The 57,671-nt window shown below is 42.9% G+C and carries 48 protein-coding genes (2 of these 48 cut by a window edge); 22 read left to right on the top strand and 26 right to left on the bottom strand.

Features of this window, described 5'->3' with window-relative positions:
• The 3 genes in view from V7K76_RS01295 to tyrS are tightly spaced (at most 14 nt apart) and all read right to left on the bottom strand, a layout consistent with a single transcriptional unit that may run on beyond the window.
• A protein-coding gene (locus V7K76_RS01295) for a hypothetical protein (protein ID WP_334779424.1) crosses the window boundary here: on the bottom strand, window positions 1-165 show its start. Its footprint begins 594 nt before the window's first position; 165 of the gene's 759 nt are visible here — the first part of the coding sequence; the start codon lies at window positions 163-165; the stop codon falls past the left edge of the window.
• Window positions 162-893, bottom strand: a complete 732-nt coding sequence (pyrF, locus tag V7K76_RS01290) for an orotidine-5'-phosphate decarboxylase (protein ID WP_334779425.1) — start codon at window positions 891-893, stop codon at window positions 162-164. The genes V7K76_RS01295 and pyrF overlap by 4 nt, the downstream gene beginning before the upstream one ends.
• Window positions 894-907: 14 nt before the next feature.
• Window positions 908-2,161, bottom strand: a complete 1,254-nt coding sequence (gene tyrS, locus V7K76_RS01285) for a tyrosine--tRNA ligase (RefSeq protein ID WP_334779426.1) — start codon at window positions 2,159-2,161, stop codon at window positions 908-910.
• A gap of 113 nt (window positions 2,162-2,274) precedes the next feature.
• Between tyrS and V7K76_RS01280 the strand changes: the two genes are divergently transcribed.
• A complete protein-coding gene (locus V7K76_RS01280) occupies window positions 2,275-4,197 on the top strand; it encodes a transglycosylase domain-containing protein (RefSeq protein WP_334779427.1) in 1,923 nt (640 codons plus the stop codon).
• A 211-nt stretch (window positions 4,198-4,408) separates the two neighbouring features.
• Here the strand turns inward: V7K76_RS01280 and V7K76_RS01275 are convergent, their stop codons facing one another.
• A complete protein-coding gene (locus V7K76_RS01275; protein ID WP_179067573.1) occupies window positions 4,409-4,732 on the bottom strand; it encodes a DUF1825 family protein in 324 nt (107 codons plus the stop codon).
• A gap of 139 nt (window positions 4,733-4,871) precedes the next feature.
• Window positions 4,872-5,792 carry a J domain-containing protein gene (locus V7K76_RS01270; RefSeq protein ID WP_334779428.1) on the bottom strand — a complete coding sequence of 307 codons (921 nt, stop codon included), beginning with the start codon at window positions 5,790-5,792 and terminating at the stop codon, window positions 4,872-4,874.
• A gap of 287 nt (window positions 5,793-6,079) precedes the next feature.
• Between V7K76_RS01270 and V7K76_RS01265 the strand changes: the two genes are divergently transcribed.
• Both V7K76_RS01265 and V7K76_RS01260 read left to right on the top strand, forming a co-directional pair.
• Window positions 6,080-6,454, top strand: coding sequence for an NINE protein (locus tag V7K76_RS01265; protein WP_334779429.1), 375 nt, complete (start codon window positions 6,080-6,082; stop codon window positions 6,452-6,454).
• Between the two features lie 14 nt (window positions 6,455-6,468).
• Window positions 6,469-7,002, top strand: coding sequence for a ComEA family DNA-binding protein (locus V7K76_RS01260; RefSeq protein ID WP_334779430.1), 534 nt, complete (start codon window positions 6,469-6,471; stop codon window positions 7,000-7,002).
• 60 nt (window positions 7,003-7,062) lie between these two features.
• Here the strand turns inward: V7K76_RS01260 and V7K76_RS01255 are convergent, their stop codons facing one another.
• From V7K76_RS01255 to lepB, 3 genes are all read right to left on the bottom strand, one after another.
• The gene (locus V7K76_RS01255; RefSeq protein ID WP_334779431.1) at window positions 7,063-7,386 is read right to left on the bottom strand and encodes a S1 RNA-binding domain-containing protein; all 324 of its coding nucleotides are present in this window, start codon (window positions 7,384-7,386) and stop codon (window positions 7,063-7,065) included.
• Window positions 7,387-7,390: 4 nt separating this feature from the next.
• Entirely contained in the window at window positions 7,391-7,723 is a 333-nt protein-coding gene (locus V7K76_RS01250; protein ID WP_334779522.1) for a hypothetical protein, read from the bottom strand.
• A 75-nt stretch (window positions 7,724-7,798) separates the two neighbouring features.
• Window positions 7,799-8,371 (bottom strand): signal peptidase I, encoded by a 573-nt coding sequence (gene lepB, locus V7K76_RS01245; protein WP_334779432.1) that lies wholly within the window; start codon window positions 8,369-8,371, stop codon window positions 7,799-7,801.
• 1,211 nt (window positions 8,372-9,582) lie between these two features.
• Between lepB and V7K76_RS01240 the strand changes: the two genes are divergently transcribed.
• Window positions 9,583-10,494: a polysaccharide deacetylase family protein gene (locus V7K76_RS01240; protein WP_334779433.1), complete on the top strand. Its 912-nt coding sequence runs from the start codon at window positions 9,583-9,585 to the stop codon at window positions 10,492-10,494.
• A gap of 331 nt (window positions 10,495-10,825) precedes the next feature.
• On the opposite strand, the gene gltB is transcribed toward V7K76_RS01240, so the two are convergent.
• A complete protein-coding gene (gene gltB / locus V7K76_RS01235) occupies window positions 10,826-15,541 on the bottom strand; it encodes a glutamate synthase large subunit (protein WP_334779435.1) in 4,716 nt (1,571 codons plus the stop codon).
• Between the two features lie 955 nt (window positions 15,542-16,496).
• Here gltB and V7K76_RS01230 point away from each other — a divergent pair.
• The 9 genes from V7K76_RS01230 (at window position 16,497) to V7K76_RS01190 (ending at window position 26,179) form a co-directional block, all read left to right on the top strand.
• Complete coding sequence (locus V7K76_RS01230) at window positions 16,497-18,545, top strand: phosphodiester glycosidase family protein (RefSeq protein WP_334779524.1); 2,049 nt, start codon at window positions 16,497-16,499, stop codon at window positions 18,543-18,545.
• A 281-nt stretch (window positions 18,546-18,826) separates the two neighbouring features.
• On the top strand, window positions 18,827-19,246 hold the full coding sequence (locus V7K76_RS01225) for a cupin domain-containing protein (RefSeq protein WP_069070111.1): 420 nt from the start codon (window positions 18,827-18,829) through the stop codon (window positions 19,244-19,246).
• Between the two features lie 243 nt (window positions 19,247-19,489).
• A complete protein-coding gene (locus tag V7K76_RS01220; protein ID WP_334779436.1) occupies window positions 19,490-19,816 on the top strand; it encodes a HesB/IscA family protein in 327 nt (108 codons plus the stop codon).
• Window positions 19,817-19,948: 132 nt separating this feature from the next.
• Window positions 19,949-20,332, top strand: coding sequence for a 30S ribosomal protein S12 (gene rpsL / locus V7K76_RS01215; RefSeq protein ID WP_015214573.1), 384 nt, complete (start codon window positions 19,949-19,951; stop codon window positions 20,330-20,332).
• A 554-nt stretch (window positions 20,333-20,886) separates the two neighbouring features.
• Entirely contained in the window at window positions 20,887-21,357 is a 471-nt protein-coding gene (gene rpsG / locus V7K76_RS01210) for a 30S ribosomal protein S7 (protein WP_334779437.1), read from the top strand.
• A 137-nt stretch (window positions 21,358-21,494) separates the two neighbouring features.
• Window positions 21,495-23,573, top strand: a complete 2,079-nt coding sequence (gene fusA / locus V7K76_RS01205; protein WP_334779438.1) for an elongation factor G — start codon at window positions 21,495-21,497, stop codon at window positions 23,571-23,573.
• Between the two features lie 23 nt (window positions 23,574-23,596).
• Window positions 23,597-24,826 carry an elongation factor Tu gene (tuf, locus tag V7K76_RS01200; RefSeq protein ID WP_334779439.1) on the top strand — a complete coding sequence of 410 codons (1,230 nt, stop codon included), beginning with the start codon at window positions 23,597-23,599 and terminating at the stop codon, window positions 24,824-24,826.
• 161 nt (window positions 24,827-24,987) lie between these two features.
• Window positions 24,988-25,305 (top strand): 30S ribosomal protein S10, encoded by a 318-nt coding sequence (gene rpsJ / locus V7K76_RS01195; RefSeq protein ID WP_008232935.1) that lies wholly within the window; start codon window positions 24,988-24,990, stop codon window positions 25,303-25,305.
• A gap of 226 nt (window positions 25,306-25,531) precedes the next feature.
• Complete coding sequence (locus tag V7K76_RS01190) at window positions 25,532-26,179, top strand: LON peptidase substrate-binding domain-containing protein (RefSeq protein ID WP_099099764.1); 648 nt, start codon at window positions 25,532-25,534, stop codon at window positions 26,177-26,179.
• Window positions 26,180-26,289: 110 nt separating this feature from the next.
• Here V7K76_RS01190 and pheA read toward each other — a convergent pair whose 3' ends face one another.
• Window positions 26,290-27,171 (bottom strand): prephenate dehydratase, encoded by an 882-nt coding sequence (gene pheA / locus V7K76_RS01185; RefSeq protein ID WP_334779440.1) that lies wholly within the window; start codon window positions 27,169-27,171, stop codon window positions 26,290-26,292.
• A gap of 324 nt (window positions 27,172-27,495) precedes the next feature.
• Here pheA and V7K76_RS01180 point away from each other — a divergent pair, with 324 nt between their 5' ends.
• Window positions 27,496-28,083, top strand: coding sequence for a DUF1997 domain-containing protein (locus V7K76_RS01180; protein ID WP_334779441.1), 588 nt, complete (start codon window positions 27,496-27,498; stop codon window positions 28,081-28,083).
• Window positions 28,084-28,091: 8 nt separating this feature from the next.
• Here the strand turns inward: V7K76_RS01180 and V7K76_RS01175 are convergent, their stop codons facing one another.
• From V7K76_RS01175 to V7K76_RS01160, 4 genes are all read right to left on the bottom strand, one after another.
• Window positions 28,092-28,748: a ribonuclease HII gene (locus tag V7K76_RS01175; protein ID WP_334779442.1), complete on the bottom strand. Its 657-nt coding sequence runs from the start codon at window positions 28,746-28,748 to the stop codon at window positions 28,092-28,094.
• Between the two features lie 8 nt (window positions 28,749-28,756).
• Window positions 28,757-30,928: an Rne/Rng family ribonuclease gene (locus V7K76_RS01170; protein WP_334779443.1), complete on the bottom strand. Its 2,172-nt coding sequence runs from the start codon at window positions 30,926-30,928 to the stop codon at window positions 28,757-28,759.
• A 1,047-nt stretch (window positions 30,929-31,975) separates the two neighbouring features.
• Entirely contained in the window at window positions 31,976-34,708 is a 2,733-nt protein-coding gene (locus V7K76_RS01165; protein WP_334952257.1) for a TIGR03960 family B12-binding radical SAM protein, read from the bottom strand.
• 144 nt (window positions 34,709-34,852) lie between these two features.
• Complete coding sequence (locus tag V7K76_RS01160; RefSeq protein ID WP_334779446.1) at window positions 34,853-35,188, bottom strand: STAS domain-containing protein; 336 nt, start codon at window positions 35,186-35,188, stop codon at window positions 34,853-34,855.
• Between the two features lie 471 nt (window positions 35,189-35,659).
• On the opposite strand from V7K76_RS01160, the gene V7K76_RS01155 reads away from it, so the two are divergent.
• Window positions 35,660-35,860, top strand: a complete 201-nt coding sequence (locus V7K76_RS01155; protein ID WP_179067590.1) for a hypothetical protein — start codon at window positions 35,660-35,662, stop codon at window positions 35,858-35,860.
• A gap of 120 nt (window positions 35,861-35,980) precedes the next feature.
• Here V7K76_RS01155 and V7K76_RS01150 read toward each other — a convergent pair whose 3' ends face one another.
• A complete protein-coding gene (locus tag V7K76_RS01150; RefSeq protein ID WP_334779525.1) occupies window positions 35,981-36,346 on the bottom strand; it encodes a hypothetical protein in 366 nt (121 codons plus the stop codon).
• Between the two features lie 300 nt (window positions 36,347-36,646).
• Here V7K76_RS01150 and clpS point away from each other — a divergent pair, with 300 nt between their 5' ends.
• Window positions 36,647-36,928, top strand: coding sequence for an ATP-dependent Clp protease adapter ClpS (gene clpS / locus V7K76_RS01145; protein WP_334779447.1), 282 nt, complete (start codon window positions 36,647-36,649; stop codon window positions 36,926-36,928).
• A 65-nt stretch (window positions 36,929-36,993) separates the two neighbouring features.
• Entirely contained in the window at window positions 36,994-37,824 is an 831-nt protein-coding gene (locus V7K76_RS01140; protein ID WP_334779448.1) for a CPBP family intramembrane glutamic endopeptidase, read from the top strand.
• Between the two features lie 157 nt (window positions 37,825-37,981).
• Here the strand turns inward: V7K76_RS01140 and V7K76_RS01135 are convergent, their stop codons facing one another.
• The 6 genes from V7K76_RS01135 to V7K76_RS01110 all read right to left on the bottom strand — a co-directional run bounded on the left by V7K76_RS01135 (window position 37,982) and on the right by V7K76_RS01110 (window position 42,614).
• Window positions 37,982-38,113, bottom strand: a complete 132-nt coding sequence (locus tag V7K76_RS01135) for a hypothetical protein (protein ID WP_335029640.1) — start codon at window positions 38,111-38,113, stop codon at window positions 37,982-37,984.
• A gap of 98 nt (window positions 38,114-38,211) precedes the next feature.
• Complete coding sequence (locus V7K76_RS01130; protein WP_334779450.1) at window positions 38,212-38,613, bottom strand: type II toxin-antitoxin system VapC family toxin; 402 nt, start codon at window positions 38,611-38,613, stop codon at window positions 38,212-38,214.
• A complete protein-coding gene (locus V7K76_RS01125; RefSeq protein ID WP_334779451.1) occupies window positions 38,613-38,846 on the bottom strand; it encodes a hypothetical protein in 234 nt (77 codons plus the stop codon). The genes V7K76_RS01130 and V7K76_RS01125 overlap by 1 nt, the downstream gene beginning before the upstream one ends.
• A 70-nt stretch (window positions 38,847-38,916) precedes the next feature.
• Window positions 38,917-39,555 (bottom strand): pentapeptide repeat-containing protein, encoded by a 639-nt coding sequence (locus V7K76_RS01120; RefSeq protein WP_265273570.1) that lies wholly within the window; start codon window positions 39,553-39,555, stop codon window positions 38,917-38,919.
• Window positions 39,552-40,940 carry a DICT sensory domain-containing protein gene (locus V7K76_RS01115; protein ID WP_334779452.1) on the bottom strand — a complete coding sequence of 463 codons (1,389 nt, stop codon included), beginning with the start codon at window positions 40,938-40,940 and terminating at the stop codon, window positions 39,552-39,554. The genes V7K76_RS01120 and V7K76_RS01115 overlap by 4 nt, the downstream gene beginning before the upstream one ends.
• An 81-nt stretch (window positions 40,941-41,021) precedes the next feature.
• Window positions 41,022-42,614, bottom strand: coding sequence for a photosystem II high light acclimation radical SAM protein (locus tag V7K76_RS01110; protein WP_334779527.1), 1,593 nt, complete (start codon window positions 42,612-42,614; stop codon window positions 41,022-41,024).
• A 774-nt stretch (window positions 42,615-43,388) separates the two neighbouring features.
• Between V7K76_RS01110 and V7K76_RS01105 the strand changes: the two genes are divergently transcribed.
• A complete protein-coding gene (locus V7K76_RS01105) occupies window positions 43,389-43,775 on the top strand; it encodes a DUF1830 domain-containing protein (RefSeq protein WP_334779453.1) in 387 nt (128 codons plus the stop codon).
• Between the two features lie 175 nt (window positions 43,776-43,950).
• Here the strand turns inward: V7K76_RS01105 and V7K76_RS01100 are convergent, their stop codons facing one another.
• The 3 genes from V7K76_RS01100 to V7K76_RS01090 form a co-directional block, all read right to left on the bottom strand.
• Complete coding sequence (locus V7K76_RS01100) at window positions 43,951-46,650, bottom strand: CHAT domain-containing protein (RefSeq protein ID WP_334779454.1); 2,700 nt, start codon at window positions 46,648-46,650, stop codon at window positions 43,951-43,953.
• A gap of 530 nt (window positions 46,651-47,180) precedes the next feature.
• On the bottom strand, window positions 47,181-48,854 hold the full coding sequence (locus V7K76_RS01095) for a ShlB/FhaC/HecB family hemolysin secretion/activation protein (protein WP_334779455.1): 1,674 nt from the start codon (window positions 48,852-48,854) through the stop codon (window positions 47,181-47,183).
• Window positions 48,855-49,023: 169 nt separating this feature from the next.
• Window positions 49,024-51,657 (bottom strand): S-layer family protein, encoded by a 2,634-nt coding sequence (locus V7K76_RS01090; protein ID WP_334779456.1) that lies wholly within the window; start codon window positions 51,655-51,657, stop codon window positions 49,024-49,026.
• A gap of 141 nt (window positions 51,658-51,798) precedes the next feature.
• Here V7K76_RS01090 and V7K76_RS01085 point away from each other — a divergent pair, with 141 nt between their 5' ends.
• Entirely contained in the window at window positions 51,799-52,317 is a 519-nt protein-coding gene (locus V7K76_RS01085; RefSeq protein ID WP_334779457.1) for a COP23 domain-containing protein, read from the top strand.
• A 99-nt stretch (window positions 52,318-52,416) separates the two neighbouring features.
• On the opposite strand, the gene V7K76_RS01080 is transcribed toward V7K76_RS01085, so the two are convergent.
• The gene (locus V7K76_RS01080) at window positions 52,417-54,429 is read right to left on the bottom strand and encodes a tetratricopeptide repeat protein (protein WP_334779458.1); all 2,013 of its coding nucleotides are present in this window, start codon (window positions 54,427-54,429) and stop codon (window positions 52,417-52,419) included.
• A 482-nt stretch (window positions 54,430-54,911) separates the two neighbouring features.
• Here V7K76_RS01080 and V7K76_RS01075 point away from each other — a divergent pair, with 482 nt between their 5' ends.
• The 3 genes from V7K76_RS01075 (at window position 54,912) to V7K76_RS01065 (ending at window position 57,102) form a co-directional block, all read left to right on the top strand.
• On the top strand, window positions 54,912-55,373 hold the full coding sequence (locus V7K76_RS01075; protein ID WP_334779459.1) for a DUF4079 domain-containing protein: 462 nt from the start codon (window positions 54,912-54,914) through the stop codon (window positions 55,371-55,373).
• Between the two features lie 68 nt (window positions 55,374-55,441).
• Window positions 55,442-56,008: a hypothetical protein gene (locus V7K76_RS01070; RefSeq protein WP_334779460.1), complete on the top strand. Its 567-nt coding sequence runs from the start codon at window positions 55,442-55,444 to the stop codon at window positions 56,006-56,008.
• Window positions 56,009-56,328: 320 nt separating this feature from the next.
• Entirely contained in the window at window positions 56,329-57,102 is a 774-nt protein-coding gene (locus tag V7K76_RS01065) for an ABC transporter ATP-binding protein (RefSeq protein WP_442936221.1), read from the top strand.
• Window positions 57,103-57,212: 110 nt separating this feature from the next.
• Here the strand turns inward: V7K76_RS01065 and V7K76_RS01060 are convergent, their stop codons facing one another.
• Window positions 57,213-57,671 carry the 3' portion of a response regulator transcription factor gene (locus tag V7K76_RS01060; protein ID WP_334779461.1) on the bottom strand. 315 nt of this gene lie beyond the right edge of the window, so only the last 459 of its 774 coding nucleotides appear in the window; its start codon lies off the right edge, out of view; it ends in the stop codon at window positions 57,213-57,215.

Below are 57,671 nucleotides of genomic sequence, written 5' to 3'. Positions count from 1 at the left end.
GAGGTTTATTGAAAACGCTGGGTAAGCAAGGCTGTTTGATACTAAAACCCAGAAACTACAAGCTAAAAGCCAATTATAATTTTTCTGATTGAGCGAACAGGCAAGATTGCTCTTGCCTACACCTTGCACTTTTTCTGGCAGTTTCTCACTGACTCTTAGCTTCATGCCACCGTAGTTAACTCCTCAGAAATCCTCTTCCAGGCTAACTTCGGCTCAGTTGCAGTGGTGATGGGGCGACCAATCACGAGATAATCTGCACCGGCAATAATTGCTTGGGATGGGGTAAGCGATCGCTTTTGATCGCCTTGATCTGCCCAAGTTGGTCTAACTCCCGGACAAACTAGCAAAAAGTCATCTCCACAAGTTTGTCGTAGTTGTGCCACCTCTTGGGGCGAACAAACTGCCCCATCCAAACCAGATTCTTGAGCCAGCAGGGCCATTTCTAGTGCATATTCTGGTAACTCTAGGGGTATCTTTAAATCAAACGCCAACTGCCTAGCAGAAATGCTCGTTAGTAGAGTAATCGCAATTAACTTTGGTGGTTGTACACCTGCTTTTGCAGCCCCTTCCTGTGCCGCCTCAGTTGCGGCTTTCAGGGCATCTCTACCAGCAGTAGCATGAATTGTCAGCAAATCCACTCCGTATCTAGCTGCACTCCGGCAAGCACCAGCAACGGTATTGGGGATATCATCAAACTTTAAATCTAAGAAAATGCGCTTTTGCCGAGACTTCAGCACTTCCAGAATTTTCGGCCCAGTGCTGGTAAACAACTCTAAGCCGACTTTCCAAAAACCAACTTGCGGAAGTTGATCGATAAGAGCGATCGCACTTTCTACGTCTGGCACGTCCAAAGCTACAATCACTCGTTGTTCTGCCTGTTCCCCATTCCCCATTCCCCATTCCCCATTCAAACTAAACGCACAAACTTATTTTTCCCAACTTGTAAAACTTTACCTTGTAACTGGGCGGGAGAATCAAAAGTGATATCAGCATCGGTGATGCGATCGCCATCTAAACGCACTCCACCTTCTTGAATTTTCCGCTTTCCTTCCCCCGTACTTTTGCACAAGCCAGTGACATTGAGAATATACGCTAACTTAGTAGGGAACTGCTGCACGCCAGAAGAAAGAGAGAATTCTGGAACTGCACCTTCCTTACCACCGCTTTGGGCTGCTTCTTTTGCCTCTTGGGCTGCGGTTTCGCCGTGGTACTGCTTGACAACTTCATAAGCTAAGAGTGTTTGGCGATCGCGCGGATTTTCTGGCAGTTGATCCAAAGGTAAATCCGTCAACAGTTCAAAATACTGTTCAAGTAGATGATCGGGAACTCCTTGTAACTTTTGGTACTTTTGCCCTGGGTGTTCTGCCAATCCGATATAATTACCTAAAGACTTGGACATTTTTTGCACCCCATCTGTGCCAATCAAAATTGGCAGCAACATCCCAAATTGAGGCTTTTGACCAAAATGACGCTGCAAGTCTCTGCCTACAGCAATGTTAAATTTCTGATCAGTGCCACCTAATTCCACATCTGCCTCAACTGCAACCGAATCAAAACCTTGCATTAACGGGTACAGGAACTCATGGATAAAAATCGGATTCTCTTTTTTATAGCGATCAGCAAATCCTTCTTTCGCTAACATCTGCCCCACTGTCATCGTGGAGAGTAACTCCAAAATTTTCTCTAAGTTTAGTTCAGAGAGCCATTCGGAGTTATAGCGCACCTCTAACCTTCCTGGTGTGTCAAAATCCAAGATAGGACGTACTTGATCCAGATAAGTCTGAGCATTTTGTGCGACATCTGCTTCTGTAAGCTGACGACGCACTTCCGATTTACCAGTTGGATCGCCAATACGCGCTGTAAAATCGCCAATAATTAAAACTGCTGTATGGCCTGCATCTTGAAATCCTCGCAGTTTTCGTACTGGTATGCTATGACCAAGATGAATATCAGTACCAGTAGGGTCAATCCCTAATTTGACCCTCAAAGGTTGGTTTGTAGTTAGTAATAGCCTTTCTAGACTTTCGCTGTTAACATCAACTGATTGTGGGAAAACTTCTACTACACCACGACGCAACCAAGCCAAATCTTGCTCTTTACTAAGAGATTCACTACTAGTTATGCTTTCTACTCTAGAAGTTAAGTTGGTTATTATATTCACTGGCAATTTATCCACTTTCTCATCCGCCAAACTACTATAATTGCAAAAAACTAACCGCCTTGCTTCACCCAATCAATTACAGTTCAATTTACAAGTGAGGAAGTGAAATAGCCGTGTCATCGTCTAGTGCTTTGGGAGATAAAAAGCCACAGGATCGGGCTTCATCAGGTTTTGAGTTTTTGAAAGGAGTTGGTCAGGTAACTGGCGGTACTCTCCTTTCAATCACCATGCTGGCAAGTTCCATTGTAGCCGGAGGACTAGTTGGTTTAGCCATCAGTTTCCGTAATTTGCCAGATGTGAGACAGTTACGTAACTTCTTTCCCTCGGAAACGACTTATATTTATGACGTTAAGGGCAAACTCTTAACGAGTATCCACGGGGAAGCCAACCGGGAAGTCGTACCTCTAGATAGAATTTCGCCGAATTTAAAACGGGCCGTGCTGGCAAGTGAAGATAGCCACTTTTACGATCACCACGGTATTAACCCCGTCGGCGTGGGACGTGCTGTGGTAGTTAATGCTGTAGCAGGTGGAGTCAAAGAGGGTGGCTCTACTGTTACTATGCAATTGGTCAAAAATCTGTTTTTGTCTCGTAAGCGTGCTTTTACCCGCAAGTTAGCAGAAGCTGTGCTAGCAATCCGGTTAGAGCAAATTCTCAATAAAGACCAAATATTAGAAATGTACCTCAATCAAGTTTATTGGGGTCATAACAATTATGGTGTACAAACGGCAGCCCGCAGTTATTTTAATAAGTCATCAGAATATTTAAGCTTGGGTGAATCGGCAATGATGGCGGGTTTAATCCAAGCACCAGAAGAATTCAGCCCGTTTGTGAGCATGAAGCTGGCAAAACAGAAACAAAAAGAAGTGCTAGGACGGATGCTGGAATTGAACTGGATCAGCCAGTCAGATTACGACGATGCCCTCAAGCAAGAAATCAAACTTGGTAAAATCAAATCCTTTCAAGGTAGTGCCTTACCTTATGTAACCAATACTGTAGCGCAAGAGTTAGCTAAGAAGTTTGGGCGTGAGACACTGCTTAAAGGCGGGATGCGGGTGCAAACTACAGTTGATGCCGACTTCCAAATGATGGCAGAAGAAACTGTCACGAAGTGGCATAAAACACTTTTAGAGCAGGGATTATCTAAGAATCAAATGGCTCTGGTAGCAGTTGATCCACGCACGCATTTTATTAAAGCATTGGTGGGCGGTATAGATCCTAAGACCAGTGAATTTAACCGTGCAACTCAAGCTCAACGGCAGCCCGGATCTTCTTTTAAACCCTTTGTATATTATACTGCTTTCGCTAGTGGTAAATATGCGCCAGATTCAACGGTAGACGATTCTCCAGTCAGCTATCGAGATGGTAACGGTTGGTACTCTCCCAGAAATTATGATAATACTTTTAGGGGATCAATGCCAATCCGCACAGCGATCGCCCAATCACGAAACATTCCTGTAATCAAGGTTGGTAAGGCTGTGGGGATGAATAGAGTGATCGAAACCTGCCGTACCTTGGGTATTACGAGTCCGATGGAACCTGTGTCTTCTTTGCCACTTGGGGCAATTGGTGTCACCCCTCTGGAAATGGCTAGTGCCTATGCTACCTTTGCTAATTATGGCTGGCAATCTCCACCAACTGTAATTGCCCGTGTCACTGATAGTAGTGGTAATGTGTTGCTGGATAACACCCCTAAACCGCAGTTAGTTCTCGATCCTTGGGCATCAGCAGCAATTTTAGATGTGATGCAATCGGTAATCAATGAAGGTACTGGTAAAGGTGCTGCGATCGGTCGCCCAGCCGCCGGTAAGACAGGAACAACATCATCAGAAAAGGATATTTGGTTTGTGGGCACTGTGCCACAGTTAACAACTGCTGTCTGGGTAGGAAGAGATGACAACAGACAATTAGCTGACCATGCGACAGGCGGTGTTATGGTCGCTCCCATTTGGAAAGATTTTATGGAGAAAGCACTTAAGAACGTACCAGTAGAAAACTTCAAGCCACCTTCGCAGTTTTCTCGCCCCAAGTCGTAATAATTTTGGATTTTAGATTTTAGATTTTGGATTAATTGCCAATCCAAAATCCAAAATTCAAAATCTAAAATTGACTAGTACAGCACGGCGTAAATAGATATACCATTCTAAATCCCTGAAAACCTTACGCTGTATTCATTTTGAATTTTGAATTTTGTTAGCGCAGCGTTAGCGAGTCTGCGAGCGTCATTTTGAATTCCGCCTTGCGGTACTAGGTTTGTTTTTCTAGCTCGGCTTTCATCCGTTCTAAAGTAAGGTGCATTTGGTCAAACATTTGTTGCGGGGTTACACCAAACTGACCTAATTGTGTTTTTAGCTGTTCTACTGTCATTTGCGCCATGAAATCTTCTGATAACTCGAAGCGCTTCATAAAGATGCGGTATCGATCCATCATGGTTTCCATTTGCTCAATAAACAGCTTTTTGCCTTCACGGTCAAATTTGCCGTAGCCGTTGCCAAGCTTGATCAGCGCTTGATAATCCTCAAACAGCTGTTTTGCTTCTTGTTGAACTATCTCAGAATCGAAGAATCCCATATTGCTTATATTAAACTGAGTGCCCAGACTCAGCAGCTTAATAGTTTTACTTCTATTTAATTATTTTAGTCTAGGAGAGTAATCTAGTCACGAAGCTTCGGTTTTAGTACGGTTTGTTACCGAAATTTCAACACTTGACTTAAGAACCTTTCCCTCGTTTAAAGTGACTAAATAAAACCGCAATACTTAGAGCTTTAGCCATTGATTTAGGATTGCTGTTTTCATCCAGTTGAATTTGCAGTCCAGGAGCGTATTTCAAAGCTAGTAAATTTTCCGGGTTAAGTTTTAATGCTTGACGAATGTAAACCCTAGCCATGCCAGTATACTTCTGTTTTAGATGTACCAAACCTAATAAGGCATAATAGTCGCTGTTATTTGGCTCTAACTTGATGGCATCGCGCAGTTCTTGCACGGCTTCAGGCCATTTGGCTCGGCTGACGTATTCATTAGCTCGCTCGTAGTGACGTTGAGCGTAGTTTGTCAAATCTGGTTTGAAATGAGTTTTTTCATGTGATGGCAATTCAACTGGCTTGACTTCTACCTTGGGAATGTTGGGAATAGCTTCTTGCGCCATGAACAGGTCTGGTTTTTGCAACCGTAAGTATACTAAATTCAGTATACTAATTTGTTTAGTCACCTGAAAAAACTGATCTAGTGATTTATATTGAGCTTCTGCATAGCAGGCGATCGCTTCTTCGTAAAACAATTGTGCTTGAGGTGCAGACATTTCCATAATTTCCTCAGCTATGGTATTTTGGGCACACAAAGCTTGCTGCTGTAACACTCTTGCATCGGATCGCAGCATCGCTATGGCAATCCAACGCTTGTGTCGATGTTTGAGTTGTTGATAAGCTGGATTGATTAAATAGTTAAGTATTGCCGTTGCTAATTGTTGGTCTGGATTGCAGCTTTTGGCATAGCGATCGGGATGTAGCAGCTTTGCTAAAGTGTGATAGCGTTTAAAAATCTGGCGATCGTCAGCGCTCACAGAAATTCCTAGCACAGCGTAAGGATCACAAAGCTGTTCAAGCCATTTTGATGGTAGGAAGGTCTGTGACATAGTAGTAATAAAGCTGTTGAAAACTTAAAATTAGCATCAAAGCTCAATGCACAGTCATGTGAAACTTACTCAAATTTCTTCAAATTGGGGATTAGACATCTCCGAAAAAGAATTGTTTTGACGTAGCACTGCTACGTCTCTACAAGGGTTCTGGGTAACGCATCTTTAATTTCTGGAGATGTCTATTCGAAACTGGGGATGGGGAAGATTTAGTTAGGGATGAATTGTTTCTGCGCCTTTTGACTGTCTTATTGTAGAAACTATGTGTTGGTAGATTTATTATAAATATGTTGACTAAGCGCAAAAGTCGAAGTGTTGCTGCTGTTTTAGCTTTTTCTGGGACGCTGACAATTTCAGGATTACATAAATTTTATTTGGGACAGCCATTTTGGGGTGTTTTGTATGTGTTGCTTTCCTGGACACCTATCCCCAAGGTAGCTAGTGCGATTGAGGGAGTTTGGTATTTAGCCCAAGATGAAGAAGCTTTCGATCGCAATTTTAATCTAGGGAAGTCAGCACCAAGGAACTCACAACGGGTAAATAATCAGGTAGGAGCGATCGCTGATGCAATGCGTGAATTAGATGCTCTGCGCCAGGATGGACTGATTTCAGAGTATGAATTTGAGCAAAAGCGCCGCCAATTGCTAGACCAGATTTCTTGAGGTGAGCGACAATCATGAATAACTGGCTACCTTTAAACTCCAGGCTGCAAAAACTCCGCGCCAAGCTGCTCAACGATCCCTACTATCGCCTCCAATCTGGGGAAGAAATTCAGATAGCGGCGAAATTGGGTATCCGCATTGATGCTAATCAAGCGACTGTAGATGATTGGTTACGCTTACCAGGGTTGTCAATTCACCAAGCGCGATCGCTTGTGGAACTTTCACGTTCGGGTGTTAAATTTTACTGTATTGAAGATATTGCTGCGGCTTTGGGTATGCCCGCGCTGCGCCTAGAGCCATTAAAGCCTCTGCTAAACTTTATTTACTATGACCACGAATCTTTAGAAAATCCTACCCATTTAGTTAACCCGAACACCGCAACCGTTGAAAAATTAGCACAAATTCCATTTATAGATTTATCTCTGGCGCAAGCTGTGGTGCAAAATCGGCAATCAGGGGGATTTTACCGTAACCTGGCTGATTTCCAACGGCGCTTAGAGTTAACTGGTGATGCGATCGCTCAGTTGATGTATTATTTAACGTTTTAACTTAGGGTTCCGATGGAAGGTAGATGTCTTCCAAGAAAATTCTACAGTTCAACTACACTGTCACAATTTCTCAGTTGTAGCTGGAACCTTGAGACATGCAAAGGCTTTTTGCAATATACTGGGTTTCACACTTAGCCAAACTTGCTTACGGTCATCTTCTGTGTAGCCAACAACAACTGCCTCTATCGTTGAACCGATATCAGGATACATCTCTGGGGTCATATATCCTGTATCTACAAAATCTGTAATCTGGATAATGCCTCTTACATTTTCATCACTAATATCAATGAAAATCCCAAATGGAGCGTGATACTCAACTTTTCCCTCAATGAGTTCTCCAAGGCGATACTTAGATTTTACTTGGTTCCAAAAATCATCAATCATAGGATTAGTCTGGCTTTAAAAATCTGGGAAATTGGTTCAAAATCAAAAATAATCTGTGAGGAATTGCTAGCTCAATATCCGGTCCACCTTGATAGGGTTTTTCAAGGGGCTTAAAATAGCGATCGTAAGTTTCTTGGTCAATTGTAACTTCTAGAATCCCGTCCTTGTAGTACTTACAATACTCCTGGGCAACACTCCTACTGCTCGGAGCAGCAAAGTAACATTTTCCATCAGCATTGGGAGGATTGTATGGGAAATCAGGAGGATGAAAGCCATCCTTGAGAAATTTTTGCCCTTTCCCCTTCTGAGGAGCTTTATAAATTGTTACTGTCTGCACCGAGTTCAAAAAATTCCGCAGGAATCAAAAAATAATCCCGTACCTTCACTGTCTGTTTCAATCCAAAATCCAAAATCATATAAACCCAATGCGATTGAGAGGCCAAAAGCGAAATGTTGCCCGACCGATGACATTTGTTCTGGGTAAAAAGCCCCAATAGCGAGAGTCATTACTATCGTTGCGATTATCTCCCATAACAAAAAATTCATCTTCTGGGACTTTCACTGGTCGATATGGCTGATTTGGGGGTTCAGCGATGTAGTCTTCTGCCAAGGGTTGACCGTTGAGGTAGACTTTGCCAGAATCAACACTAATTACCTCACCAGGTTCGCCAATAACCCTCTTGATAAAGGCTTGGTCTTTAGGATATCCTCGACGTTGTAGTTCTGCGGGTGGCCGAAAAACAATAATATCCCCAGTTATGGGAGGGTGAAAATGGTAGGAGATTTTTTCAACTACCAAGCGATCGCCTGTATGTAAGGTAGGCAACATCGAGTCAGAAGGTATATAGCGGGGTTCAGCGATAAAAGTCCTAATTAGGAATGCCAAACACAGTGCGATCGCAATTAAAATCAGATTTTCTTGCGAACTACGCCATACTTTTAACGATGCACGTTCTTCTTTTGCATCACTTTCGTGAGGAACCATAAAAATTTCTAGCTACTTTCAGAAGTTAGACAAATACCTTGATTATTGTGACTCAAAAAGTATATGTAAGAGGAAAACTGGATTTAGAGTCAAATTATACAAGTATTAAATACTATACTTGTCACATCTACTGGAGTTCAGTAAAAATATTGTCAAAAACTATGACCTGTCTAAGAAAATATAAGCTAATAATTAGGATTGTTAAATATAGGACTCATATTTGATTTTTGAACAAAACTCAGTACACCTTTATTCCTTCTTCCCAGTCCCCAGTCCCCAGCCCCTTACCTCTATGAATCAAATCGGATTGCTATAGATGATTAAAAATCATAATTCCAATTGATGTAATTATAAGGCAAGTTATGAAGCGAGACTGAGTTGCAAGAAAATATATTTTATTCTTATATTGTTAAGTTATATTACATAAAATAAATCAAGACTTAAATGTACTTTTAAATACAATAATCTAGTTAAACAAAACATCATCAGTAAAAAATGTTACATAAAAATCTAGATTTAAATGCTTTTATAGTTATAAATGCCATACCAATTACGATTTTAAAAATTGCTTATATATACTGCAATTAAATTCCGTAATTATACGGTGACAGTGCATATTAAACTGTACTATTAATTAAGATATAAATATCCTTAAATTATCGAGAAAAACATTAACAGACAGAAAGCTACTAGCAATTTCGGCTAAAGTATCTGCATCTAAAAGATAACTAAGTTGCTGATATAATTATTTTTGCTGAATGAGTTAAAAGTATCTACGTTAACGAATAAGTGCCCCTTGGCAATGAGAAACTATATTGAATTAATTTTCGTCTGCCTATTTCATAGAAAGTACAAGGGAACATTCTGTCAGTTGAAAATTTAACTTTTTCTTAAAAAGGAAGCAATGGCAGCAGGCAGTAGAATATATCCTATCAAGAATAAAAGTAATAGTTGACTAAACTCTTTTTTGAAAGATACTCCACCCCTTGTAAGTAGTTTTGTATGTTAATTGAATAACTCACTAAGTTGTAAATTATACAGCTTATGCGTGAGAAAGTTTGGCTATTTTCTCAATTCTAAATTTTCGTTAGTCCCAATTCCAATTTTCGGGATTACCAGAAAGCAATTGTATCTAAAAAATATCTAAAAAATCTGCTATGACGTACCGTCATAACCGTGGTTGATGGTTCGATCTTTGAAGGAGCTATGAGGTGGAAAATAATAAGTCGTTTCTGTGGCCAGAAGGAATATTAATTGCGTTGCTTGCCTTAGGTGGTGTTTTTAGTCTTGCTTTCATGATGCTTCTAAGACCAAATGCTTCAGAGGCTCAGAATAGACAAAGTATAAATATCAAAGATGTAACTGCAAACGTAGGAACTCAGCAGCGCATTGAGAAATTAAAAGCGGCGATGCTTACAAGTTGGCAGCAAGAAGCACAAACAAAGGGTCTAGCTTACCCTATACCATTAAGCTTTCAAGGGGCAACAATTGAGGCTGCAAAACTCACTCAAGGCGAGAAAGTAATTGCTCTCACCTTTGATGATGGCCCTTGGCCTGAAACTACAGAGCAAGTATTAGATATCCTGAAATCAAATAATATCAAAGGAACGTTTTTTGTCGTCGGGCAGAATTTAAAAAATTATCCAGAGATAGGAAAGCAGATTGTTGCTCAAGGTCACGTCATAGCCAACCATACTTGGCATCACTGGTATCACTTCTTTAATCAACAAGCAGCAGCTTTTGAAATAGACCGCACAACAGACCTAATTTATCAAGTTACAGGTGCTAAAACAAATCTCTTCCGACCACCAGGCGGCAACCTGCACAATGGATTAGCTGCTTATGCTAAAGGCCAAAAGTATACTGTGGTAATGTGGTCGGCTGACTCTACAGACTACAAATTACCAGCTGTACCAAAGTTGATAAATAACGTAATTAAAGATTCAAAACCTGGTGGAATTGTGCTGATGCATGATGGTGGCGGGAACCGTTCTAGAACTGTGCAAGCTTTACCAGAAATTATTAGCAACTTTAGAAAGCAAGGCTATCGTTTTGTCACTATTCCAGAACTTTTAGAAATTCAAGATAAAGAGCAAAAGTTGCTTGCTAATAAAAAGCAATAAATATTATTAATTATAGTTAATTAGTCAATAGTAATTGGCTAAAAACTAAAATTATACTTTTTGGTTAAAATACTTTATTTCGGAATCAGTTAGTAAAGATATAGCGGTTCCCGATCTAGTGATGTACACCCGTAGGGGCACGGCAGTGCCCATTAGTGTCAACTTAAGCTGAAACTCTTTTAAAACCTCCTTTCCAGCCTCCGGCTGGAAATGCAACTCAAAAGCGGCTCTGCCGCGAGTCTTGAGGCGGAGCCTCAACGACGAGCATTCCCAGTCGGAGACTGGGAACGAGGCAATCTAAAAGCTGTTTCTACGAATCACATTAAACTCACTAATGACTACTAGTGACTAAACTGAACTCAGTTGTTGTTTTTTCAGGATTAGCTTCTGGACTATCAGCTTCAGAAGGTGGAACCAATTGCCAGAATTTCGGCAAAAATTCTTGCCAGTTTTGCAGAATTTTCTTCGCCTTTGGTGAACCAGTTCGTTCCCCATGAGTTTGGATTAACTCTTGCAGTTGTTTTGCACCTACTTCTGTAATCACCCGCTGAATTTTGACAATTTCCGGGTTGACTAACTCACGAAATGAGTCGTCTTCATCCAAGAAGTATGCCAGTCCACCAGTCATGCCAGCTGCTACGTTACGTCCTACTTTACCAAGGACGACAATCACACCACCTGTCATGTATTCACAGCAGTGATCCCCAGCGCCTTCAATTACTGCTATGCCTTTGGAGTTTCTCACAGCAAAGCGCTCTCCTGCTAGTCCATTGGCAAATAACACGCCGCCAGTAGCACCATAGAGGCAGGTATTGCCAACTATCACGTTTTGTGATGGGTTATAGGTGGCAGCAGTTGGAGGTTTGATGATGATTTCACCACCATGCATCCCTTTACCTACGTAGTCGTTTGCTTCTCCTTCAAGGGATAGAATTATGCCGGGGAGATTAAAAGCACCAAAGCTTTGCCCAACACTACCTGTGAAGTTGAGATTAATTTGTCCTTCAAAGCCACTGTCACCGTATTGAGAAGCGATCGCACCTGCTAATCTTGTGCCTACTGTTCGATCAGTATTGACAATCGGGTAAGTCTTAGTAACAGTAGACTGATCCCTAATAGCAGCCTGAATTTCGGCATCGGCAAGGAACTTGTCATCTAAAACCACGCCGTTGCTGTGGACTTCTTCATGCACCAACCAGCTACGATTGTTTTTGCTATTTGGTAACTGAAGTAAACAGTCGAGATTCAGCGATCGCGTTTTGGTGAGTTTTGCTTCTGGGCGCAGTTTCAACAAATCTGCACGTCCAATGATTTCTGATAAAGAACGGTAGCCAAGTCGGGCTAATAAACTACGCACTTCTTCGGCAATGAAATAGAAGAAGTTGACAACTTGTTCGGGTATTCCTGTAAACCGCTTACGGAGTTCTTCTTTCTGAGTAGCAACACCCTTCGGGCAGGTATTCAGGTGGCAAACTCGCGCCATGATACAGCCTTCAGCAATCATAGCGACGGAGCCGAAACCAAATTCTTCACCGCCCATCAATGCACCTATTACCACATCCCAGCCACTCTTAAGTCCGCCATCTACGCGTAAGATCACGCGATCGCGCAGGCTATTTTCCATCAAAACCCGATGCACTTCACTTAAACCGAGTTCCCACGGAGAACCAGCGTGTTTAATCGAGCTAAGTGGCGATGCACCTGTACCACCATCATGACCGGAAATCTGAATGATATCAGCGTTGGCCTTGGCTACACCAGCTGCGATCGTGCCAATGCCAACTTCTGAAACTAGCTTCACTGACACCTTTGCTTTGGGATTAATTTGGTGCAGATCAAAAATCAGTTGCGCTAGGTCTTCAATTGAATAGATATCGTGGTGTGGTGGTGGCGAAATCAGTGTTACGCCTGGCTTGGAGCGCCTTAACATCGCAATGTATTGGCTCACCTTGGGTCCTGGTAGTTGTCCACCTTCCCCAGGTTTAGCACCTTGGGCAATTTTGATTTCAATTTGTTTGGCGTTGACGAGGTACTCTGGCGTAACACCAAAGCGTCCTGATGCAACTTGTTTAATGGCACTATGAGCTACATCGCCATTCCGCAATCCTTTTAAATGAGGTAGGGTTGGCGAGTGACCAGACTCGTCTACATCATCTAAAACTGTATAGCGTACTGGATCTTCGCCGCCTTCTCCAGAATTGGATTTACCGCCGATGCGGTTCATGGCGATCGCTAAAGTTTCATGGGCTTCTCTTGACAAAGCGCCTAAAGACATGCCTCCGGTGCAGAAGCGTTTGACTATTTCATATACTGATTCCACTTCTTCTAGAGGAACCGGCGAGGCATCGTCTTGGAAGTCCAGTAAATCCCGCAAGGCTGTTACTGGTCTACCTTGGAGGTGCTTTTTGTAAACTTCGTAGTGGTTGTAGCCGTTGCCATCTAGAGCTTTATGCAGCGCCTTCACCATTTCTGGGTTATTGCTATGGTATTCGCCACCAGGACGGTATTGCACAAAGCCCAGGTTTTCTAACTTATTGCTCGTCAGTTCTGGGAAAGCCTGGCTATGGAAGGAAAGCACTTCATCAGCGAGTTCACTCACACTCAAACCACCGATGCGGGAAGTCGTACCACGGAATCCCAATTCGATTAAATCTCCACCGATGCCAATAGCTTCAAAGATTTGGGCTGCTTGGTAGCTGGAGAGTAGAGAAATTCCCATTTTGGAGAGAATTTTTAGCAAACCTGACTCTACTGCTTTGCGATAGTTTCCTAAAGATTCTTTTAGGGTAAGGGTGGGAATTTTTTGCACACCCATTAACTTTTGAGTTTTGGGATCAGACCACCAATCACGCACCGTATCTAAAGCCATATACGGGCAAACTGCACCAGCACCATAGCCAATCAAACAAGCAAAGTGATGGGTACTCCAGCATTGAGCAGTATTGACAATCAGGGATGTTTTCATCCGCAAACCTTCCCGAATCAGGTGGTGATGCACCGCACCTACTGCTAATAAGGGAGGAATATAGGTATATTCTGTGTTGATACTATCATTGACGCGTTGGCGTAGCCCGCCGTAGGCATCGCTTAATATTAAAATCTTTGCACCCGCCCGGACTGACTCAGCTGCTTGTGCTTGTAAAGATTGCACAGCGGCTTTCAATCCTTCTCGGCCATTGGCGATCGCAAATAGGGTTGATAACTCAGCCGTGGCGAATCCTGACAGCTTAATCGCCTCTAGTTCATCATCCGTCAACACTGGCGATTCAAGTTTCAATCTCCGGGCATATTCTGCCTTGGGTTCTAATAAGTTACCCCGTTCACCCAGTTCGACTTTCAGAGACATGACTAGCTTTTCCCGCAGGGGATCGATCGCGGGGTTAGTCACCTGAGCAAAGCGCTGTTTAAAATAGTCATAAAGCAGGTGAGGCTTTTCTGACAGCACCGCTAAGGGAATATCATCACCCATACAGAAAGTTGGTTCCGAACCTGCGATCGCCATTGGATGAATCACCATTTCCACATCTTCTATGGTGTAGCCAAAGGCAGTTTGACGCTGAAGTAATGTTTGCTTGTCAATTTTGTCAGTTGTACTATGCCCATTACCATTCTCAGCAGCCAGATGTCCATTTCCATTTGACGACTGACTACTGACAATTTCTTTGAGTTCTTGACGGTGTTGTTGCAGCCATTCTCCATAAGGGTACTGCTTGGCGATGCGCCCCTTAATATCCCAATTCTTCAGCACTTCCTGATTTTCTAAATCCACAGCAATCATTTGCCCTGGGCCGAGTCTACCTTTCTCGACAATATCGGCTTCTGGGAAGTCCACGACACCAGCTTCCGAAGCTACGACAATATAATCATCTTTGGTGATCAAGTAACGAGCGGGTCTTAAACCATTACGATCTAGAGTTGCACCAACTTTTTTACCATCGCTGAATACTAAAAGTGCTGGCCCGTCCCACGCTTCTTGCAGACCACTGTAATATTCGTAGAAATCAACAATTTCTGGATATTCACGTAAAGAAGGCTGATTTTGGTAAGCCTCTGGAACCATAATCATTAAAGCTTCCAAGGGGGTGCGTCCAGAGCAAACCAGCAATTCTACTACGTTATCTAAGGTAGCTGAATCGCTGTTATCAATATGGACTAGTGGCTTGAGTTCCTGGATGCGATCGCCCCATACAGGATGATTCAGGCTAGCTTCTCGCGCCATCATCCAGTTGATGTTACCCAATAAGGTATTGATTTCGCCGTTGTGACCCAAAAGCCGCATCGGTTGGGCTAGGGGCCACTTGGGCATCGTATTGGTACTAAAGCGGCGATGATAGACAGCAAAGGCACTTTTGTAAGCTGGATTTTTTAAATCTTCATAAAAGTTGCCCAAAACAGCAGAACGCACCATGCCTTTGTAGACAATTGTCCGACTTGATAACGAACAGATATAAAATTCTTCTGAGATTTTGGTTGCAATTTTACTAATTCGGCGGCGGGTAATATACAACTGCCGTTCCAATTCATCGCCGCTTTTGTCAACAGAAGCTAACAAAACTTGTTCAATTTGGGGTTGATTTTCTCTTGCTTGTACCCCTAGTAAATCAGATTGCACTGGCACTACTCGCCAACCCAATACAATCAATTTTTCTTCAGCAGCTACTTGCTCAACAGTCGCCCTAGTTTTTTGTGCTGCTTCTTGGTCTTGTGGTAGAAATATCATCCCCACACCTATATTATCAGTGGATGGAAATTCCTTCCCCCTTTGGGCAAAGTCTTGTTGGAACAACTCCCAAGGTATTGCTGTCAATACTCCTGCACCATCACCAGAGTCTTGATCGGCGCTACAACCTCCTCGGTGTTCTAAGCAGGTTAAAGCAGCTAAAGCTTTTTTGATAATTTCGTGGCTGGTATGATTCTGACGATGAGCAATAAAACCTACACCACAGGCATCTCGTTCCTCTACTAACCACTTTTGCCCCTGATAGGTATCTCTTGAGTTGATATCCGCTGTGATTTTCTGGTCTTGATTCATCGGTTGATTATTCATACCCTGTTCCTGAAGTATTGAGTTACCAATTTTGCCACTACTTACGGAAAAAATTTTGAAATTCCGCGATGGAGAAATATATAAGCACCGAAATTTAGGGAAAAAAAATTTTAACTTCGGTTTTACTTTTGCCGTTCACCCGTGTTAAAATAGTTGCGTATTGTTTATGTATTTATGCGGTGTTAGACAAGCTGCCTCAGCCAAGACATTATTTTTGCCCTGACAGTTTCTTTTTTATATTGTGAAGCTAAGTATTTTCTCAATCCCCTCTTTCCAGATGCACGTTAGTTACTCATAGAGCCTATTTCGGCTCACCTGAAACAAAACTAAAATTTAAGGCTGTACTATATTTTAAAGCCGAAATCATCCCGATCCAGCAATAAAATCAGCGTATTACAATATATACCCATTTGACAATTCCCAAATATTGTTGTTATCTAGAGTTCTGCTGCTTACCACTTGCCATACATATATATTTACTATTGACGTACCTATTTTAGGTTTTAGATTTTAGATTTTAGATTTTAGATGATTTCGGTTCATGCCCCGCCCGAAGTCAAGCGGAACAAATCCAAAATTGTCAATCTCAAATCACCAAGCCCTGTACCCTTGTGGTCAGGGTCAATCCAAAATTGCAAATCTAAAATCCAAAATTGTTTGACTACACCTAACTGATAGTAGCAACGCTCAGTCAGGATTAAATATCTTAATCCAGTTTTGATAACCAAAACTACCGTGTATAGTATGGTTAGAATTAGTGCCAGTTAAAACACTTGATTGCAGTGGCTTTAGCGTCTAAATAAATTAGTTAATGTCTATAAAAGATAACTATCCAATGTATAGACTACCATGTTTATTCAAAAATAAAGTCATGTTTTCTTTATATTTGCCAATAATTAGTTAGTTTATACCTTGGGTGACAGGTTTCAAAAATACCTAGTAAATTATGGTAAAAATGCCGAATTGTTGCCAATCAGGGATTAGCGATAGCTCCGCCAACGCCAAGGGCGAACGCAAATTTTTTCGAGCTACTGTGTCACCAATACTTTTGACAGTACTGTGCTTAATTACTACCTATCCTATCAACGCCCAGGAGTCTCCAAAAACCACCAAATCAACACCCAAGTTAATCTCACAGTCACCTGCACCTCCTGTAACAAGTGTGGCATCCTCTGGCAATCAAATTTCCCTCAATGGTCGTACTTTACCAGGAACTTGGTTGCAGCAACCTGGAAAATCTGGTCAGGTGACAACTCATATCAGTGACGGGGCATTTAGGCAATTAATTGGAGTAAATTTCTTAAACACTAGTGATTCAGCGAAGCAACCAATACAGTGGTTTTCGTCGGTGACAACGCCACAGGTGTTAGCCGCTAGGCTACTAGGAGCATATCGCTATCTGGATATTACTAATTTTGCTCAAACATCGGGATGGCAAATTCAAGCTAATGGTAACACTTTGGTGATTGCTACCCCCAAAACACAAATTACAAATATTGTTCAGAGCCAGAAATCTCCAGAGGCGAGTGCGCCTTTGCAGCAAACTCGGATGCTTGTCGATTTAGATCGTCCCACTCCCTGGCAAGTTGCACAAGGTTCAGCGATCGCCAAACCCCAAACTCCATCTTCCGATCCAGATACGCCAACCCCAAAATCCACCACACCGCCAAATCGAGAGTGGACAGTTACCCTGGATGGAATAGCCGATCCCATTTTGATAGAACGCTATACCCCGCAGCCACCAGCAGCACCACCAACATTACTGCCAAATCTGCTCAAACAATTATTACCAACTACACCAACAGAAGCAATACCATCACCCCCTGAACCACTGATTCAAAAAGTAGAGGTGGTGAAAAACCAAACAATTATTAGTTTGAGCGTTCCCTTTGGTCTATCGCCTCAAGGTAGTACTATCGCTAACCCCAATCGCCTGATTATCGATATTCGACCCGATCCTTTAGAAGAGCGGGATATTACTTGGGCCCCAGGATTGCGCTGGCGACAGCATTATGTCAACTTGGGCACACAACGCTTTCCAGTGGTCTGGCTAGAAGTTAATCCCCGCAAATTTGGGCTAACCTTGAAACCAATGTGGGCTAGTGTTGATGGGCTTGCTGGTACTGCTCCCATAATTCAAACAGCACAACGTTACTTAGCGGTAGCTGGAATTAATGGTGGTTATTTTAACCGCAATAATAGACTGCCATTGGGTGCGATTCGTCGAGATAATCAATGGTTATCAGGCCCCATTTTGAATCGAGGTGCGATCGCTTGGAATGATTCAGGCCAATTTTACTTTGGTCGTCTCACCTTAGAAGAAACTTTAATCGCAGCAAATGGCCAGCATCTACCAATTCTGTTTCTCAATAGCGGTTACATCCAGAGTGGCATTGCTCGTTATACTCCAGCTTGGGGATCAACTTACACACCCCTAACGGATAACGAAATTATCTTAGTGGTAGAGAAAGACCAAATTACTCAACAGTTACCAGGCGGCAAAGTTGGTGGCACAGCAGTTCCCATTCCCCAGGATGGCTACCTGCTAACCTTACGCGCTAACGCTACTAGTGCTGCCTCCCAGCTACCTATTGGAAGCACAGTCAGCATTTCCAGCGCCACTACTCCAGCTGATTTTAGTCGTTATCCCCACATTATCGGGGCTGGTCCACTATTAGTCCAAAACCGTCAAATTGTCCTTGATGCCAAAAGTGAAAAATTCAGCAATGCCTTTATTGCCGAAAAAGCAATTCGTAGCGGTATTTGCACAACGGCAACAGGCACACTAATGATTACTGCTACCCATAATCGTGTCGGCGGTTATGGGCCTAATTTGGCAGAACACGCCCAATTAATGCAACTCATGGGCTGTGTGGATGCCCTAAATTTGGACGGCGGTAGTTCTACCAGCCTTTATTTGGGAGGGCAACTACTCGATCGCTCCCCTAGTACCGCTGCTCGTGTTCACAACGGAATTGGTATTTTCCTGCAACCACAAAAATGAGGTAATAGAAAAAACCCAATCCCCAATCCCCAGTCCCCAATCCCCAGTCCCCAATCCCCAGTCACTTTTTAAAGTTTAGAACAAGCTGCCATTTTCCTTGATGAAGACTTGGTGTAAACATCAGAATTTTAGTAGTGATAGTTTACACCATCAGGTTTGATTTTGCTATGTTTATCAAAGTGCGACAAAATTGCTGATTTTCCAGGTTGCAAGATAACGCCAGATTTTTTATCAATAGTTAAGAGTACCAACGGTTTGTTATGTCTTCAAATGAGGTAACTATGGCTCGATATCAAGAAACTACACAGACTGAAACTCTACACCTACCTCCAGCCATCACTTCTAGGGGCGTTGCTGCAACTGAATTACGTCCTTGGGGTGCTTTTACAGTTTTGGAAGAAGGGCGCGGATACAAAATTAAGCGCATCGAAGTTAAGCCCGGACACCGCCTCAGTCTACAAATGCATCATCACCGCAGCGAACATTGGATTGTTGTCTCTGGTACAGCTAGAGTAGTTTGTGGGGAGAAAGAAGTACTACTGAGCAATAATGAGTCAACTTATGTACCCCAATGTACATCTCATCGTTTAGAGAATCCTGGCGTGATCCCCTTGGTGTTGATTGAAGTGCAAAATGGCGAATACTTGGGAGAAGATGATATTATCCGCTACCAAGATGACTATGCCCGTACCAAAGATTAAAACCAAAAGAACGCTATTAAAGCTTTAATCTCAAAGCTAATTCGTGTAAACCGTCTTTGTAAACGAACTACTACACCCCTGAAGTCCCTACCTAGTTAAGGTGGGGACTGAAATATGTTAGTGTTATAAATGTAGTAATAGCGATCGCGCTCATACTTTAGATGATTTAGAATTTTGCACAAGCAAGGGTCAACCCATCTGTAAAATGGAAGATGGGGTATTCAATTGCAAAAAACGAGTTCCATGATTCATCTGAGTCAAGCAGCCGTCAGTGAAATTGGGCGCATAAAGTCCAAACAACAGCCAAATGTCTTGTTTCGATTGGCAGTAAAACCAGGTGGTTGTTCCGGGTTATTTTATGATATGTCCTTCGATGAAGCAATAAAAGTTGGAGACCAGGTTTTCGACTTGGATGAAATTCAAGTAGTTATAGATGCCACAAGCCTAAATTACCTCAACGGTTTGAGGGTGGATTATTCAGAAGACTTAATGGGAGGTGGTTTTCGCTTCCACAATCCCCAGGCGATCGTTACCTGTGGCTGTGGCAATTCCTTTTCCTTAAGTCATTAGTGATTGAGCATTAGTCACAAAACAGATGTTCAATCACTAAGGAAAAATTACAATTGACATAAAGCCGTAAAAAAAGATATAATCAGGATTTGTTAAAAGTTAGACCATAAGCAGCTTTACGCGCTGTAACTCATGCCAACAATACAGCAGCTAATACGAACTGAGCGCGAACAAGCGCGTCAGAAAACCAAGTCCCCTGCTCTGAAGCAATGCCCCCAACGTCGGGGAGTTTGTACCAGAGTATACACGACCACACCAAAAAAGCCTAACTCAGCCCTACGCAAAGTAGCAAGAGTCAGACTTACTTCTGGATTTGAAGTTACAGCTTACATTCCAGGCATTGGTCACAACTTACAAGAACACTCAGTTGTGATGATTCGTGGCGGTCGGGTTAAGGATCTACCAGGCGTGAGATACCACATTATCCGTGGCACCCTAGATACAGCCGGAGTCAAAGACCGCAAGCAAGGCCGTTCCAAGTATGGAACCAAGCGGCCCAAAGAAGCGAAAAAATAGGATTGGGCGATTAATCGCATCCAACACGATTAATCGTCTATCTTAAAAGCGCTACAAAAAATGATCGTCGCCTGTGTTCTAACAGCAATTATGTCTGTTAAAAAAATCAAGTAAGCTACACCTACACTAAGCGAGCAAGTGTAGAAGTTCTGAAGAGAAGGCTGTAACTGACAGCAAATTTCTCATCTGAACATTAAAGTTTATATTCTTGTCGCCTTGAGTATTTAGTTGCAGGTAGCAAGTCAAACAAACAATTTTAGATTTGAGATTTGAGATAGCGTAGCGTTAGCGAGTTATCGAGCGTCTTTTGGATTAGCTGAACCCACAAGGGAATTAGGCTTACAGACTTTTGATTTGTTCAGATCCTTGAGATCGGAATATATACCGAAAACTTTTAATCCAAAATCCAAAATCCAAAATTGGCAGTCAATAAGTCAGCCTTGCTGCAACGGTCGAAAAAATTGAGGAAGTCTGAGGGTTGGGTTCTACCGCTTTTAGTTTCCGGTGTCTGATAGCATATAATTTCGTTGCCAATTCCGAATTAAAGGTGAAGTATGTCTCGTCGTGGTGTTATTCAAAGGCGCCTAGTTCCGTCTGACTCTGTATATAACAGTCGCCTTGTCAGCATGATTATCAGACGGATTATGCGTCACGGCAAGAAATCGCTTGCCGCACGCATTGTTTATGATGCCTTAAAAACTATTGAAGAACGCACTGGTGCTGGTGCCTTAGAAACCTTTGAAAGAGCAGTGCGAAATGCCACGCCTTTAGTAGAAGTAAAGGCTCGGCGAGTGGGTGGAGCAACCTACCAAGTACCAATGGAAGTGCGTACAGAACGGGGCACTACCCTAGCACTGCGTTGGTTAGTGCAATATTCCCGCTCCAGACCAGGCCGGACAATGGCCAGTAAATTGGCAAATGAGTTAATGGATGCTGCTAACGAAACTGGCAATGCCATTCGCAAACGTGAAGAAACGCACCGGATGGCGGAAGCTAACAAAGCATTTGCCCACTATCGTTATTAAGTAGAAAAGCGATATATCGCCTTGCCGAAGCGGTATATCGTAGATTTACACAAAAAGACGGTTTTCCGTAAAAGTATAGAATCTTAACAAAGAGTAATATACAAGATATCATGAGGCAAAAACTATAGGAGGTAGCTGTGGCACGCACGATCCCGCTAGAGAAAGTACGCAACATTGGTATTGCGGCGCATATAGATGCGGGCAAAACAACAACAACAGAGAGAATATTATTTTACTCTGGGATAATTCATAAAATTGGCGAAGTTCACGAAGGAACTGCCGTCACAGACTGGATGGAGCAAGAGCGGGAACGGGGAATTACCATTACTGCTGCTGCGATCAGTACCAGTTGGAAAGATCATCAAATTAACATTATCGATACTCCGGGTCACGTAGACTTCACAATTGAAGTTGAGCGCTCCATGCGCGTGTTGGATGGTGTAATCGCAGTATTTTGTTCTGTGGGCGGCGTGCAACCGCAGTCTGAGACAGTGTGGCGGCAAGCAGAACGCTACAAAGTTCCTCGGATCGCCTTTATCAACAAGATGGATCGCACCGGAGCGAACTTTTATAAAGTTCACGAGCAAATTCGCGATCGCCTGCGGGCGAATGCGATCGCCATTCAATTACCAATTGGTAGTGAAAACGACTTCCGAGGTATTGTTGACCTAGTACGGCAACGTGCGTATATTTACGCTAATGACCAAGGAACCGATATTCAGGAAACTGATATCCCAGAAGAACTACAAGCGCAGGTAGACGAATTCCGCACCAAGCTCATAGAAGCTGCGGCAGAAACCGATGATGCTCTGATGGCTAAGTACTTCGATGGCGAAGAACTTACAGAACAGGAAGTTCGGACTGCCCTGCGTAAAGGCACAATTGCGGGGACAATTGTACCAGTACTTTGTGGTTCGGCATTCAAAAACAAAGGCGTGCAATTGATGCTGGATGCCGTTGTTGATTACCTGCCAGCGCCAAGTGAAGTACCGCCAATTCAAGGCTTACTGCCCAATGGCGATACTGTTGAGCGGCGGGCTGATGACAACGAACCCCTAGCAGCTCTGGCATTCAAGATTATGGCTGACCCTTACGGTCGCCTGACATTTGTTCGCGTTTATTCTGGTGTCCTGAAGAAGGGCAGCTACGTTCTCAACGCTAGTAAGAATAAAAAAGAACGGATTTCCCGCTTAGTTCTCATGAAAGCAGACGATCGGCAAGATGTCGATGAACTGCGAGCGGGTGATTTGGGAGCGGCTCTGGGATTGAAAGACACCTTGACAGGTGACACGCTCTGTGATGATGGAGCGCCAGTAATTCTGGAATCGCTATTCATTCCTGAGCCTGTAATCTCGGTAGCGGTTGAACCCAAAACCAAGAACGACATGGACAAGCTGTCCAAGGCTCTGCAATCTCTCTCAGAAGAAGACCCCACCTTCCGTGTCCGCGTCGATCCCGAAACAAACCAAACCGTGATCGCGGGGATGGGAGAGCTACACCTAGAAATTCTAGTAGACCGGATGTTACGAGAATTCAAGGTGGAAGCGAATGTAGGTGCGCCACAAGTAGCTTACCGAGAAACAATTCGGAAAGCTGTAAACAAAGTTGAGGGCAAATTCATCCGCCAAAGTGGTGGTAAAGGTCAATACGGTCACGTTGTGATCAATTTGGAGCCTGGAGAGCCTGGTACTGGCTTTGAGTTCGTTTCCAAAATTGCTGGCGGTTCAGTACCTAAAGAGTACGTTGGCCCCGCAGAACAAGGAATGAAAGAAAGCTGCGAATCCGGTGTTCTCGCTGGATATCCGTTGATTGACGTTAAAGCGACGCTAATTGATGGGTCATACCACGATGTAGACTCTTCAGAAATGGCTTTTAAAATCGCTGGTTCAATGGCGATGAAAGAGGCTGTGCTGAAAGCTTCACCCGTCCTCTTAGAGCCTATGATGAAAGTTGAGGTTGAAGTTCCTGAAGACTATATCGGGAACGTCATTGGCGACCTCATCGCCCGCCGGGGGCAAATTGAAAACCAAAGCACCGAACAGGGACTTGCTAAGGTCGCATCCAAAGTTCCACTGGCGACCATGTTTGGCTACGCCACTGATATCCGGTCAAAAACGCAAGGTCGGGGTATCTTCACGATGGAGTTCAGCCACTACGAAGAGGTGCCTCGCAGCGTAGCTGAAACTATCATTGCAAAAAGCAAAGGGAACGCTTAGTTAAAATAAGGAAATGAGCATTCATGGCACGCGCAAAGTTTGAAAGAAATAAACCCCACCTCAATATTGGTACTATTGGCCACGTTGACCACGGTAAAACCACGTTGACAGCAGCCATTACTATGACCTTGGCAGCTCTTGGTCAAGCTATAGCTAAAGGCTACGATCAAATCGATAACGCGCCAGAAGAAAAGGCACGGGGTATTACCATCAATACCGCTCACGTTGAGTATGAAACCGAAAATCGGCACTATGCTCACGTAGACTGTCCAGGCCACGCTGACTATGTGAAGAACATGATCACCGGCGCGGCTCAGATGGATGGTGGCATCCTCGTAGTAGCTGCTACGGATGGGCCTATGCCCCAGACCCGCGAACACATTCTGTTAGCAAAACAGGTGGGTGTTCCCAGTCTGGTTGTATTCTTGAACAAAGAAGACTTAATGGATGACCCAGAACTCTTGGAACTAGTAGAACTAGAACTAAGAGAACTGTTAACCAGCTATGATTTCCCTGGCGATGATATCCCCATTATCAAAGGCTCTGGTCTGCAAGCTCTCGAAGCAATGACCAAGAATCCTAAGACCAAAAGAGGTGAAAATCCTTGGGTAGACAAAATCTACGAATTGATGGATGCTGTGGATTCTTTCATCCCCACTCCTGAGCGGGATGTTGATAAGCCCTTCCTGATGGCTGTAGAAGACGTGTTCACCATCACAGGTCGTGGTACTGTGGCGACTGGACGGATTGAACGCGGGAAAGTTAAGGTTGGCGATACTGTCGAGCTAATTGGTCTGAGAGACACTCGTAGTACCGCCGTCACCGGAATTGAGATGTTCAAGAAGAGCCTCGAAGAAGGTCTGGCTGGAGATAATGCAGGTGTACTACTGCGTGGTCTTAAAAAAGAAGATATTGAGCGCGGTATGGTGATAGCCAAACCAGGCTCAATTACACCTCACACTCAATTTGAAGGGGAAGTGTACGTCCTCACAGAAAAAGAAGGTGGCCGTAAGACTCCATTTTTCGCTGGCTACCGTCCCCAGTTCTATGTACGGACAACCGATGTAACTGGTACTATCAAAGGCTACACCTCAGATGAAGGTAAAGAAGTAGAAATGGTGATGCCAGGCGATCGCATTAAAGTAACAGTAGAATTGATCAACGCGATCGCTATTGAACAAGGAATGCGCTTCGCTATTCGCGAAGGTGGTCGCACCATCGGTGCTGGTGTTGTCTCCAAAATTTTGAAGTAGCACCTTTTTGCTCATAATGAAGGAGCAGAGATGGTATTTATTGTGCCTCTCTGCTCCTTTCTCTTCCCTTAATTAATTTTAGATTTTGGATTTTAGATTTTGGATTAAATCTAAAATCTAAAATCTAGAATCTAAAATCTCTAGAACCTGGAAAATTAAAGATGGCAACTCTACAGCAGCAGAAGATTAGAATTCGCTTACAAGCCTTTGACAGGCGCTTATTAGATACATCTTGCGAGAAGATTGTAGACACAGCTAACCGCACCAACGCTACAGCTATAGGCCCAATTCCTTTACCAACAAAACGCCGAATCTATTGTGTGCTGCGATCGCCTCACGTAGATAAAGATTCACGGGAACATTTTGAAACCCGTACTCATCGCCGGATTATTGACATTTACCAGCCCTCTTCTAAGACTATTGATGCCCTGATGAAATTGGATCTACCATCGGGTGTGGATATAGAAGTCAAACTTTAATTTAGTCATTAGTCATTGGTCATTGGTCATTGGTCATTTGTCATTGGCAAAGGACAAGGGACGAAGGACAAAAGACAAATGACATTAGTATGAATATTTAGACAGCCCTGAAGAAATATATCTCAGGGCTTTTCTTTAGCTAGGGAACAAATGATAGAATGTAGACAAAATGCGGGAAAAGCAGAGAAAAATTATTTTTTAAGATTAAGTTTATACCAAAGTAACAATGACATCATCTTCTAAAATTGCAGTTCGCGAATTACCTCTGTTCCCATTACCCGAAGTAGTTCTGTTTCCTACCAGGCCATTACCTCTGCACATCTTTGAATTTCGCTACCGAATCATGATGAACACGATTTTGGAGAGCGATCGCAGGTTCGGGGTTTTGATGTTCGATCCAGTCAAAGGTACAATTGCAAACACTGGTTGCTGTGCTGAAATCATTCATCACCAGCGGCTACCAGATGATCGGATCAAGATGATGACTTTAGGGCAGCAAAGATTTCGTGTATTAGAGTATGTTCGTGAAAAGCCATACCGCGTTGGTTTAGTGGAGTGGATTGAAGACCAACCACCAACTAAAGATTTGCGACCTTTATCTTCTGAAGTAGAACAACTGCTGCGAGATGTTGTGCGTCTGTCAGCCAAGTTAACCGAACAAAATATCGAACTGCCAGAAGATTTACCCGATCTCCCAACAGAGCTATCTTATTGGGTAGCTAGTAACCTTTATGGTGTCGCCGCAGAGCAGCAGTTATTGCTAGAAATGCAAGATACTGTAACTCGTCTAGAGCGGGAAGCAGAAATTTTAACCTCTACTCGGAATCACTTGGCAGCTCGCGCTGTTCTCAAAGATACATTTAGTGAAAAGTAGAGACGCGATTAATAGCGTCTCTACAGGAGTTAGGAAGAAATAACAAAAACTAAAAGATTGATAACTTATAATGTATAGTTCCTAACTGATAACAGATAACTCCTAACTTCTCAATTAACGGCGCTGATCGGCAAAACATTGTAAGCGCCAAGAATTTTTAAAACCTCTGTGTGGATAGTTAATTCTGCTAAAGCAGATTGCATTTGTGCTTCCTTGGCATCCGCTTCTAAATCCATGAAAAACAAGTATTCGCCTAGCGATCGCTTCGTCGGACGAGATTCAATCCGGCTGAGATTAATTCCTAGTTGAGCAAATATTTGCAAAGGTTTGACTAATGCTCCAGGTGTGTTGGCAGGCATACTAAAAGCCAACGATGTATGACTGGTACGCGTTGTTGATGCCCTGTATCTGGCGTCCGCTTCACCCTGACTTACTACCCAAAAACGAGTAAAGTTTTCTGGATTGTCGTTGATACCACTAGCAAGTATCGGCAAGTTGTAGAGTTTAGCGGCTCTACTAGAAGCGATCGCTGCTATTGTCGGATCTTGTTCCAATAGCTCCAGTGCCTCGGTTGTTGAATTGCTGGAAATAATTTGTACAGTTGGGAGAAACCGCTCTAACCATCCCTGACATTGTGCCAAAGCTTGTGGGTGAGAATAAATAGTTTTAATGCTATCTAAATTAGGCGCACAAGAAATTAATGTATGGGCAATAGGTAATACTAAAGCCAACTGAATTCGCAAACTGTCTAACTGCCAAAGTGTATCCAGTGTTGTGGTGACACTCCCTTCAATAGAATTTTCCACTGGCACAACAGCGAAGTGGGCATGACCATCGGCAACCGCGTGCAGTGATTGGGAGATGGTGGGATAGGGGCATAAGCATAATGTAGCTTCAACTCCCATACTTGTGCCCAGCCAGTTGACATAAAAAACAGCTGCTTGTTCTGTGTAAGTGCCGGGGGGTCCTAAATGTGCGATCGATATAGTCATGCCTTTAGCCTTGAGTTAAGAGTTTCACTGTCAAATTTATGGGCAACTTTTTCATTAAATCCCTCTGAAGATTTAAGATAAATTATATTAGTTTCTACAATTTTGCCTACATATTTATAGCCTTTTGTCAATGCTTAATTTTTAATCTAGACTTTCTGAAAATGAAGATAATAAATAATAACGAGCGTAACAACTTTTTGCTAATAATGTATAGCTAATAAGCAACTATAATTTTCATAGTGAATAAACTATATACTTTTCTGTAATTAGATATAATTTGTTAAAAAATATTAAAATTAAGAAGAAAGATACTTTTACCCGCTCATGGCTACCCGGTTTACTGCCTCCCAATCGGTTGAAATCGCTGTTCCAGAGCAGCCTATTCCCATTCAGCACTACTTACGTCAGCCTCAACGCCTAGTTAAGGCTTTAGTTGACAATAGCCGGATTCAGCAGCTTTCTGAGGAGGTATTTCGCTTGAAAATGCGTCCGCTTACTTTTATGTCACTGAGTATTCAACCTACCGTAGACATGAGAGTATGGGCAGAATCAAATGGAATAATTTATTTGCGATCGCTAGGCTGTGAAATTCTGGGTTTTGAGTATATTAACCAGCGCTTTGCTCTCAATTTAAAAGGGCATTTGTCTCCCCAAGAGTTTAGCACTGGCACTCGCCTGCAAGGAAGGGCTGATTTAGAAGTGCTGGTGGATTTCCCACCGCCATTTTCCTTTACTCCTAAGCCGATTTTAGAAGCTACTGGCAATGGTTTGCTTAAAAGCGTGCTGTTGTCAGTCAAGCAACGATTATTAAATCAACTTTTGGCGGATTATCGCTACTGGGTGATATCACAAACCAAAGATAGAGGAGTTGACGGCGATAGTACTGAATTACCAATCCTGAATGCTGAGTAATTATTTCATCACTCAGCATTTGGTAGTTTGATTTGGCAAGGACGAAAAGACTGACGATGTAGGGGCGAAGACCCATATTGTTGCAAAGCCAGCAAATGGCGCTGGCTACCATAACCCTTATTACTTTCTAGATTGTACATAGGGTATTTTAATGCCAGACGCATTACCAGTTCGTCACGCCAAACCTTAGCAACAATACTAGCAGAGGCAATAGCGAGCGATCGCTCGTCTCCTTTAACTATTGTTTGTTGCGGCACTAGCAAATCTTTGATTGACTGATTTCCGTCAATCAAGCAGATTGCAGGCTGTACCTTTAACTTCAGCACAGCCCGCTTCATTGCTAACAGCGTTGCTTGCAAAATATTTATTTTGTCAATTTCGGCAGTAGAAGCAAACCCAATTTTCCAGTCTACAGCTAGCTCACAAATTTGTTGTGCTAGCTGAGTTCTCCGAGAACTAGACAACTTTTTACTGTCTTTAATTTTAGCTGCTATCAGTATTGGCAAAGCATGATCCGGTAGGATCACTGCTGCCGCTACCACAGGGCCAAATAAAGCGCCTCGCCCTACTTCATCCACACCTGCAACCAACCCTGCAATCCCTGACAAGGTAGAAAATTCTAGCCAAATGGATTTTTCCAAAGGCGTTGGCGATGTTTCTACCATAAAGCAAATTAATTATCCTCGAGCGCTGAGGAACGACGGCGACGGCGACGGTTGGCAGTAGCGCTGCTATTGGCTTCGCTTTCATCTGCGATCTCTTTGGCTGCGGCTTTGGCAGACAAGCGTCCCGAAGGATTCGTAGTCAACTCCGATGTTTCAGTTGTCTCTTCGATTAAAGATTTTGGTTCTGGCTCAATAACTTTTGGTGTCGGTATTTTGCTTGCAGTTATTTCAGGTGTTGCCTTTTGGGCAATAGTGATTATTTCAGGTGTTGCTTTTTGGACAATAGTGGTTATTTCAGGTGTTGCTTTTTGGACAATAGTTGATTCTGAAGTTGATTCAATTGGGGTCGTTGGCAATTGACCAGGCTGAATCACATTAATAATTACAGACTTGGTATTTTTAACCTCTTGTTCTAGCTTCACCAAAGGAGATATTCCCATCAAGGCAAATATATCCTGTTCTTGGAGGCTCATTTCTACAGTTCTAATCTCCGGTGGTTCTACCACTGGCTTAACTGGTTCTGCCTTGATAATTTTAGTGCGCTCTACTCTTTCACTCCAACCTGGTTTACCAAGGGTGGGGGAGGGAATTTCTGGTGCAACTCCTAGTTCTGGTTCTACATCCAGGTCTAAATCTGGCTCGTTGACAAAAGCTAGCGGATTGGGAATAACCCGAGCTTCATCTTTCCCATTTAACCCATTGACACCAATTCGACTGCGGCGAGTCCGGGTACGACGTTTATCATTAAGTTCTTGATAACTAGGATGATTGATCAGATTTAGGTTGCTCAATTCTGAGTCGCCGTCAAATGCTTCCCCAAATCCATCGTAGGTTTCTCGTGGTTCTGGAGTACGGGCAGATGGCTGACGTGGTTCTCGGTGAGGTAAGGATACAAAACGCTCGCGCTCTGGTGTATCTGCTGGTATTGGTAATCGGTTTTCGATTTCTCCAGGGAGACGTACAGTATGTCCTAAACCGCCACAGGTAGGACAAGTTTCACCAAACAATTCGTAAATATTTTGACCCTGACGTTTGCGGGTCAGTTCTACTAAACCTAGTTCGGTGAGTTGGGCAATCTGGGGACGAGCTTTGTCTGCTTTGAGTGCTTTATTAAAGTGTTCGAGAACTTGTAGTTGGTCGCGTCGCGATTCCATATCGATAAAATCAACGACGATCACCCCGGCGATATTCCGCAGACGCAACTGGCGAGCAATTTCTGTTGCAGCTTCACAGTTTGTCCACAAAACTGTTTCTCTAGCTGTTGCCGATCGCGTAAAGGAACCTGAGTTAACATCAATTACGGTTAATGCCTCTGTCGGCTCGATGATGATGTAGCCTCCAGAAGGTAGGTCTACTCTCGGTTTGAGAGCTTCTCGAATGGCAGCAGTGATCCGGAAGTATTCTAAAATTGGGGAGCGATCGCGATGATGGTCAATCAACAATCCCTGCGGTGTTTGACCGCCACTCCAATTTTGCAAGTACTGTTTGACGCGCTTCAAACCAGTACTAGAATCTACGACAATCCGATTGACATCTGCGCCATACATATCTCGCAATACGCGCTGAATAAAGTCATCGTCCCGGTTGAGCAGTGCTGGAGCGCGGGTAGAATGGGCTTCCTGCTGAATGGCTTCCCATTGCTTTTGCAGCAACTCCAAATCTTCCATAATCGCTTCTTCGGGTTTGCCTTCGGCTTCTGTACGCACGAGCAAACCCATTCCTGCCGGTTTGACCAAAATCGCTAATGCTCGCAAGCGGTTGCGTTCACTTTCACTTTTAATCCGTCGGGATAAATTTACGCCCCGACCATAGGGCATCAGTACTACATAGCGTCCAGGTAAAGTTATATTACCCGTGAGCCTGGGTCCTTTTGTCCCCGTTGGCTCTTTCATTACTTGCACCAAAACTTTCTGCTGTGGTGCAAGTAGTTCTGTAATTGCTGCTGCGGTACGCTTCAGCTTCAATGGCCCTAAGTCAGTGACATGAATAAAACCGTTACGCTCTGGATCGCCAATATTGACAAAAGCCGCATCTATCCCAGGTAATACGTTTTCTACTACTCCTAAGTAGATATCACCTATTTGATGATGACCTGTAGCAACAACGAGTTCCTGTATTTGATCTTCAGAAAAAACCGCAGCAATTTGGTGCTGCTCCGCGATGATAATTTGTTTCGGCATTCAATTTCCTCAAAAATTGGCAGCACTTATAGGTTTGAGGTTTGTTGTATCAAGTCCGGTTAATTACTTCTAATTCCAAACTCCCCGCGTCTGGGCGTCAGTTTTAATTATTAGTGTTTTCTCGGTTTGATATTGTACTTTTGCTGCCCTCACAACCCTCAAAAGGCGCTACTGGTAATAAAAATCGCAAATCTGAGCTTCTAAGTTAAATAGCTATTGGCGCTCTTAAGAGCGTTTCCACGGCTGATTATTCCAGAACTGCTGCATATCGTTTAAGCAATTAAATCAACCGTCCGTAGTTGATCTGTAATACAATACCCTCAAATCTTGAGAGTTCTGAGTTGAAAGTTTTAAATCCTGAGCGAGCATTTGAACTCAGGATGCTTCATTGAGAGTAACCTACTGAATTCGTTAAAACAAGTCGCAAGTCGCAAGTCGCAAGTAAGTTTTGTGACGGGGATTTAGACCCCGACCCAAAAATTGCCGGTTATTGAACCGGGGGACTTAAACCCACGGAATTCGTTAAGAAAAAGAAACTATTTCTATTTTCCATTCCCTGGATTTCTCTTAGGGTTATACTCAGCAGCGCCAGTTGCTAACCTGCCTTGAGCTGCTCTAGCCTAAGACAAGCCGCGCTTTGCGCCTCTGTGAAAGTCTACAAGTCGGCATAGCCGATAGCAGTTGCTTTAACTCTAAAAAAGTAATGCACTAGCTCTTGGGCACTACATGGATTAGACATTCAGCAGTTGTTTAAAAAGCATGGATTTAGAGAAGCTAACTGAGCCTGCTGTTAGTTACTGATTCACAAGGTAGCTATAGAGAGAGTGTGCATTCTTAAATCTGCTTTTTGTTTGTCTAGAATAAAATCCTAGAAATTGCACTCTAAATATCTTTGCTTTCGCCCCCTGAATACCAGGGTAGTGAACCAGCTAATTCAATGCAGCGCCAGAAAATTTCTCTTCACCCTATTCTAACGCAACCTTGCTAAAAATCAATTCATATTACCTGCCATGTCAGGACAACTACTAGCAAGTTGCCTTACAGGGATTATACCCCTAAAATTAGCCGATTGCGGTGGATGTGCAGGAGTTGAAATTCTACATTCGCCACTGCTTCTAGCATAAACAGGATTTGTTCGGGACGCAACAGCAAACCGTCCTGGCGATAGCTACCTAGATAACGGATTACAGATGACATGGATTCTGCAATGCAATTGTAGTTTTCTACTAATTCCAATTCAAACAAGCGATCGCGCAGATTTATTAACTGGCTCTTGCCTGATTTAGTTGTTTGCTCGTACCAAAGTTCCTCTTTTGCTTTGATTATATCAATCCAGTTTTGCCATTGTATGGGTGTTGTTTCTTGAAGTGCTGCTACAGTAATCAGATACTCTGCGGACTCTAGCAGTTGGGTAGCGGCACTAGCTTTTAAATCTATCTGCTCCACATTATATATTGGTATATCTGTGGGCATTTCACAAGCCAACTTTTCTCGGAAAGTATCAACTTCCACTGGCACAGTTAACTCAAAATCTGCAATTTCACTGCTGCTAGTAGCTCCTAGAGCCAAAGCAGTTGCTAGAGAAATCCGTGGCATTGGGTGAAACCCGCCAGTAAAAGCAATTGGTAAGCCTGCTCGCCGCACAACTCGGTCAAATAGACGGATTAAATCAAGATGGCTGATCAAAGCCATATTACCTTGTTTCCCAAACCAAACTCGCAGTCTTTGCGCCTTAGTTGTGTTGGGGACAAATTCGCCAGCAAATTTTGGGATCGCGGGTGATTCAATCACCACGTTATGTCCAAAATCAGTGCCACAGACGCCACAATGAGAACAACCTTCAAAAGAGCAGTCGGGTACAATTGCAGCTTCTAGAGCGCGTTGCAAGTCTTCTTGAAGCCACTTTTTATTAATCCCGGTATCGATATGATCCCAGGGGAGGGGAATATCGAGGGAGTGGGGAAGGTGGGGCCCCCTCTGGGGATAAGGGGTAATGGAGATTGGGGAGTGAGGAGTGAGGAGTGAGGAGTTAGGAGTTAGGAATTGGGTATTTTCCACATCTCCCGATCTTTTCTGCTCTTGTACATGAAACAAATTCCATTCGCCATTTTCGACTTGGCGGTATTTCCAATCTAAATCGGCTTGGGCGATCGCAATCTCCCAAGCACTAAAAGCTTGATCTAAATTTTCATACCAGGAATCCATTCCAGCACCCAATTCCCAAGCGCGGCGGATTACTTTGCCCAAATTGCGATCGCCTCGTCCCACAAAATCTTCCATTGCCGAAATGCGGACATCGGTAAAATTTACCTTCACTGCCTTGATTCGGCGGAATTCTTGACGCAACAGGTTTTGTTTTCGCTTAAATTCAGAGGTAGAAACTGAGTGCCACTGGAATGGTGTATGGGGCTTGGGTGTAAAGTTGGAAATTGTCAGGTTAAAGTTTAGGGGTTTTCTGCCTTTGCCTCGACATTCTCGCTGTAGCCAGCTTACTGTTTCGGCGATGCCCACAACGTCGGCATCCGTCTCACCCGGCAAGCCAATCATAAAATACAACTTTATTTTATCCCAACCTTGCTCCCAGGCGGTTTTCACCCCCCGCAATAATTCTTCATTTGTCAACCCTTTATTTACAATATCTCGCATTCGCTGAGTACCAGCCTCTGGAGCAAAAGTCAGTCCACCTTGGCGCGTACCTCCAAGGATGTTGGCAATATTTTCATCAAATCTGTCTACCCGTTGGCTTGGTAGAGTCAGAGAAATGTTTTCATTTTTTAAGCGATTTTTGATTTCCATCCCCACTGCTGGTAGGGATAAATAATCAGAGCAACTCAGAGATAATAGGGAAAACTCATTGTAACCAGTTGCCCGCATACCTTGTTCAATTGCTTCTACAACCTGATCGGGTTCTACATCCCGTGCTGGTCGAGTCAGCATTCCTGGTTGGCAGAAGCGACAGCCACGAGTGCAACCACGCCGAATCTCAATGGTTAAACGGTCATGCACCGTTTCTACATAGGGAACTAACCCAATAGAATATGCTGGTATGGGAGTTGCAACCCTTCGCAGAATTCGTTTTGGGACATCTGGGCGATGAGGATGAACTGAGCCATCCTCTGCCATATCGTAAAATTGAGGCACGTATACACCTGGTATCTGTGCCAAGTCAAGTAACAGATGTTCCCGACTTAATCCTGCTTGCTTGCCTTCTTCCAAGACTAAACCAATTTCTGGCAGCAGTTCTTCTCCATCTCCAAGGGCGAAAAAGTCGAAGAAATCAGCATAAGGCTCAGGATTTGATGTTGCTGTTTGCCCACCAGCGAAAATCAATGGAAACGAAGACTGGGTATCACTAAATTCTCCCCTGCTCCCCTGCCTCTCTCGCCACGTCAAGGGAATTCCAGCCAAATCCAACATTTCGAGGATATTAGTTGCACCCAGTTCGTAACTGAGGCTAAAGCCCAAAATGTCGAATTCTGTTAGCGATCGCTTTGACTCTACCGCAAACAATGGCGTATTAGTTTCGCGTAGTTTGGCTGCCAGGTCTTGTCCTGGGAGGTAGGCGCGATCGCACAATTGACGCGGTTGGGCATTCAAAATGTTATAGAGGATAATGTGCCCTAAATTAGATGCACCGACTTCATACACTTCTGGGTAGGTTAAAACCCAATGTATTGCTGTCCTATCCCAAGCTTTGTGTATTGCTAATAGCTCGTTACCCAGGTAACGAGCTGGTTTGGAAATACCCGATTTTATTAATTTTTCAACTGCAACAACCACTGTGCTATCTTCTAGCTACCTTAATTACAGCTACCCAAACCCAACCTTAGCATTGAATTAGGACTTCTAACAGAGTTTGTCGTTGCAACTTACAATTCCTTTACATTAAAGTCTACTTCTTGTCCTAAACTTTGTACTTTTACATCAAAGTTCTGTTTGGCTAAATGCAGCTTCACCGTCTAAGATTTCAAATACCCTATCAAGTTGCGTCAGTTCAAAAATAATTCTAATTGGTGGAGCAACGGCGCAAAGTCGGCAACTTCGTCCTAAAGTAAGAGCCAGCTTGTGTGTAGATAACAATGCCATCAACCCTGCGCTGTCTAAGGATTCTACTGCTGCGAGGTCTACTACTAAGATGGAAATACCATTTTGTGCCAACGCGGTGGTCATATCTCGTTCAAATTCCAAGGCATTTGCAGCATTCAAAGACCCTTGGGGGCGAATAACTGCAATCTTGGGATAGTAAAGCACTGCCTGCATAGTTACATCCTATTAAGAATTTTGAAGCGTCAAGCTAAGGATTATTTGAACATAAACTCTATTTTGTTGCATCGACCATACGTCTTACCTCTCTTTGCTGAATCTTTATTGCTTTGGTATCTCTGTTTAAAGATTGTTATAATTCCAGCTTAAAATGTGTTTATATATACTTTTTTTTTATCTCAGTTCAAAAACAATCAACTATAGACGGTCATAGAGCAGACAAATCATCAGTAACTATGCTGAGAAATCTTGCTTAGTCTATAACTAAAGCTAATTTAGCCAAGTCTTAACGTTAGGTTAAATCTTTCACTTTAGCGTTGCTGATGGCATACGGCAAAGCCAAAGCGAATTATCTATCCAACTAATTAAACTGTGATATATATCACTAGTAAGTTAGTATTTGGGGCACTCTTCATACTTAGGCTAATCTGAAATGATTAGTATCATATTACAGTTTGGTTATTACTTATGAGAACTCAGTACGCTATTCGTAAATTGGTAGAAAAAGCTCTTGACATAAAAAAACTCACCCCTGAGATAGAAAATGAAATAAACTCAGAACTGACAGAACTTGGTTATATTTCTGATGTTGATTACGAAGCCCTCGAATTATTAATGGCAGAGATGGATGCTGGCAGAATTCAGTTAGTTCCTAGCCTGGGATATTAGAATAATTCGTAATGACGCTCTCTAGGAGACGCTAAAGGCGTAGCTTGCTTCCCTATAGGGGTAGCGGACTCGCTAACTTAATTAAGTTTTGTAACACTGTTTTGCCCAATGCCCCGTACTCTAATCCTCAATCCCCAATCCCTCTTGATACGCTTGCCACAGTTGGTGAATAAACTGATTTAGTTGCTGCTTTGCGGCTGAATCTGATTCAGTTTTTGGTTCTTTTGCTAAAACTTGGCTCAAGAAGGTAATTACTTCTGTGTCTAATGCTGGACAAAATAAATTGGCAGGCCAAAGCAGGTCAGACGCATCTCGTAAATCGGTAATTAGAGGTGATTCTTGAATGAAAGTGACCATTAATAAAGGACGCACCCAGCATAACTGACGGGAAACTACAAATTGAATGACTTCTGCATACAGATTCCTGTCGCCATGTTTTAAAGACACAATTTGTCCTGGTTGAAGAAATTCTAGGCTGATGTCCATCATTATGCAGTTTGGGCAGGGGCAAGGATTATTTTGCAACTTCCTTAATCTTAAAAGTGAAAATGCGTTAACTTTAAGGAAGGCTTCTGTAAGATTAGGGTAACACTGTTACGGCAGCCATGTCTAAGACATATATCTTACAAGTGGCTACACAAGACTAATACGACCAATCCTTGGCAGTAAAGGGTTTTCCTAGCATAGTATCTGAGCAGAAATACTATAGAATAGGTGAAATACTGTTGAGCGATCGCAAAACAGAGACTTTGTTGTAGTGAAGTAACGAGAAAAGAGCAAAGAGCCGTGTCAGTTGAAACCATTGAAAAGCCTTCCACAACCCGCAAGCTCGCGCCTCGGTATCGCGTTTTGCTCCATAACGACGACTACAACTCGATGGAGCATGTTGTGCAGTCACTAATAACGACTGTGCCAAGTCTTACGCAACCCCAGGCTGTGAGCATTATGATGGAAGCCCATACTAACGGGCTAGCTTTAGTGATTACTTGTGCCCTGGAACACGCTGAGTTTTATTGCGAAACATTGATAAGTCATGGTTTAAGTAGCACGATTGAACCTGATGAATAGTCATTAGTCATTAGTCATTGGTCATTAGTTGAAGTATAGAGTATTGGCTGGTGACTTACATTGGTATGAAAGAAAACCTTGTCCGTTTAGCTGAACGCCCTGCCCCTATTAGGCTGGGTTGTTTTATTTTGACTTTATTGTTGCTATGGTTGCCATTAGCTGCACCAATATACTTACTAGTGCATAATTCAAACTTAGAAAGTATATTGACATTGGTATTGTTATATGTAGTGTTTATTTTGCTCCTGAGACTATGGGGTAAATATGTCTACAAACAGCCCCAAATTCTACGGCATTATGGCTTAGAATTCACGCGACAAAATGGTGTGGATTTAATAAGTGGCTTGGCTATAGGGATAATTAATATTCTGATACTTTTTGGTGTAGAAAGTTTGTTGGGTTGGTTGATGTGGCAACAACCGAAAGTTTTCTTGCTGAAAGTTGTTTTAGAGGGTTCACTTGTTGGCTTAGGTGTTGGATTTGCTGAGGAATTGTTATTCCGAGGCTGGTTGCTAGATGAGTTACAACGAGATTACAGTCTGCGTGTGGCACTGTGGACAGATGCAACTGCCTTTGCTACATTGCACTTTATTAAACCCTTGGAAGCAATTATTCATACACTGCCGCAATTTCCAGCTTTAGTACTGCTGGGGTTAACGCAAGTGTGGGGAAAGCATTGGCGGAGGGGACGCTTAGGTTTTCCAATTGGTTTGCATGGTGGTTTGGTTTGGGGTTACTACATTATTAATGTTGGGGAATTAGTGAAATATTCGGATCAAGTTCCTGATTGGGTAACTGGTGTGAATAATAATCCCCTGCAAGGAGTGATGGGGGTGTTGTTAATGAGTGTACTAGCTTTGTGGGTACGGGCAAGGACTGAGCGATCGCCTCTCTGATAAGATCAGCACTGGCTTACATACACACTTACCATTTGTGGAACCCACAGAAGAGCAATACTTAGTAATAAATGCCCTAGAAGCTCTAAATTTACTTGTTTGGAGATTATATGATGAAGACACAGGGTATTGGCACATTCAAACTCCTAGCACTGTTTTACCCTTGGCAACGATACTGGGATACAAAATCTGCCTCCAGTTCTTTGAACTGTTCCCATTGTCGATTGGCGATCGCGGTCAACATGGGAATGATTGCACTAATTGAGACTTGGGCGCCGACGGGTGTCATTCTGGGTAGTTCTCAAAAATACAAAGTAGTAAAATGCTCCAATAAGACAACGAAAGTATATTAACGATTTAACTGCTCATAAATCGCAAGTACGAATGTCACCAAATGGTATTAACACTAGATAGTTGAATTTTGCTATCTCGACTAATCACTGGCACTCCTAGATATAAGGCTGTAGCAGCAATAATGCGATCGGGTAAATCTGGTACTTGTGAGCGATTCACTAAGCGCAAAGCTTCAGCTATGTGCCTATTAAAAGGAACTTCAAGCAGTACAGCATCACTTGTGTCAACAGATGCAAGCAGACGTTCAAGTGTTAGTGGAGAAATACGCCCTTTCTCACTCAAGTAGACAATTTCGGCTAGCGTAATGGAGGAGAAAGCAACTTGATCTCCAGAAGATGCTATTTGGGCTATAGTATTTTGGGCAGTTGTTGATAATCGTGAATCGCCAAAAATATACCAAATGACTGCATGAGTGTCAGCTACAGCACGCAGCATCAAATATCCTCCCGTGGAAAGTTAGCCCATTCTTCACTACGAGCTACATCAATTTCCTCTGTGGAAGGTGCGTTTCCTAAATCAGCACAGAGTCCCCATAAGGATTGTCGGGGAAAGTTAGAGAGTTTATCTGTTAATTCGCGTTCTATATCAGGAGCAATTTGCTGGATCAAACGTACTTTGTCCACAGTTGAAAGCTGCTTTGCTAGTCTGATAACTTCTTTTAGGCTCACAAATTTTCACCTGCTTCATCTGCAAAAATTTTAACAATAGCCAAGTATACTGGGCTTTTTGGTGCAATCTTTACGCAAGCGTCTCAACCACTGTCCCCACCAAACATGCTTTATTCAAATTAACGCCGCTCAAATTTGCACCTTCTAATTCTGCACAGAGTAAATTCGCTCCCGTCAAATTCGCCCCTGCCAAATTCGCCCCCCGCAAGTCGGCTTCTTCTAGGTTTGCTTCACTCAACAAAGCCCCTTGCAAATCGGCGCGACTCAAGTCTGCACCTTTGAGATTTGCCCCAGTGAGGTTTGCACCACGCAAGTCAGCACCGCGTAAGTCAACGCCTTGCAAGTTCACGTTCATCAAATTGGCACCACTCAAGAAAGCACCCACCAATGACACATCACTGAGTCTTGCTCCCATCAAGTTAGCGCCGCGCAAATTGCTACCGCGCAAGTCAGCGCCCGTTAAATCTGCTTGCATCAGGTTTGCTCCCATGAGATTCGCCCGCAAGTCAGTTTCTTGGAGGTTGGCTCCCATTAAATTCGCCCCCTCTAAATGCCCACCTTCGAGTTTAGAACCAGCAAAATTAGCACCTACAAGGGTAGCACCAGCAAGATTAATCCGGCTTAAATCCAGTCGGGAGAGTTCCTCGTCTTCTAAATTTGCCCCTGGAAGTTGTTTGAGTTTTCCTAATCTAATGGCTTCAATATTCATGTAAAGTAACTACCAATCTCTTCACTGATCTTGCTGTGGCTATCCCATTGGGAATCAAGTATCCAGATGCCGGCGCTGAATTTGGGTGTCATCAGGGGTAAGTCGAGTCCCTGTTGTAAACCCATAACTAACAAAACTAGGGTATCTACAAGTTTAGGGTCAAAGCGAGTAGATTCTTGCTGTTTGCACTCATCTAAAGCTTGAGTAAATATCTGTTCCCGGCTTTGATTTGACAATTTTCGCTGATTGACTCGCCACTGAAAGTCTGCCAATAATGCCAAAATTCTTGACTCTAGGGGAATTTCATCTCCAGCTAAACCTGCTGGTTCCCCTAAACCATTCCACCACTCGGTTTGGTGAGTGATAATTTGGGCAACGGCTCGCAGTCGTGGCATGGTTCGTAACACTTGCGCCCCTGGTATTAAAGGACAACTGGGGGCATCTTCTTGGTAGCGTGTGGGTATATTACCAGAAGTCAGGACACTTTCGGCATTTTGTAATGGATCTATGCGATGTAACAAAGCTGCTAGCCGCAATCTCTTAATTTGCCATGCGGGAAGATCCAAAAGCTGGGCGATCGCTTCCGCAAGTACTACTACTTCCGCAGCTGCCATTGGATTGTTGACATCTGCCATATCCATCAGTTGCGCCATTCGCAAAAAGGCTTGGATTTCGTTAGAAACCAAGTTGCGATCTAGGGTTTGTTTCTGAAGGGCTGTAGGGATGGATAAATTATCTTGTCCAGTCTGGAGATAATCTACTACACGGGAGACAACTGCACCTAAATTTTGGGATCTGTCCATTGATGGTACAATTTGCTGTTTATTGCCTGTGAGTTTTTCCGCCAGTTCTGGGTTGTATTTTTGGATGTGAGCGATCGCAATTTCTGCTGTCTCTTGCACTAACTCTGGCTCAAATGTCCATAAACCATAGAATTTACGCTCTAAGTCCGATGTCGGCACTCCAGTACTGCCATAATCTGCCTCTGATAATTCTTGACAAATTACCATTGCTGTGTATTTAGGTGACAAGATAATTAAGTGCCACTCTTGCGCCACTGAATCAACTGGATTTAATGCCACTAAGTCTACATTGGGTAGCTGACTGGTAGGATGTTCAGCAAAGCCAGATTCAGCGGCAGCCAGGATGGCAATTTGGCAACTACGCTGGGCGATGTCTGCATATCGTTCAGCTTCTTGTAGATACCATTTTCCTTGTTGAAAGGCTGCGATCACCAAGGGTGTACCGTCGTCGGTTAAGATATGGTCTTCTAGGGCATGGCACAGGGCAACTAGGGTATTTTTGTAGTAAACACCGAATCGAATTGGCCTGGTGGTGTGGCGGTGGGCTGTTTCTAGCTGTTGTAGGATTGAACCTTCTAACATGGTTTGGAATTTTATGAAAACGAACCGCAGAGGCGCAGAGGACACAGAGGAGGAGAGGGGGAGATTCAGAATTCGTGTTTTTTAGGATACACTTGCTAACTGTTTTTCTTTCGTCTCTAATGGTGCTGTGAGTGCTGCTTCTAAGTCGGCACAACCCAGTTTTTCTTCTAAGATTTTCATGACTTCGCGCCCGAAGTCGTTGGGGTTTTGTTGCCAAGCTTGCAAGCAGACTTCTCCAAAGAATGAACCAAGGGGTTCGGGATTCCAGAGAAGTTTTTTGGCTGTCCACGGCATCAAGCTCATTGGATCGTACCCTGGTTTGAGGATGCCTTCTTTGAAAGCGTATTCTTCTAAATGGGTATGGGGTTGTAGTCCAATAAAGAAGATGGCAGGTTCGACTTTATCAGCACCAAAAATCCGTTCTAGTTCGCGGTGGTAAGCGATGGTTTGGCGGATGGTTTCGGGACGTTCGTCAATGACGTTAAAGGAGTAGTTAACGGAAACTACGTCGTTGAAACCAGCAGCTTTTAAGTCACGGCAGTTTTGCAAGACGGTTCGCAGGTTGTAACCCATCCGCATTTTCCGCACGAGTTCTTGAGAACCACTGGTAATGCCGATTTCAAAGTAGTTCATCCCGGTTTTCGCCATCAAGTCACACAACTCTGGTGTCAAATTGTCAGCTCTGATATATGCTGCCCAGTGGATATCTGTCATACCAGAATCGACGATTTTTTGCAAGAGTTCTACGGCATCGGCGATAAATTTTTTCGCGGGGATAAATTGGGCATCGGTAAACCAGAAGTTACGAATGCCGCGATCGTATAATTGGCGCATCTCCGCAACGACTTCATCGGCTGGGTTGATGCGTACTTGTTTGCCTTCAACAACCGTATAGACGCAATAACAACAGTTGTGAGGACAACCACGCTTAGTTTGTACACCTATATAAAAGTCTTGTTCTTGCAGGTAATAGTTAAATTCCGGCCAGATGCTTTCGATATAGTCGTAGTTACAAGCTGTTTTTTCTATTGGGGTGGGTTGTTCGTGAATTAGCCGTTGCCGTGGTTGAGTTTCTCCGGCAACGTAACAGCGTTCATCTCGAAAATCTCTGCCACTTAAAAGTTTTTCCAGCAGGGTTTCGCCTTCACCGACAGAAATAATTGCCCCTTGGGGTAAGCTTTTACCCAATTGTTCGTAAAATACGCTGACTGCACCACCACCGACAACTACACGCGCATCAGAGTTATACTTTTGGGCACGTTTTAAACCGCGTTTGATTAAGCCCTGGTTTTGCCACAACTCCACATAGTAAGCGGTGAAGATACGCAAACCGCCCAATCCACCGCGTAGTTTCAATAGAGGATTTTTGGCGTAGTAAAATTCAAAGGCGTTTTGCAGAGGGTTGCCACCACGTCCGCCAACTGGGGCATAAATTTGAATATCCCGCCAAGAAAATACTAGTAGTGTTGGTTTAAATTCATCAATACAGCGATCCAAAGCCGAACTGTAATCTAAAGGTGGTACTGTTCCTAAATCAAAGATGCGCTGTTCAATATCAGGAAACTGCTTGTGGACATGATCGCTCAGGTAGACAACCCCAATAGGAAAGATGGGGTTACAAGGAAGGCGAACGTAAAGAATTCGATTTTCCATCATCTGTGTTTGGACTTCCATCTTGCCAATCTGTGGAGAAAGCGAGAGAAACATTCAGTTTTAAAGTGTGTGCTTGTTTTATCTGGTTTTATTTATCAAATCGCGCTTGACATTTTAGCTAATTATTGGTAATCGAAAGCTGCTATTAGCAACTGCGGGAAACGCTAAAATTGCTGTGCATAAAACATACATGGAATCTATGGAGAGCTTTATGAAGACATTTTTTCATATAGCTTTACCATAACATTGAGTTTATTCATTAAGCGATGATCCCAGATGATTAATCCTGGGATACATGAAACAGCAAAACTCACTTCCTGGCTATGGGAAAGGCAAGGGGATCATCGTTATGTCAATTCCCTAACAATCTGCCTAAAGAAAATTCAAGCTTTTATCGAACAGAATTCAGTAGTCAGGAGTCAGAATTCAGAATGAATTTTGACCGAAAAAGCGGATAGCGCAGCGTAAAGCCTGCGGCATGGCTTCGCTTAGAGCGAGTATTTTCGAGTCGTGTCTTGATTCTGACTCCTGTTAGCGGTAGCGGGGCGTTTAGCCCATTCTGACTCCTGAATTCTTCTTCAAACCAGGAAAAAATATCAAAGACTTTTATCTATAGTTTATAATTCCGAAAAAGGTGTAAATAATTACAAAATTTTCATAACTGAAAATATATCTTTAGACAGAAATAATCTACAAAGGCTCAGTTGGTATTCGCAGTTACAACAACTGGGGATCAGTGAGTGCTAGGCTTGGCTAGTGTAATGTAAAATTGTGGCGTAAAGCTCCTCAGCAGTTATGGCTCAAATATTAGATCCTCTACCACCTGAGCAATCAGGAAAAATTCTCTGCTGCTACATTAATGCCACGAGCAAAATACAGGTAGCTCGCATCTGCAATATTCCCAACTGGTATTTTGAAAGGGTTGTTTTCCCTGGACAACGTTTAGTTTTTGAAGCTCCGCGAAAAGGTCAAGTGGAGATTCACACAGGGATGATGGCAAGTGCAATTTTATCCGATAAGATTCCGTGCGATCGCCTAATGCTCGAAGAACCCAGTAATTATGAGTTTAATACAGACTCATCAGATGGAAAAGACCCTATTAATACCAAATTAATGGTGCAGCAAATTAATACAAAAATCGGAGATACTACAAAACCCTTGCAAATCCTTGGTTTAGCATAGGTTGATTAAAAAAAAGAATTTTACTAAATTTCCGGGTTGCTAATTCAGCAGCCTTTTTTATTTATTGGGGATTGGGGATTGGGGAAGAGGAGGCAGGATGCAGAAGTTTTTGAATTTTGAATTGATTTCTCCCCTACTCCCTCATGCTCCTCACCTCCCCCGAAACTCTCTCCTGCTATTGCCAATTTCCGACTAAAACATAAGGTGCCCAATAATAAGGATGAGGTGGTAAATTCTGCAACTCCTGAAAAGGTGGATTCAGTTTCAAAGATTCTAACAGTGATAGTTGGGCATTCTTCAGAGCATCTGCTTGTTTACTCCCTGGCTTTTTCAGGTCTTGGTAAAATTGACCCATAAATTTAGCGGTAGAAGCATCACCTACAGGCCAAAGAGTGGCAAGGGTACTGCGTGCGCCTGAACGAACAGCCATCCCTGCCAAGCCTAAGACAGCTCGTTCATCACCAGTAGCAGTTTCACAGGCACTCAGCACCAATAATTCTACAGGTGTGCCTGGTTCTCTGAGCAAAGCACTCAACTCCTTAATACTGATACTTTTCCCATCCCCTGTAATAATAAAATTCTTCAGGGGATTAGAACTAAATAGCCCATGAGTTGCTAGGTGGATTACAGGAAAATTTGATTTCAACTGTTTTTGAATCGTTTTGACAGTAAACTCTTGATTGAGCAGCTTTTGGGAAGCAGGGAAAGTTTGTTTAATTTGGTCTAATTCCTTGGGAACATTAACCAGTGCGGCAAAAAATTCTCCTTGTACCTTCATTTGCTCGCTAACTCCAGCAGCTAAGACCTTAAGTTGTTTCCTTTGCAATTGTTTAGGAGCGAGCAATTGTAGGCTGGGAACCAGGGCAAGGCTATATTTTTCAATGAGATAGTTTTGTCCATCGTAGAGCGCAGCTATTGGCACTCTCTGCAATCTCCCATTTAGTACAAACACTAAACTTTTGATTTCCTTGGGATCTAGCTGTATATCGAAAGGTTTAATTAGCCAGTTATAAACTTCTCCAAAGATTGGTAAAAGTGTCTGAAGATTTTCCTTTAATTCTTTGGGGTTTGGGTTAGAAGTCGAGAGAATATTTCTTGCAGAGTTATTGATACTAACGTTGTCTAAATTATCGTAAAGCCGATCTAGAGTCTCATTAACTTCCTGTTCGCTGATCGGAATTACTACTTCCTCTAAGGGTTTTCCTGATACGGAAAGGATAACTTCTAAACGATCTGGTAAAACAATCGGATAAATTACAGCTGCATTAGCATCAATATTATCAATTTGCAACGCGACATCTGCTGTTTCAGAACAGGGGTCTTGAAAAAAGTTATCTAGTTCTGCTAATTGCAGAGATTCTATCACCTGGCGGGCAAATTCTAGGCGTTTTTGAGACTTTTTGATTTCCGACTTTTCCTGTTTAATATTAGGATTAGTCACTAGTAGGGAATTTAATTCATTGTCACTCAAATTTGATTTCAACAGCAAATCTGCTAATTCTAAATATACAGGTTTGACTTCTTGGAGAAAGTCAAACTGGACATCTTGATTGTTGGCGTTTAAATCACTGCGTAGGGATTGCAGAGTATTAAAGGCGGCGGTGTAAGCTGCGATCGCTCCTTTGATATCTCCCTGTTTCCGTAGTAAACTTCCTAACTGAGATTGCCAAAGATAAGTAATTTCCCTAGCATCACCACTGATATTTTGTTCTTGAGCGAACATCAATGCTTGTTGTGTCAGTTTGGTTGCCTGATCTAACTGCCCTTGTTTATGATAAAGTTTGCCCAAATACCCTAGAGCGTAGGTTTCGGTTCGTTTATCCTGTAGAGTCCGTGACTGTTGTAGTGCATTTTTTAATAAAGGTTCAACGTTATTTATTTGGGCGCTTTGCATCAAAGAATCAGCAAAGTTAATCTGGGCATAGATGGCAGCACGACTGGGAGTAAGAGTAGTCAGGTTAGGTAGAATTTGATTTTGCAATGCTTGAGCATCTTGGCTCAACTGCAACTCTAACCCAGAGATAAAATCTTTTCCCCGTTGAATTAATTTAGCTTCCGAAAATCTTGACCAAGAAGTAATCCGGCGTTGCGTCTGTTCACCCCACCATCTTTTCATCTCCAGTAATAGCTGGAAGTGATTTAGTTGTGCCTGAACTTTCGGCAGTGGTGGGGCTGATGTTACCTTTGCTGCTTGAATGTAGTAATAAACAGCTTGCTCGTAGGGCGCTAGAGCATCCAAGAGAGATTTGCGATCGATAATTTCTGTGATTGCATCATAGTCCCAGCGATCGCGGATTTGGTTGCCTAAGATCCGTCCGGTATTGCCTAAACTCACTAGGACTGAGCTTTTTTCCGGCGATTCGGGAGTTGATGACAGACTTAACTGCAAGATTTCTTGCGACTTTTGTAATAACCCTTGTCTGCGTAAGACATCACCAAGGCTGTGCAAGCCAATCGCTTGAGTTAATGTCAGGGAATCACTCTTTTGAGTCAGGGTTTTCTGGAATTGCTCGATTTGGGTTTGGCTACAGTTGGGGTTTTTAATCGCAAAAGCTTCGAGTAAAGTATTGCAAGCTTTGGGGTACAATCCTAAATCTTGCAAAGCCTGGGATTTGTTGATCAGACTCTTAGTCATTCCGTCGCGATCGCCCACTTGTTCATAAGCCTCAGCCGCCGCTTGCCATAATTTTGCTGCTGCTTCTAATTCTCCGGCATTGTACCGTTGTTCACCTTCTTTTGCTAATGCTAAAGGACTAGCAGCATTAGGATGTAAATTGGGGAGATTTGACCAAGCTGGCACAGTTAAACTAGATAACAATCCCAATAAGGCTGAAAGGATAAAAATTAATAGGCGACGGTACTTTTTATAAATCATACAATTTTGGATTTTGGATTTTAGATTGACTCCATGCCCCATACAATTTTGGATTTTGGATTTTAGATTTTAGATTGACTCCATGCCCTTTATACCAATTCTGTATGAAGATGCGCTAAACCATAAGTATAAGAAAGAAAAACGTAGACGCGGAGAGGCTTGCCGTAGGCTACCGCAAAGGAAGCAAAGGACACAAAGAAAGAAGTTAAAAGGGTTTGGCGCAGCCTCATAAAGAAATGATATTAGTCATTAGCTCTGCCATTTAATCTTATATTTTATATTTCAATACAGTTCAGTTAAGCTTTTCTTCCTTCTCTTCCTTCTCTTCCTTTGCGTCCTTTGCGTCCTTTGCGTCTTTGCGGTTCATTAAAAAAAAGGATTTTAGCCTTAACTGAACCGTATTATTTTATATTTTAGATTTATTCTCGCGTTTAAATTCGGTAGCTTAAGACCTTTTAGATTTATGATTCAAAATCCAAAATCCAAAATCTAAAATCTAAAATCTAAAATTCAGTCAGACGTTCCTGCGTTCAAAACGCTTTGTACTCTATTTGAAAATACACCCCATTTTCTTGCCATGTGCGCTTGCTATTATCAATATTTATTAAAGGAATACCCCAATCTAGGCGGGCTGTGAATTTATCCCCCATTTGCCAAAGTAGTCCTAATCCTGAGCCTACTAAAGTGTTAGGGTCGGGATTTCCCCTGTCTGTGTTCCAGACAGTACCAAAATCGATAAATGGTGCAACCTGTAAAGTCCCTTGCAGTTCTGGGAAACGGGCGACGGGTAATCGCAATTCTGCGGAAGCAAAAATGCCGTTATCGCTGAGTAAAACATCTTGGCGATAACCCCGCACTGTTCCTTGACCTCCCACACTAAATTGCTCGATGGAAAGTAGAGAACTAGTGGCCAATTGCACATTAGAACGCAGCAACAAAGTCGGAGCGATCGCTGGTTGTCCTTTTGCCTGACCGAGGAGGCGCAAATAGATCAGTTGTCCCCGCCAAAGGAAATATCTGCTATCTGGTTCGCTGTTATTTATTGTGGCGTTAAAAGCTCCAATCCCCAAATTAAACTCGGAACGAGCAGCTAAGACTTCTTGACGACTCCTCTGTAACCACTCTTGGGCGAAACTCAATTCTGATATCCGCGTTTCTCCTCGATCGTCAGCCCCAGGAAACAGGGGAAAATCAACTCCTTGAATCGAAGAATTACTTACCCGTCTAGCTGCGGTTAAACTCAGTGTAAGTTCTTGGCTGACTTCTGGGGTGGCTCTTTGCAAAATTGGCTGACGAAAAGATAATTCAAATTCCCGCGAATTTACTCCAACATCTAAATCATTAAAAGGAGGTTCAATAATTTTGTTGTCGGTAATTCGATAGTTGAAGCCAATAGTGCCATTTCGGGGATTGACTGGCAAGGTATAACCACCCTCAAAGCTATTGCTACCATCGGTATTTTTGTAGGTAAAATTCAAGCGATCGCCGATTCCTAAAAGGCTGGCTTCGGATAAGGTGATGCCGCGCTCAAAACTCCCAACGCTGGGGTTGCGGTTATTATTAATACTGAGTTGGGTACTAAAAGTTTTTGCTCCCTTGACTATCACGGTTAGGGAATTGACACCCGGTCTAGTGCCGGCGGTGAGTTCGGCATCTAAACTTTCAATGAGGGGATTAAGTTGCAGCAGTTGCAAAGCTTCTTTGAGGCGGTTGATATTCAATGGTTTGGTAGTAGCGATCGCAATACGACTGCGGACATAATCTGAGTTCAACCGTCCTTTAATGACATTGACTTGAATATCTTCTAAGCTGCCTTCTACTACCTGAATTTTGATGATACCGGAACGAAACTCTTGACTGGGAATGTATGCACCAGAGGTAATATACCCTTTTTGAACATACAACTGGGTAATTTGATTGGCAGCTTTGAGGAGTTCGGCAAAGGTAATTGGTTGTCCGGTAAAATTGGCGATCGCAGAGTTTAATTCCCCTTGGCTAAAGGCGGTATTACCAACAAACTCAAACTTTTGCACAGTGATACTACCTGGAATATCTAGTCCTTCTTCCGGGGTTGGCGGTACTGTCGGTTGTATTTGGATGGGTACGTTTGTTGGTGGTAGGGGATTAACAGGCGGTTGTTCTGGAGGCTTTGGGGTTACAGGATTAATTGGCTGGGCAAAAGCATAATTTATGTGATTTAGCAAGAGTATGAGGATCATGCAAGGAGATAAAAAAAATCTCCGTCGCCAAACACTTAATACCATTTTGGATTTTAGATTTTAGATTTTGGATTAGTCATTAGTTATTTCTCCCCCATCTCCCCAGTCCCCAATCCCCAATCCCCAGTCCAGCAGTGCGTAACATAAAAAAGATTTAGTGACAATTCGGTGATGTTAACCCAGAACCATAGGGAGTAGGATTAGGTGTCTGACTGGCTAGAACTATCACACCTTGGGCGTTAACATACCAACCTCTGGCTGGAGGTGGCAATTGCGGAGTATTATTCACCTCTGTAGCAGCACTGGTATTAGCACGCTCAAAACTAATTAAAGCTCCGGTACTTAACTGTTCGCTCGGTCGAGGTGGCAATCCTCCGCGTCCAGTGATGGTAAATTCGCTTCTATTTTGACTTGTTGTCCCTCGACAAGCCTGAGCTACTACCTGTTCTGGTTTAGCTACTTCTTGTGGTAAATCAATGACTTCAAAATTCCTTTCTGCCTCTGGTGCAATGATGCTAACTTGTCCGGCGACTCCCAATTGGGAACTAGCAGTAATCTGACAAGTTGGACACACAAAGAATCCTTTTGTATTGATACTGATATTTCCTCCCATACCCTGAAAAGCGTCGGCGGTAATCTGACTGCCTTCTAACAGCGTGACATAATTGGCAGAACTAAAACCACCAATATTAATATTGCCTCCGTTACCGCTTCCTCCAGCAGTGGCAGATATCTGGCTGTTAGTACGCATTAGTAAGGAATTGGTTTGCAAGGATATGTTACCACCTTCACCTGATGTGGTAGAAGCAGATAATAGGGCGCGATCGCTAAGTCCCACATGACTCGCTGCGATCGTCAATCTTCCACCTGCTCCCGCACCAAAATTGTCGCTAGATATCTGACTATTACCGGATACCTCTAAAGAATTCTGGACTTGTAAATCAATGTTGCCACCTTGACCACCTCTGGTAGCTGCCGTAATTCCACCTTGACTGTCCAGGAAAATAGAGCCAGCCTTTACCCACAACGTTCCGGCATTTCCAGTACCATCATTCCTCGCTGTCACCTGTGCGCCATCATTGACAAGCAATTGCCCGGTGTTAATTATTACATCTCCAGAATCTCCACTGGGCACAGGAGGCACTCTTAATAGCTGTTGCAAGCTCGGATCAACGATGTTGGCTGAGGAAATGATCAAACTAGGATTGACGGAGCCTGGGACTTCGCCACTTACCTCTACACTATCTTGAGCGTTAATAGTGACGCTACCAGCCGGGCCGCTGGCTAAGGTGGAAGCATCAACTCTACCACCGTCTTTGATCGTCAAATTTTGAGTATTAATTGTAACACTACCAGCTTTTCCTGGTCCGGCAGTACCAGCAGTTATTTCACTAGGAGTGAAAACCGATGGTGTTACACCGATCAATTCTACTAACGGAGCATTCACAGTTACATTTCCACCTAAGCCAGTACCAGCAGTTATAGAGGCAATATTCCCTCCTGAAAGCACAGTTAACTGCTGCGTTGACACTGTTAGACTTCCGGCATTACCAACCCCAAAAGTTGCTGCCGTAATATTACTGAAGCGACTAGGGTTAATTGGTGAAAATCCTGACACTTCCAACAAATCACCAGCTTTAATATCAATATTCCCTCCAGCAGCAGGCGTGTAAGTAGCCGCAGAAATGGCTGCTCCACCCTGAATGACTAAGCGGGGGGTGTTAACGTTAATATCTCCACTTTTGCCAGCGCCGATAGTTTCTGTAAATAAGTCGCTTGAAAGCTGTGCATTTGCTGTCGTGCCCACTAAGGATAAGGATTCAGAGGCATTGACGTTAATTCCCCCTGATGATTGCGCTCCTTGGGTTTGAATTAACACGATTGAGCCATCGGTGAGGGAAATGTTTCGCCCCTGCAATTGAATTGAGCCACTACCTGGGCCACTGGCATCTGCTAACGCCTTTTGAGATAAGGTAATATCTTGAAAGTTTGTTACCCCTTGATAACCTAAATTCCAGCCTTGAGGACTAGGGTTGAGACTTACAAAACCTCCTGCCACACTACCTAAATCAATGTGTCCACCTTCGGCTGTGAGGGTTCCTCCCTCTGAAATAATTCCTCCTCCCACCAAAGCTAGGGTATTACCTGGCTGCACCTTTAGTCCGGCGGTGTTTCCCCTAGTGAAGGGTGAGAATATCGGACTTTGCAAACTGAGGTTATGCCCTTGACCTTGGATACTAATCCCTTGCGGATTTTGCCCAAATTGTAAACCTACTGGCACACTAATCGTTAGTAGAGGGGAAGAAGTTGAATCGGTAGCACTAAATTCTGCACCATCAGCAAATTTGAGGCTATCTGCCGTACTCGCCAAAAATGAGCCGCCAATATTGAGTTGAGCGTTAGCACCAAAGTTAATACCACTGGGATTGATAAGGATAAAATTAGCACCATAGTTTTCTCTAATTAAGCCATCAATATTGGAAATTGAACCACCTGTAACTCGGCTAATGATGTTACTAATGTTGCTTAAAGCTGCGGTGTTGCTGAAAAAAGCCTCGCCACCAGTGGGAACAGAAAATTCTCGAAAGCTATGGAAGAGATTGCTACCGACTTGTGTTCCACCTGTGATTAAAAAATCCAGCCCTGGCGTCGTCCCTGGTGAAACTACGGTTTGGCCATTGGGAAGTGTGTTATCTGAAGAAATTTGTGCTAGAACAGGAAAACCAGTAATTAGACAGCAGATATAAGCAGTACTAGCAATTAAAATTTGGCGAAAGACTTGTTTCATTTTGAATAGGGGAAAATCACCCCACGGAAAAATTATTGGAATATTTTTTTAGTTGAACTTAAGTAAATTTAACTAAAAATGATATTATTATTGAGTTTATATTCCAGCCTGAATTTTGATCGAGAAGGGGGGTTAAGTAATATGAACAAGTGGCAGTCTTGGGTAACTATGGGAACAGCCCCAATATTAGCTCTGGGTGTTATATTAGCAGTCTCTGTACCCAGTAGAGCTAACAATGTACAAATAACCTGCAAGACTACCGATGGTACACCAAAAGTAATTTTGAGTTTGGCTAAAAACGGAACTCGCGAAAATTACATGATGTTAAATTTTCTCCCGAAATATTTCTCAAGGGTGAGTGCTGTGCAAGATTGCCAGAATACAGCTAAAAGTTTACAGGCTGTCTATGATACGGGAAGTTCTAAGTATTTAACGGCTGATAAGCTTAACGAGCAAGCTGTTGTGTGTGCTGTAGAACGCAGAGGTATCGGTTGTAACCATTACAGTGCCCAGGTTTTATTTGTTCTGAAACCAGTTGATAACCCCTCTCAGGCTTTATATGAAATGCTGGGTAGCGATTTTAAGCAAGCACAGCCTTCCGATGCTCGGACTCTTAGTCGTACTTACACAGACACCAGACCTTGGTGGTGGCCATTATAACTAGTACAACAATGCGTAAATAAACTACCCATTTCAAATTAATGAAACGCTTACGCTGTATTCATTTTTAATTTTTAATTCCGCCGTGTTGTACTAGTATTACGAATTAGTAATTACTCTGGCACAAGTTTCTTTTCCTCGTTTTGCGGGTTGGTAATTAGGTTTGAGCTTCAAAGCTTTATCGAAAGCCGCGATCGCTTTTTCGGTTTGCTGGAATTTACACAGGCTCAACCCCAAATAGTACCAGACCTCGGCTTTTTGAGGATCAGTTAGCTGATGATGATCTAGAAGAAAATAAAATTGTGCGATCGCTTGATCGTCTTGCTTTAAGCCTTGTAGTGCAATCCCTTTACCCCGTAAAGCTACAAAATATTGGTTATTGTATTTTAATGCCTGTTCGTAGGCTTTTAGAGAGCCTTCATAATTTTGTTTTTGCAATAAAACTTTACCTTGATAGCTAAAAGCAATGGCTAACTCTTTGGCGTTTGCATCTTTCTGTTCAACTTCCCAAATTTGTTTTAAAAGCTCAATTCCTTGATTAATAGTATTAAGGGCTGCATCTGGTTGCTTTAGTGCTAGTAGTACTTCAGTTTTATTAATCCAGAATACAGGATCTTTAGAGTTGAGTATAATCGCTTTATCAAAAGCTGCGATCGCCTCCTGATATTGTTTGAGGTTATATAATGCTTCCCCTTTACAATTCCAGGCATAAACGGCTTCTGGATTAATGATAGTTGCGGTAGTGCATGATTCTAACATCTGGTTGTAGTCTTTGAGTCCAGCCAGTGCATAGCCTCGGTTAGTCCAAGATTGGTAGTAATTGCTATCAAATTTTAAAAGGTTGTTATATTTTGCGATCGCTTGTTGATAATCTCCTTGCTGCAATAAAACATTACCTCGTTTGAAAGTTATTTCTACTTGTAACCATTTGAATACATTGAATCCAAAAAATATCAAACCAGAACCACAGACCATTAAACCAGCTATTGCTAGCAATATCAAAAATCGTTTAGTTATTCTAGATTCAGGACGAGCAATTAGGTTGCTGACATTCAAATTATTAGCTGGTGAGATGGTTGTATTGGCTAATGAGGCAGAAAGTATTTTCTCTAGCTCCAGGTTTACCCAATTGCGATTAAAAACTGCTTGGTAAATCCGGTTCCCAAGTTTTAGTTTGTCTTGTTGTTGGATTATTAATCCTAGATGCAGCAGTTCTGCCTGTTCTAGACTATCTTCGGTTGGTAATTCGCCCTCTTGCCAAATTTGCTGGTACATTTCCAACAGAGATAACGGATCGCATTGCTGATTGTGGAGCATCCTTTCATGTATCTGTTGCAAATGCTCGGCGGCGACTTGAGTTTCCCAATTGTTAATCAAGTAGTTTTGTACTACTTGATTAACAATTGCTGCTTCTGCACCTGCGGCAATATGATCTGGCGATTCCGCAAGCAATTGACAAATTTTTTCAGTGAGAGTCGGTTGTCCATCTGTCCAGAATTGTACTTCTGCCAGCAAAGCTTTCGGACAACTAGCTATTTCATCTAATTTGAATAATTCTATAGTACTAAGGCTAGACACTTCTAACCCTGCTGATTCTTGCTCTCCCGAATTGAAAGTAAAAACTGAATACTCAATGGGGTTAGAGATTTTAAAATTGTTCTGCTGTGGTGCTACCATTTTCAAATGCAGTTCTTTCTGCGCTAACCTGTGATGATTTGAAATTTCTTCCTGCTGGTGCAGTTGGGATTCTAAAGCAAAATTCTCTAGAAAAAATTTAATCGTAGTCGGTTTCAACCAACCCTTAAGTACTGCTAATTCCCCAAAGCGAAGTTTATTTTGTGGTTGTTCAGTCAGGATAGTTGTGATTTGGTGTTTATCTAATAGCCCAGCTTCTTCTAAATATTTACCTAAGGGTTGTTTTGGTTTATGCTCTACAAAAGCAGGCCACTCTTGAGAGAAAAAATCAGCCGTTTCTTGTTTAAGCCATCCATGCAAGACTAGAATTTCACCAAGCTTCAACCCAGCAACTTGGGTCTGCTCTTTGAGAGCAATCTCTACCTGCTCAGATGAAATAAGGTCAGCCTGTTGTAAAACTTTACCAAGGGGCTTCATAATCAAAGAAAATATATGAAATTATGAAAGTAGAAAAATAGATTATTTCTTTATTTTGAGTTATCAAAGACCTATATTATCATTCAGGTAGCAATTTTGACTATTCTAAATTTATTAATTAATACTACTAATGCTTTATAAAATGAAGTTTTGCGTAGGTATATCTGCATTTAGGTCTGTACAGGCTGTGGATATGCGACATCTGATTTTTTGATTATCATTATTATTTAGCAAAGATTGGAGTCGGCGATCGCTGACAATTATTCAGTTTACAACCCCTTCTGGGCGGGAGTAGGGAGTAGGGGAAGAAATTAGCCCCGAACGCGAACAGCGTTCGCACGAGAAAAAATCCTTGTATCCCAAAGGTTGTTGAAACCCCGCCCGATGAAAAGCTTTCTTAGTTTCCCCACTCCCTACTCCCTTTCATATAGTTTGTGACCTTAAGCGAACTCAATCTCCCCATCTCATCTACAATCATTCTTATGAATCTGCCTTCATTTCTTTGGTTGTGGAAAATAGCCGCCTGGTCAATGGGGTTATCCCTGCTGGCATATCTGATGTTAGCAGTCACTGGTGTTTGGATGTTTCGGGCGAGAACTTCGCAGCAATTACCTTTTATTACCCCATTTATGGGTGGAAATAAAGGGGTGCGATCGCTCCACTATACAATGGGCATCAGCATGGTAAGTTTAGTGTTACTACTGCTAGCGATCGGTATTGTTGGTACTTTAGGGCACTTTGGTTCTTTAGGTCACTCGTCACACTTAATCGCTGGATTGATCGTGGTAGCACTAGTTTTACTATCTGCTTTCAGCGCGACGCAAATTAGTGCTATACGACCTTGGGCTAGACCCTTACACATCGGCGTAAATATTATTCTGTTTATCGGATTTGCCTGGGTATCCCTTACTGGTTGGATTGTAGTACAAAAGTATTTACCGTGAAATACCACACATCAACTACCAGGGACATAGACCTACCCTACAATGAAGAAAAGCATTGTAATTGAGCCGTGACAGCAAACTCAGCCACTATCTCACCTTCTGTTTTTCGTCTGTCTCCCTTGATTCGGATAACATTGCTGAGTCTATACATAGCACTCACAGTCCCATTACCCTTTTTATCGCAGGTAACAGCTGCACCCGTACCCCCAGAATTATTATGGATAGGGATTAGCATCGGCTTAGTTGCCTTGTATGCGGTCTTGACAGAACAAGTAATAGTAGATGACCAGGGAATTAAAGTTACTTACCCCGCCTGGGTACCTAGCTTTTTTCGTAAAGGGTGGTTTTTATCTTGGTCAGATGTCAAAGAGTTAAAACCCCGCAGCACCGGTCAAGGAGGCTTAGTTTATTACTTCCTCAGCCATGATGGGAAAGCTTATTTACTACCGATGCGTGTAGCTGGATTTGCCCGTCTAGCGCAAATTGTCCAAGCAAAAACGAGCATTGATACTACAGATGTTCGCCCTTTAGCACAGCCGTGGATGTACCTGATTTTACTAGGATTCACTCTGCTGCTACTATTGGTCGATGGCTGGGCGATCGCTACAGCCTTAACTACCAAACAATTACCTTAAAATTGGATATGGGCATGGGGCATGATTAACAATTCAAAATTCAAAATGACGCTCTCTACGAGACGCTTCGCGAACGCAGACTCGCTAACGCTACGCTAACAAAATTCAAAATTAAAGAAATTTCAGACGGGGATTTAGCGAGAAACGCGGTCTTGGGCAAAGCCCAAGTGGAGCGATTTCTCAAGACAAACATCGACTGAAATGGGAGCTACATGTAGATTGCAGGTTCTTAAACCCTTTAATTTACGATAATTGGTTATTTCTCCCTCATCTCCCCCAATCCCCAATCCCCAATCCCCAATCCCCAATCCCCAATCCCCTTGAATACAGCAAAAGCCACACTCAGGCTAGAGCAAGTTAATCTGTTTACAAAGCTGAAAACCCAACTTCCTGGCAATCAACAGGGATACCCGATATTGCAGGATATTTCCTTAGAAGTATTCCAGAGCGATCGCATTGCCATTGTAGGCCCAGTAGGCGCTGGGAAAACTTCGTTATTATGCCTCCTCAACCGCTTAATTGAACCCACGAGTGGTAAACTCTATCTAGAAAATCAAGAATATCGCCAGATTCCTGTCATCCAGCTACGGCAGATGCTTGTACTTGTATTGCAAGAGTCAAAGCTGTTGGGGATGACAGTTGGGCAAGCCTTGGCTTATCCTTTAGTTTTGCGTGGTTTACCCAAACAGACAATTCAGCAACGAATCAATCATTGGACAGAACAAATCCAGATTCCCAATGAATGGTTAGGGCGAACAGAGGTACAACTTTCTGCCGGACAAAGACAACTAGTAGCGATCGCTCGTGCCTTAGTCATCCAGCCTAAAATATTATTATTAGACGAGCCAACCTCTGCCCTAGATGCTGGTACAGCTTCTCATCTAATGCAAGTACTAACCCAGTTGAATCAAACTCATCAAACCACGATTCTGATGATAAATCACCAACTGGAACTAGCTCAGATGTTTTGTACTCGGTTATTACATCTACAACAAGGTCATTTATTCGCAAATCAAAGAGTCTCTGAGATAGACTGGGTTGAATTACGAAAAAGCTTAATTAAAGCAGAAGCTCAAGACGATTTTGGATTTTAAATTTTGGATGGATATTAGGTATTGGGTATTAGGTATTAGGTATAAATGTCCCCAGTCCCCAGTCCCCAGTCCCCAGTCCCCAGTCCCCAGTCCCCAGTCCCCAGTCCCCATCACACTTGACTACTACTAAGTGTTGAACGTTGATTATTAAATCTCTCTCTCGCTAACTTTGTTGTTTGTGACTGTGAAATGTTGGTATTCAAAATTTCCATATTAAAACGGTATCCAACATTACGGATAGTTTGAATCAAATTAGGTTGCCGGGGATCAAGTTCAACCTTTTTCCGCAGCGATAAAACGTGAGTATCAATGGTACGAGGGTTATCAATAGCATCCGGCCAAGCACGACGCAATAATTCCGACCTACTCAGAGGTATTCCCCCAGCTTGTGCTAAAACGTACAGCAAACTGAATTCCTGGGGTGTTAAGTCAATGAACTCCCCCTGAAAACGGACGCGGCGCTGAACTAAATCGATTTGCAAAGTACCATAATCCAAATAAGCTGGTGCAGTAGGTGTGCGCTTCCGGCGAATTAGTGCCTCTACCCGTGCCAAAAATTCTTGCATCCC

The organism is Nostoc sp. (assembly GCF_036917975.1).
Classification (GTDB): Bacteria; Cyanobacteriota; Cyanobacteriia; order Cyanobacteriales; family Nostocaceae; genus Nostoc.
The sequence above is the reverse complement of the archived record's forward strand: the minus strand, read 5'-3'. Positions and strand labels throughout refer to the sequence as shown.

Coding starts and splice junctions, on each gene's coding strand:
- V7K76_RS01090 (WP_334779456.1), bottom strand. CDS start 51,657: ATGAAACAAGTCTTTCGCCAAATTTTAATTGCTAGTACTGCTTATATC.
- V7K76_RS01170 (WP_334779443.1), bottom strand. CDS start 30,928: ATGCCGAAACAAATTATCATCGCGGAGCAGCACCAAATTGCTGCGGTT.
- pheA (WP_334779440.1), bottom strand. CDS start 27,171: ATGACTATATCGATCGCACATTTAGGACCCCCCGGCACTTACACAGAA.
- V7K76_RS01080 (WP_334779458.1), bottom strand. CDS start 54,429: ATGAAGCCCCTTGGTAAAGTTTTACAACAGGCTGACCTTATTTCATCT.
- V7K76_RS01255 (WP_334779431.1), bottom strand. CDS start 7,386: ATGATTGATGATTTTTGGAACCAAGTAAAATCTAAGTATCGCCTTGGA.
- V7K76_RS01260 (WP_334779430.1), top strand. CDS start 6,469: ATGAATAACTGGCTACCTTTAAACTCCAGGCTGCAAAAACTCCGCGCC.
- V7K76_RS01225 (WP_069070111.1), top strand. CDS start 18,827: ATGGCTCGATATCAAGAAACTACACAGACTGAAACTCTACACCTACCT.
- V7K76_RS01085 (WP_334779457.1), top strand. CDS start 51,799: ATGAACAAGTGGCAGTCTTGGGTAACTATGGGAACAGCCCCAATATTA.
- V7K76_RS01180 (WP_334779441.1), top strand. CDS start 27,496: ATGGCTACCCGGTTTACTGCCTCCCAATCGGTTGAAATCGCTGTTCCA.
- V7K76_RS01265 (WP_334779429.1), top strand. CDS start 6,080: ATGTTGACTAAGCGCAAAAGTCGAAGTGTTGCTGCTGTTTTAGCTTTT.
- gltB (WP_334779435.1), bottom strand. CDS start 15,541: ATGAATAATCAACCGATGAATCAAGACCAGAAAATCACAGCGGATATC.
- V7K76_RS01150 (WP_334779525.1), bottom strand. CDS start 36,346: ATGGACATCAGCCTAGAATTTCTTCAACCAGGACAAATTGTGTCTTTA.
- V7K76_RS01130 (WP_334779450.1), bottom strand. CDS start 38,613: ATGCTGCGTGCTGTAGCTGACACTCATGCAGTCATTTGGTATATTTTT.
- V7K76_RS01105 (WP_334779453.1), top strand. CDS start 43,389: ATGGCTCAAATATTAGATCCTCTACCACCTGAGCAATCAGGAAAAATT.
- V7K76_RS01140 (WP_334779448.1), top strand. CDS start 36,994: ATGAAAGAAAACCTTGTCCGTTTAGCTGAACGCCCTGCCCCTATTAGG.
- rpsG (WP_334779437.1), top strand. CDS start 20,887: ATGTCTCGTCGTGGTGTTATTCAAAGGCGCCTAGTTCCGTCTGACTCT.
- V7K76_RS01100 (WP_334779454.1), bottom strand. CDS start 46,650: ATGATTTATAAAAAGTACCGTCGCCTATTAATTTTTATCCTTTCAGCC.
- V7K76_RS01230 (WP_334779524.1), top strand. CDS start 16,497: ATGCCGAATTGTTGCCAATCAGGGATTAGCGATAGCTCCGCCAACGCC.
- V7K76_RS01270 (WP_334779428.1), bottom strand. CDS start 5,792: ATGTCACAGACCTTCCTACCATCAAAATGGCTTGAACAGCTTTGTGAT.
- V7K76_RS01275 (WP_179067573.1), bottom strand. CDS start 4,732: ATGGGATTCTTCGATTCTGAGATAGTTCAACAAGAAGCAAAACAGCTG.
- V7K76_RS01120 (WP_265273570.1), bottom strand. CDS start 39,555: ATGAATATTGAAGCCATTAGATTAGGAAAACTCAAACAACTTCCAGGG.
- V7K76_RS01220 (WP_334779436.1), top strand. CDS start 19,490: ATGATTCATCTGAGTCAAGCAGCCGTCAGTGAAATTGGGCGCATAAAG.
- V7K76_RS01075 (WP_334779459.1), top strand. CDS start 54,912: ATGAATCTGCCTTCATTTCTTTGGTTGTGGAAAATAGCCGCCTGGTCA.
- pyrF (WP_334779425.1), bottom strand. CDS start 893: ATGGGGAATGGGGAACAGGCAGAACAACGAGTGATTGTAGCTTTGGAC.
- rpsJ (WP_008232935.1), top strand. CDS start 24,988: ATGGCAACTCTACAGCAGCAGAAGATTAGAATTCGCTTACAAGCCTTT.
- V7K76_RS01175 (WP_334779442.1), bottom strand. CDS start 28,748: ATGGTAGAAACATCGCCAACGCCTTTGGAAAAATCCATTTGGCTAGAA.
- rpsL (WP_015214573.1), top strand. CDS start 19,949: ATGCCAACAATACAGCAGCTAATACGAACTGAGCGCGAACAAGCGCGT.
- lepB (WP_334779432.1), bottom strand. CDS start 8,371: ATGGTTCCTCACGAAAGTGATGCAAAAGAAGAACGTGCATCGTTAAAA.
- V7K76_RS01135 (WP_335029640.1), bottom strand. CDS start 38,113: ATGACACCCGTCGGCGCCCAAGTCTCAATTAGTGCAATCATTCCCATG.
- V7K76_RS01190 (WP_099099764.1), top strand. CDS start 25,532: ATGACATCATCTTCTAAAATTGCAGTTCGCGAATTACCTCTGTTCCCA.
- V7K76_RS01155 (WP_179067590.1), top strand. CDS start 35,660: ATGAGAACTCAGTACGCTATTCGTAAATTGGTAGAAAAAGCTCTTGAC.
- tuf (WP_334779439.1), top strand. CDS start 23,597: ATGGCACGCGCAAAGTTTGAAAGAAATAAACCCCACCTCAATATTGGT.
- V7K76_RS01115 (WP_334779452.1), bottom strand. CDS start 40,940: ATGTTAGAAGGTTCAATCCTACAACAGCTAGAAACAGCCCACCGCCAC.
- V7K76_RS01160 (WP_334779446.1), bottom strand. CDS start 35,188: ATGCAGGCAGTGCTTTACTATCCCAAGATTGCAGTTATTCGCCCCCAA.
- V7K76_RS01110 (WP_334779527.1), bottom strand. CDS start 42,614: ATGGAAGTCCAAACACAGATGATGGAAAATCGAATTCTTTACGTTCGC.